This window comes from Streptomyces sp. NPDC005962 (genome assembly GCF_040629205.1).
In the GTDB taxonomy this organism is placed as follows: Bacteria; Actinomycetota; Actinomycetes; order Streptomycetales; family Streptomycetaceae; genus Streptomyces.
This window is the reverse complement of the sequence record NZ_JBEXVE010000019.1, coordinates 113,659-170,585: the sequence shown is the minus strand read 5'-3', so window position 1 is coordinate 170,585 and position 56,927 is coordinate 113,659. Positions and strand designations below refer to the sequence as shown.

Below are 56,927 nucleotides of genomic sequence, written 5' to 3'. Positions count from 1 at the left end.
AAGGTATTGGTGAGGATGCGGTACAGCCACGCCTTGAGGTTGGTGCCCTCGCGGAATTGGTGGAAGGACCCGTACGCCTTCGCGTACATCTCCTGCACGAGGTCCTCTGCGTCGGCCGGGTTACGGGTCATGCGCAGCGCGGCAGAGTACATCTGGTCGAGGAACGTCAGGGCGTCCCGCTCGAAGCGCGCGTTGCGCTCCGCGGACGTCTCCTGCCGCTGCTCGGCCGGCTCTCCCTCGATGACACCGTCGGTCTCTGCGTCGGTCCCAGTGACCTGACCCACCTCCTCCGTTTTCGCGGCGGTACCCGATGCGGACCCGCTCGAATCGGAGAATAGACGACGATCCGGTCCACCCGCCGCCTCGATCTTCGCGGTCTGCTCCGCTTCCAGCTGACGCCAGTCCAGGTCAGTGGCGTGCGGGCGGGCCGGGCAAGCAAGCGAACCCATGCGGGGAACTCCCTCTCCTCGTGCTGGTGCCTCTTACGCGGTCGGTACCTACGACCCCTACAACACCAGCACCCCATCCCGCATTCCCGTGATCTCCCGCACAGCGATCAGCCCGGGAGGCGCGGAAGGCGAGGAAGGTGCGGAAGGCGCTCCAGCCATTCCCCGACGGCGTCGGTGATCACGGCAAGGGCTTCCGGCTCCGTGATGTCCGCCGACTTCGGCACGGCGAAGCCGTGGTCGCCGTGCGGCACCTCGACCAGTTCGGTGCCCTCCGGCAGCGCCGGGAACTCCCCGGAGCGCCCGAAGGCGTCCCGGCCGCCTTGTAGAACCAGCGTAGGCAATCCCGTGGACAGCAGCTCCTCGGCGCGGGACTTCTCCGGCTTGCCCGGCGGGTGCAGCGGGAAGGACAGCGCCAGTACGGCACGGGCGCCCAGCTCGGCCCCCGTACGGCAGGCCACCCGCGCCCCCGCGCTGCGGCCGCCCGCGACGACCGGCAGACCGGGCCGCTCCAGCGCGGGCCACAGCGCGCGCCAGCCGGTGTCGAGGGTCCTGGGGGCGGGCGCGACCTTCTTCCCCGCCACCCGCCACGGCTGTTCGACGAGCGCGACGCTCACCCCGCGCGACGGCAGCGCGGCGGCCAGCGCCCGCAGATCGCGCGCCTCGATGCCGCCGCCCGCGCCGTGCGAGACGGCCAGCACGGTGTGCGCGCCGGAGGCGTGGTGCCAGGTGATACGGGCGTCACCGGCCGGGGTCGGCACGGTCTCGGCTGCGGGCGCCGTCCCAGTGGTCCCTGCGGTCTCTGTGTTCCCTGTGGTCCCTGTGGTGCGCGTCATCAGAACAGCGTGCCCTCTTCCGGGCCCTCCAGCTCGGTCAGCAGCTCCGGGCCGTTGTTGCGGACGTCACTCACCCCGGTCGCGACGGGGTACGCGCGCAGCAGCCCCGCGGGCGGCGGTTCCAGCAGCGGGCGCAGCTCCTCGGCGTCGGTACGGGCCGGATTCAGCCACGCGTCCCAGCGGTCCTCGGTGAGGACGAGCGGCATCCGCGGATGGATGTCGGCCAGCGAACGCGGACCCTCCTCGCCCCCGGCGCCGACGTCCGCGAACGGCTCCGCCTCCGCCTCGGTGGTGATCACCGTGCAGGTCACCCACCAGGCGCGCGGGTGCTCGTCCGGCAGGGTGCGGTCCCGCCAGAACTCGTACAGCCCGGCCATCGCCATGACCGAACCGTCGACCGGGGTCACGAAGTAGGGCTGCTTGCGCGGCCGTTTGCGCTTCCCCTTCTCCTCCAGCTGCCGCTCCCCCGACCCGGTGACCCACTCGTAGTAGCCGTCGGCGGGCAGGATGCAGCGGCGCGAGGCGAAGGGGCGCCGGTAGGAGGGCTTCTCGTGCACGGTCTCGGCCCGGGCGTTGATCATCTTCGCCCCGCCCTCGGGGGACTTCGACCAGGACGGCACCAGGCCCCACTTCAGCGTCCGCAGCTGGCGGACCGGCCCCGGCCCGGCGGCCTCGGCCTCGGGACCCTTCAGCGGGCGTTCGAGCACCGCGTACACGTCCTTGGTGGGCGCGACGTTCCAGTCGGGCGCCAAAGTCTCCTCCGGCTCCCACTTCTCCACCCCGAAGACCCCGACCAGATCCTCGGGTCTCCGGCTCGCTGCGTATCGACCGCACATAGGTGCCACACTGCCACGACGCCAACCGACGCGAGGAGCCGCCCGCACATGGACGCAACGAACGCCGCCGATCTGTGGGACCGGGTCGTGGGCGCCCAGCCCGACCCCACACTGTGGCTGGTCGCCTCCACCGGGCTCATCGCCCTCGCCGTCGTCGTCTTCCGCACCTCCTGGCGCATATCCCGCAACGCGATCACCATCGCCCACGAGGGCGGCCACGGACTGGTCGCGCTGCTCAGCGGGCGGCGCCTGGACGGCATACGGCTGCACTCGGACACCTCGGGGCTTACCGTCTCGCGCGGCAAGCCCACCGGCATCGGCATGGTCCTCACGGCGGCCGCCGGCTACACCGCGCCTTCTCTGATCGGGCTGCTGGGCGCCCTGCTGCTGGCCGCCAACCACATCACCGCGCTGCTGTGGGGCACGACGGGACTGCTCGCCGTGATGCTGGTGATGATCCGTAACGCGTACGGCGTGCTCACGGTCGTCACCGCCGGGGCCGCCTTCTTCCTCGTCTCCTGGCTGACCGGGCCGGACATACAGGCCGCGTTCGCCTACGGCGTGGTGTGGTTCCTGCTGCTGGGCGGCGTCCGGCCGGCCTTCGAACTCCAGCGCAAGCGGCGGTCCGGCGGCGCCTACGACTCCGACCCCGATCAGCTGGCCCGGCTCACCAGTGTGCCGGCCGTGGCGTGGCTGCTGCTCTTCCACGTCGTCTCGCTGTGCTCGCTGATCGGCGGCGGCAGTCAGCTGCTGCGGCTCTGAGCCCGCGCGAGTGAGCCGCACAAGCTCCCGGCGTACCCCTCCGCAGCCTGTACCAGCGCTGTGTTTCGACAGGGTTTCGCCACTTTTGATCAAGATTCGCACTCTCGGTGAGCCACTAAAGTGAGACCCATGACCGGCATTGAGACTTCCCCGGGCGATCACACCGCCCTCTGGCCCGCCCCGACCGCCGACGGGGCGGTCGACGCGACCGTCACCGTGCCCGGATCGAAGTCCGTCACCAACCGCGGTCTGATCCTGGCCGCGCTCGCCGCCGAGCCCGGCTGGCTGCGCCGGCCGCTGCGCTCCCGTGACACCCTGCTGATGGCCGACGCGCTGCGCGCGATGGGCGTCGGCATCGAGGAGACGGTCTCCGACGGCGCCTTCGGCGCGGGCGGCTCCTCCGGCGGCGGCGGGGCATGGCGGGTCATCCCCGCCGGACTGCACGGCCCGGCCACCATCGACGTCGGCAACGCGGGCACCGTGATGCGCTTCCTGCCGCCGGTCGCCTCCCTCGCCGACGGCCCGGTCCGCTTCGACGGCGACCCGCGCTCGTACGAGCGCCCGCTGCACGGCGTGATCGACGCCCTGCGCGTGCTCGGCGCCCGCATCGACGACGACGGCCGCGGCGCGCTGCCGATGACCGTGCACGGCGGCGGGGCGCTGGACGGCGGCCCGGTCCGCATCGACGCCTCCGCGTCGTCCCAGTTCGTCAGCGCGCTGCTGCTCTCCGCGCCGCGCTTCAACCAGGGCGTCGAGGTGCGCCACATCGGCGCCGCGCTGCCCTCCCTGCCGCACATCCGGATGACCGTCGACATGCTGCGCGCGGCGGGCGCCCGGGTCGACACCCCGGAGGCGGGCGGCGAGCAGGGCGTCTGGCGGGTCGCGCCGAGCGCGCTGCTCGGCCGGGACCTGGTCGTCGAGCCCGATCTGTCCAACGCGGCGCCGTTCCTGGCCGCCGCCCTGGTCACCGGCGGCCGGGTGACCATCCCGGACTGGCCGGAGCACACCACCCAGCCCGGTGACGCGCTGTGCCGGATCTTCACCGACATGGGCGGTTCCTGCGAGCTGACCGACGCCGGGCTGACCTTCACCGGCACCGGCCGGATCACCGGCATCGACGCCGATCTGCACGAGGTCGGCGAGCTGAGCCCGGTGATCGCGGCGGTCGCGGCGCTGGCCGACTCCGAGTCCGTGCTGCGCGGCATCGCCCATCTGCGGCTCCACGAGACCGACCGGCTGGCCGCCCTCGCCAAGGAGATCAACGAACTCGGCGGCGAGGTCGCGGAGACCGAGGACGGGCTGCACATCCGCCCCCGCCCGCTGCACGGCGGGATCTTCCACACCTACGAGGACCACCGGCTGGCCACCGCCGCCGCCGTCCTGGGCCTGACCGTGGAGGGCGTCCAGATCGAGAACGTGGCGACCACCGCCAAGACCCTGCCCGACTTCCCCGGCCTGTGGACCGGAATGCTCGACGCGACAACAGCCGCCGCGCGGAGAGTCTGAGGACGTCTCCGCCATGCGCCGCTACGGCAAGCACACCGACGAGGACGACGTACGGGTCCGCCCGAACCGCAAGGGCAATCGTCCGCGTACCCATATCCGCCCCAAACACGAGGACGCCTCCGAGGGCATGGTCCTGACCGTCGACCGCGGGCGGCTCCATGTCCTCATCGGGGACCGCACGATCATCGCGATGAAGGCCCGCGAACTCGGCCGCAAGGGCGTCGTGGTCGGCGACCGGGTCGCGGTCGTCGGCGACCTGTCCGGCGCCAAGGACACCCTCGCGCGCGTGGTGCGCGTCGAGGAGCGGTCCTCGGTGCTGCGCCGCACCGCCGATGACGACGACCCGTTCGAGCGGGTGGTCGTCGCCAACGCCCAGCAGCTGGCCATCGTCACCGCCCTGGCCGACCCCGAGCCGCGGCCGCGGCTGATCGACCGGTGTCTGGTGGCCGCGTTCGACGCCGGGCTCGAACCGCTCCTCGTCCTCACCAAGTCCGATCTGGCGTCCGCCGACGGCCTCCTGGAGACCTACCGGACGCTCGGCGTGCCGTATGTCGTCACCAACCGCGACGAGCTGGCCGGGGGCAAGGCCGCGGAGCGGGTGCGGGAGCGGCTGGCGGACCGGATGACGGTCTTCGTCGGCCACTCCGGCGTCGGCAAGACCACCCTGGTCAACGCGCTGGTGCCGGAGCGCAAACGGGCCACCGGACGGGTGAACGCGGTCACCGGCCGCGGCCGCCACACCACCACCTCGGCGCTCGCGCTGCCCCTTCCGGACGACAAGGGGTGGGTAGTCGACACCCCGGGCGTACGGTCCTTCGGACTGCACCATGTGGACCCCACCCGGGTCATCCACGCCTTCCCCGATCTGCAGCCGGGCACCGACGAGTGCCCGCGCGCCTGCAGCCACGACGAGCCGGACTGCGCCCTGGACCAGTGGGTGACCGACGGCCACGCGGACCCGGCCCGGCTGTACTCCCTGCGGAGGCTGCTGGCCACCCGCGAACGCCGGGAGGGCGACTGACCCGCCCCGCCGACGCGGTGTTTGTCGCCCACCGCCGGAGTAAATGGATAATCACATCCGGCGCCCCTGGCCAGAACCCAGGCGGGCGAGACAGCAGCCCTGAACCCTTACGGGAGGACATCTGTGTGACTCCTCCCCCTCCCGCAGGAGGGGGCTTCTCGCTCGGCCGCCATGGCGACCTCACGACGGCCAAGCCCTGACCGGCACCCAACGGCGCAACACAAAGCGTAGCGGGTCGACAGCGCTCCGCGTCAACGCGTGAAGGAGATTCGATGGCGTGGCTGCTGGTCGTGGTCGCCGGGATTCTGGAAACGGGCTTCGCCGTCTGCCTCAAGCTCTCGCACGGCTTCACCAGGCTCTGGCCGACGGTCGCGTTCTGCGCGTTCGCGCTCGGCAGCTTCGGGCTACTGACGCTGTCCCTGAAGAAGCTCGACGTGGGGCCCGCGTACGCGGTGTGGACGGGCATCGGAGCGGCCGGGACGGCGATCTACGGGATGGTCTTCCTCAACGACCTGGTCTCCGTACTGAAGGTCGTCTCCATCACGCTGGTGGTCATCGGCGTGGTGGGCCTCCAGCTCTCCGGCTCGGGGCACTAGCCGAAAGAGCCTCCTGTGGATCGCCCTGGTGCGGATCGATACTGTTCGGCCATGGCCGACTACCACGATGACCTGCGATTCGCCCATGTACTGGCCGACGCCGCCGACGCCACGACCATGGAGCGGTTCAAGGCGCTCGATCTCAAGGTCGAGACGAAACCCGACATGACGCCGGTGAGCGAGGCCGACAAGGCGGCCGAGGAGCTGATCCGCTCCCAGCTCCAGCGCGCCCGCCCGCGGGACGCGTTCCTCGGCGAGGAGTTCGGCAGCCAGGGCACAGGCCCGCGCCGCTGGGTGGTCGACCCGATCGACGGCACCAAGAACTATGTGCGCGGGGTTCCGGTCTGGGCCACCCTGATCGCGCTCATGGAGCGCGGCGCGGGCGGCGACCGGCCCGTGGTCGGCGTGGTCTCCGCACCGGCGCTGGGCCGCCGCTGGTGGGCCGCCGAGGGGCTCGGGGCCTACACCGGCCGGAGCCTGTCGTCGGCGAGCCGGCTGCACGTCTCGAAGGTGGCCGACCTGGGTGACGCGTCGTTCGCGTACTCCTCGCTCAGCGGCTGGGAGGAGCGCGGCAAGCTGAACGACTTCCTCGACCTGACCCGCGCCTGCTGGCGCACCCGCGGCTACGGCGACTTCTGGCCGTACATGATGGTCGCCGAGGGGTCGGTGGACCTGTGCGCCGAGCCGGAGCTGTCGCTGTGGGACATGGCGGCGAACGCGGTGATCGTCCAGGAGGCGGGCGGCCGCTTCACCGGGCTCGACGGCGTACCGGGCCCGAACAGCGGCAACGCGGCGGCGTCCAACGGGCTGCTGCACGGCGCGGTACTGGATTACCTCGGCTCGTAACGTCGCACGCGGAGCGTATGGGCGCGCGCTAAGCGGTAGCTCGGCTTCCGCGCGCCCTTGTTGTGTCCACCGGAGCATGTGAACATGAGAATCCAGAACCTTGTGAACTTGTGAATCCGTTCTCGAACGCGATCCGCGGCTGCGATGTACGGATTCCGCCAAGGAGGTGGACCCATCCATGCCCATGTACGTCCGCGACGCCATGAGCTCAGTGATCCTCACCATCGGCCCCGCGCATACGCTCCGCCAGGCCGCCCGGCTGATGTCCGCCCGCCGGGTCGGGTCGGCCATCGTGCTCGACCCCGACACCAGCGGGCCCGGCATCCTCACCGAGCGGGACATCCTCAACTCCATCGGAGCGGGCCAGGACCCGGACCAGGAGACCGCACACGCCCACACCACGGCCGACGCCGTCTTCGCCGCCCCCGGGTGGAGCCTGGCGGAGGCCGCCCGCGCGATGAGCCAGGGCGGCTTCCGCCACCTCATCGTCCTGGAGGCGGGCGACCCGGTCGGCGTGGTGTCGGTGCGCGACATCATCCGCTGCTGGGCCCCGGCCCCGCAGCCCGTACCGGCCTGACCCGCCCCACGCCCCCACCTTGGACATCGTCTAAACAAAGAGGGCATTGAGACCAATACCTGATCCGGTCATGGACGCGGCCACTGCTACCCTTTCCTTATCTGACTGATAGGTGAATGGCATGAGTGACCTGCTGAAACGACTCCGGGGACGCGGCTGGCGGCTGACCGCGCAGCGGCGTGTCGTCGCCGAGGTCCTCGACGGGGACCACGTGCACTACACCGCCGACGAGGTACACGCGCGGGCGGCCGGCCGTCTGCCCGAGATCTCCCGCGCGACGGTGTACAACACCCTCGGCGAGCTGGTCTCGCTCGGCGAGGTGATCGAGGTCAGCACGGACGGCAGGGCGAAGCGTTACGACCCGAACGCGCACCACGCGCACCAGCACCTGGTGTGCGCGCGCTGCGGGACGATCCGCGACGTCCACCCCGTCGGCGACCCGCTGGCCGATCTGCCCGCGCGGGAACGCTTCGGCTTCGCGGTCTCCACGGCCGAGGTGACCTACCGGGGCATCTGCCCCGACTGCGCGGCCTGACCGCGCCCCGGACGCGGCGCCATCCGGCGCCCCGCCCGGGACTGCGAGCGCACACATGACGAAGGGCCCGGATCTTTGAAGATCCGGGCCCTTCGTTCTCGTAGCGGGGACAGGATTTGAACCTGCGACCTCTGGGTTATGAGCCCAGCGAGCTACCGAGCTGCTCCACCCCGCGTCGGTGTGGTGAAACATTAACCCGAGGCCAACGCCGGAAGCAAACCGGTTACCCGGACGTCACCCGCGACGGCCCTACGAAGACCCCGCGAAGGCCCCCGACAGCCCCGGCGGAGTCCGCGCGGGGCCCCGCCGGGGCCGCGCGCGGTGGGGCTACGCGGTCAGTTCCTGCTGCAGCGCGTCCCGCAGCCGGGCCGCCCGCTCGGCGACCTCCGCCGGGCCCAGCTCGACCGCACGGGCGCACCACCGCTGCCCCTCGGTCAGCGCGCCGCGGCGGGCCGCCAGCAGCGCCAGGCGCAGCGCGGCGCGGCCGTGCCCGGCCCCGGCCGCGCGCGTCCACCACAGGGCCGCCTCCGGCTCGCTGCCCTCGCGGGCCAGCAGCAGCCCCAGGTTGAACGCGCCGTTGCTGCTGCCCGCCTCGGCGGCCATCCGGTACCAGCCGGCCGCCTCGACCACCTCGCCCCGGGTGGCCGCGAGCATGCCGACGCGCACCTGGGCGCGCCGGTGGCCCTGGCGGGCGGCCCGCTCGTACCACTCCTCGTACTCCGGCACATGCCCGTCCTCGGGCGGGACCGGGAACCGCGTCCCGGAACCGGCGGCGAAGCCGGTGCCGGTCGCCGTGGGGTCGCCGCCGACCGACGAGCGGTCCAGCAGCGCCGCCAGCCGGAAGGCGGCCTCGGCGCTGCCGCCGCCCGCCGCGCAGCGCAGATGGCGCTCGGCCGCCTGGTGGTCGCCCTCCCGCAGCAGGGCGATGCCGACCTGGAGGGCGGCCTCGGTGTGCCCGGCGGCCGCGGCCCGCTCGTACCACTGCCGGGCGGCCCGCTCCTCGTCCCGGCCCGCGTGCAGGATGCCCAGGTTGAACGCGGCGTCCACGCTGCCCGCCTCGGCCGCCTTGGAGAACCACGGCTCGGCGCCCGCCGCGTCGCCGCGCTGGAGCAGCAGGACGGCGACCGCGTTGGCGGCCTCGCGGTGCCCGGCGTAGGCGGCGCGGCGGTACCACTGCTCGGCCTGGGTGGTACGGCCCTGCTCGGCGCAGAGCAGGCCGAGGTTGTACGCGCCGTTGATGTCCCCGGCGTCCAGGGCGGCCCGGTACCAGCGCTCGGCGGTCTGGGTCTCGCCGCGGTCGGCGTGCAGCGCGCCCAGGGCGTTGGCCGCGTTGCCGTCGCCGCCCTGGGCGGCGCGGTGCCACCAGACGGCGGCGCTGTCGGTGTCCCCCGCGTCGCGCAGCAGGAAGGCGAGCGCGCAGGCGGCGCGCGGCTCGCCGTCCTTGGCGGACGTCAGGTACCAGCGGCCCGCCTCCTGGGTCTCGCCGCGCTTCTCCAGCAGCGTGCCGAGACGGAGCGCGGCGCGCCGGTGGCCGCGCGCGGCGGCCTGCCGGTACCACTGCTCGGCCTCCTCCGGCTCCGCGTCCTCGGCGGCCCGGCCACGCCCCCCGGCGCGCTCCCCGCCGGTCTCGTCGTCGCTGTGGTCGGTGTGGTCGAGGAGGCGGGCGAGGCGGTACGCGGCCTCGCGGTGGCCACGCTCGGCGGCCGTGCGGAACCAGCGCTCGGCACCGATGTCGGTGCGGTGCTCCAGCAGATCGGCGAGGGCGTACGCGCCCAGGGTGTGGCCGGATTCGGCGGACTGGCGCAGCCAGTACTCGGCGGCCGGTTCGTCGCCGCGCTCGCGGTGATGACGGCCGAGGGCGTGCGCGGCCGCGGCGGACCCCGCGACGGCGGCGATGCGCCACCAGCCGGCCGCCTCGTCGGCGTAACCGCGCTGGTGGAGGAGGACGCCGAGGTTGTTGGCGGCGGCGCGGTCGCCCGCGGCCGTGGCCCCCCGCAGATACGGCTCGGCGCCGTCGAGATCGCCGCGGCGCAGCAGCAGCGCGCCGAGTGCGCTCATCGAACCCGTATCGCCGGACTCGGCCGCCCGGCGGTGCCGTGTCTCCTCTTCGGCATCGTCATGCGTGTGCGCAAAACGCCCTGTCTCCAACAGACTGACCCTGTCCCCCATAAATTCCATCGTGACATCACCCGCATCCGCCGTACACCTGGTATACCGCAGCCAGAGAGGTCACTTCAGCGTTTTGTCGACTTGCCCACAGAGAGACAACCCAAACGCTTGTATCTCGAATCGTTGAGTAGACACACAACAAGGCCCGGATCATTGAAGATCCGGGCCTCGTCTGTATCAGTAGCGGGGACAGGATTTGAACCTGCGACCTCTGGGTTATGAGCCCAGCGAGCTACCGAGCTGCTCCACCCCGCGCCGTTGTGTTCACAACTCTACCACGGCGCGGGGTTTCCCCTGGTCGCGGGCGGTCAGCTGCCCTTCTTCCCCGCGGCCTTCTGCTCCGCCTTGGCGGCCTTGTCCAGCGCGTCCTTCAGGTCCTCCTGGGCCCTGCCGTACGCCTCCCAGTCCTGCGGCTTCTGCTCCAGCGCCTTCTGGCTGTCCTCCCAGGCCTCCCCGGCGTCCTTCAGCGCCTCCTGCACCGTGGGGTCGGCGCTCGGCTTCCCGGGGCTGTCGTCCGGCGGCTGCTGCCCGTCGGACGGGTCCTCGCCGAAGACCGCGTCCAGCGCCTCGGGCAGGCTGTTCTTGAAGGCGGGTTCGTTGCCGTTGTAGGAGACGCCCACCTTCTTCAGCAGCGGGTAGTTGGAGTTGCCGCCCCGCGCGTACACCGGCTCGATATAGAGGAAGCCTCCGTTGAACGGCACCGTCAGCAGGTTGCCGTACTCGATGTCCGAGTCGGTGCCCCGGAGGTTCCGTACGAACTCGGCCACTTCGGGGGTGCCGTTCAGCTTGCTCTGCACCTGCTGTGGACCGGGCACGTCATTGGTGACCTTCAGCATTCTTATCGTGCCGTAGTCCTTGCTCTCGGCATCGGCGTCGACGGACATGAACGCCCCGAGCGTGGGCCGCCCGTTGGGGGTGAAGGTCGTCGTCAGCGAGAACGCCTGCTGCTTCTGGTCCGGCATCTTCATGCTCAGGTAGTACGGCGGGACCGCGCTGCCGTCCTTGCGGGTCGGGTCGTCCGGCACCTGCCAGGCGTCACTGCCGCTGTAGAACTGCTGCGGGTCGGTGACGTGGTAGCGGGTCAGCAGCTCGCGCTGGACCTTGAACAGGTCCTGCGGGTACCGCAGATGCTCCTTCAGCTGGTCACTGATCGCGCTCTTCGGCTTGATCGTGCCCGGGAAGGCCTTCTGCCAGGTCTTGAGCACCGGGTCCTTGGTGTCCCACTCGTAGAGGTCGACGGAGCCGTCGTACGCGTCGACGGTCGCCTTCACCGAGTTCCGGATGTAGTTGACCTTGTTCTGCTGGGCGACCACCGACCGGTCCCGGCCGCTCAGCGAGTCGGCCGTGCTGTCGCCCAGGGTGGTGCGCGACGCGTACGGATAGCCGTTGGTCGTGGTGTAGGCGTCCACGACCCACTTGATGCGGCCCTTGACCACCGCCGGGTAGGCGTCCCCGTCGATGGTCAGCCACGGGGCGACCTTCTCGACGCGCTCCTTGGGCGTGCGGTTGTACAGGATGCGCGAACCCTCGCCGATGGCACCGGAGTAGAGCATCTGCGGCTCACCGAACGCCACCGCGTAGGCGGCGCGGTTGACCGGATTGGAGAGACTGACCCCGCTCTTGCCCTTGTAGCTGGTGGTCTTCTCCCCGTTGTCCTCGTAGTCGAGCTCCTTCTGCGGGCCGCCCACTATCGAGTACTGGTTGGTCTTCTCGCCGTAGTAGACCTGCTGCCGGTAGGTGTTCAGCCCGCCGCCGCCGGGATTCCCGCTGGTGGGCAGCCCGGACTCGGTGAAGTCCGGGGCGCCCTGCTGGTCCGACTCGGGGTCCGGGCTGGTGCCCTTGGCCGCGATCATGCCGTAGCCGTGGGTGTAGGTGAAGTGGTCGTTGATCCAGTTCCGCTTCGGCACCCCGGCGAGGTTCAGCTCGCGCACGCCGACGACGGTGTCCTGATCCCTGCCCTTGGCGTCCTTGTAGCGGTCGACGTCCAGGGTCGACGGGAACTGGTAGTACTTCCGCTTCTGCTGGAGCTGCTGGAACGTCGGCGAGACCACGCTCGGGTCGATCAGCCGGTAGCTGGCCGTCGAGTCGGCGGTCTGGCGCAGCTCGGTGCCGGCCTTGTCGTCGGTCTTGCCGGTGTAGTCCGCCACCTTGGAGTCATCGATGCCGTACGCCTTGCGCGTGGCCTCGATGTTCTTCTTGATGTACGGCGACTCCTTGGCCTGCTCGTTCGGCTCGACCTGGAACTTCTGCACGATCGCCGGGTAGAGCCCGCCGATCAGGATCGCCGACAGCACCATCAGCCCGAAGCCGATCACCGGAAGCTGCCAGGTGCGCCGCCACAGGGTCGCGAAGAACAGCAGCGCGCAGATGACCGCGATGCAGAAGAGGATCGTCTTGGCGGGCAGATAGGCGTTGGCGTCCACGTAGCGCAGACCGGTCCAGTTGCCCGTCGCCTTGAAGTCGCTCGACTTCACCGCCAGGCCGTACCGGTCCAGCCAGTACGCGACCGCCTTGAGTGCCACGAAGACGCCCACCAGCACCGACAGATGGCCGGTGGCCGCGCCGGTCGCCCGGGCGCCGGGGCTGGTGACGCGCAGGCCCCCGTAGAGGTAGTGCACCAGGGCCGCGGCGATCAGGGAGAGCACCGTGGCCGCGAAGCCGAAGCTCAGCAGGAAGCGGTACCAGGGCAGATCGAAGGCGAAGAAGGAAACGTCCTTGTGGAACTCCGCGTCCTTCTGGCCGAACGGCACGCTGTTGATCCACAGCAGCCACAGCCGCCACTGACCGGCCGCGGACGCCCCGGCGATCAGCCCGACCAGCGCGGTGACCGCCAGCAGCACCCACTTCTTGAACGGGGCGATGCCCATCCGGTACCGGTCGAGGCTCTGCTGCTCCATCGACATCGCGCTCAGCGGCGGCCGCAGCCGGTGCGCCAGCCAGATGTTGACCCCGACGGCCGCGGACATCAGCAGGCCGAAGACGAAGAACAGCCCGATCTTGGTCCGCAGAGTGGTACTGAAGACCGAAGAGTAATGAAGCGAGCGATACCAGAGCCAATCCGTCCAAAACCCCGCGAACATGACGAAGAGCATGGCCAGCACAGCCAGCACGCCCAGGGTCATGAACAGGGTCCGGACTCGCCGGGACGGCCGGCCGACTCTGATCCGCGGTCCCGTCGGGCCTCCGCCGCGGTCCGGCATCTGGAAAGCCAAGGTGCGCACCTCGAAGTTCGCTGTTGTCTGTACGGGCCCGGACAGATGGGCCCACCTGATGCAACTTACTCAGGCTTTACTCAGTTCCCGATTCCGGGTCCGATCAGGGCACGATATGAACCATGTCCAACGCAACCCCCGGAACCGGCCCTCTTGCCGGGAACCCGCTCACCCGCGCCGTCCTGGAAATCGACGAGTACGCCTCCGGGCTCGGCTGGGACCAGCCCGCCCGGCTCTTCGCCCTCGTCGACACCGCTCGGCTGCGCGCCCAGGAGCCCGAGCTGGCCGGCCAGCTCGGGCTCGACGAGGACGGTGACGAGCCCGCGGCGTCCCTGACCCCCATCGAACAGGACGAGCTGCCCTCACAGGCCCCACTCGACGAATTTCTTGCCACCATCGCGTGGCCCGACGCCGTGATCGGCTGCGCCATGACCGTGGAGCGGCTGATGCTGCCGCCGTCCGCCGAGTCCTCCGTACCGAAGGACCTGGACGATGCCCAGCTGGCGTCCTGGGTCGCGGAGCACCCGGAACGCCAGGAGGTCCGGATGACGGTCGCCGTGCTGCGGGACGGCGAGCGCGAGTCGGCGCTGCGGCTGCGCGAGAAGGACGCCACGACCGAGGTGCTGACCGGGTCCCGTCTGGTGCCGGGGCTCGCCGACGCGCTGGCCGCCACCTTCGCCACCGACTGACACCGACTGACGCTGACTGACGCCGGGGGCGCCCCGGACGTGAGGCGGCCGCCGGACCAGAAGTCCGGCGGCCGCCTCACGTGTGTTCGTCGGAACCGCTCAGCTCGCGGCGCACCGCGGCAGGCCCGCGGTGTCTCCCGAGCGGATCTTCTTGAGGGCCTTCAGCGCGTCATCGATGGTGTGCACCTTCACCAGCCGCAGACCGTCCGGCACGTCCTTGGCCGCCGCCGCGCAGTTCTCCTTCGGGGTGAGGAAGAAGCGGGCGCCCGCCTCGCGCGCGCCGATCGTCTTCATCTCGATCCCGCCGATCGGGCCCACGACGCCCTTGTCGTCGATGGTGCCGGTGCCCGCGATGAACTTCCCGCCGGTCAGGTCGCCCGCCTTCGACACCCGGTCCACGATGCCGAGGGCGAACATCAGACCCGCGCTCGGCCCGCCCACATCGGCCAGCTTGATGTCGATCTTGAACGGGAAGGTGTAGTCGATCCCGGCCTGGATGCCGACGATGGCCCGGCCGCCCGGGGCCTTCTTGGTGGCGATCTCGATCCGCTTCTGCCCGGTCGGCTTCTTGCCGCTCTTCTCCGCCGCCGCGGCCGCCTTGGCCGGGATGACCGAGAAGGCCACCTTCTCGCCGGGCTTGTGCTTGGTGACCAGCTTGGCGACATCGCCGGGCTCGCGCACCGCGGTGCCGTCCACCGACTTGATCACATCGCCCGCGTGCAGCCTGCCCTCGGACGGGCTGTCCTTCACGACGGCGCCCACGATCACCTGGGAGGTGACCTTCCGGTGCAGCGCCCTGAGCGCCGCGACCTTGGCGCTCTCCTGGGACTGGCTGAATTCCTCGGCGTTCTGCTGGTTCACCTCGTCCGGAGTCTTGTCGTCCGGGTAGAGGGTGTCGTGCGGTACCACCACATTGTCGTGGGAGATCCAGCCGTAGACGGCCTCCACGAGATTCATCCGGTACTCGGAGCCGGTGACCCGGACCGTCGTCATATTGAGATGGCCCCCACTGGTCTCACAGCCCTTGTGACCGGAGATCTGCAGCACGCACTCGCCGTTGTGTTCGCCCAGCGTGTTGTAGGTCGGCCCCGGTGACATCTCCGCGTACGGCACCGGGATGAGCACACCGGCGCACAGCAGCGCGATCAGCATCAGAAGGGAGGCGAGCATCGTCGCAGTGCGGCGTGGCATGGAACGACAGTACGGGACGGGTCCGTCAGTCCACTCCCGGGGCCGTCCGTCCGAGGGGCCGGGCGTCAGGCGGCCGCGTCCGTTTTGGAATGCCCGCGCTCCATCGCCTCACGGAACCGTGTGTATCCGGCCAATTCCTCGACATCCCCGATGCTCTTGCGGTTGGTGCGCGCGACCCAACCGGCATAGAGCGTGGCGGCTATCGCCGCGAGAACGGGAATGAGCAACCAGAGAAGCGCTCCCATAGCGGCCTCCCGACCCCTTAAGCACCGCGACTGACAGATGAACAGATTAATCCTCTGCGAGGTCAACGCTCGCGGCAGGGTGGGGGTTACGCAAGTGGAGTACACCATTCCGAGTGGACTCCATGGCTTAACCGTTATCCAGCCCCACCGAACGCTGTCTGTTTCGCGTGCCCGCTACACGCCCACCCATTCTTCGGTGCCGTCCGCGAAGGTCTGGTGCTTCCAGATCGGGACCTCGCTCTTGAGGTCGTCGATCAAGCGGCGGCAGGCGGCGAACGCCTCCGCGCGGTGCGGGCACGAGACCGCCACGACGACGGCCAGATCGCCCACCACCAGATCGCCGACCCGGTGGACGGCTGCCAGCGCGCGCACCGGGTAGTCGGCCGCGACCTTCTCGGCCACCCGCCGCAGCTCGGCCTCGGCGCTCGGATGGGCGGAGTAGCCCAGCGCGCCCACGTCCGCGCCGCCATCATGGTTGCGTACGGTGCCCACGAAGAGCGCCGTACCGCCCGCCGCCGCGTCGCCGACCGCCCCGAACACCTCGTCCACCGACAGCGGGGTCTCGCGGACCGCGAGCAGCCGGATGGGGTCGGCTGCCGCGCCCTCACCGGGGTGATCGTACGTATGTGCCATGTCGTCCATCGTGCCGTATACCGTCCCGTCGTGGCCGACCGCCGGATCGCGAAGCGCCGCGAGCGACGGTCCGGGGATGCGTCCCCTGGCCAGGGCCTGTCGTGTGGATCAGGGCCTAGCGACGCCGCGCCTTGCGGGCGCGGCGCACGATCGCGGCCGTACCCACCAGGGCGACGGTCGCGCCCGCCGCGCCCAGCGTGGTGGCGTCCTTGCGGCCCAGCCGCCGCCCGGCGACTGTATGCCGCCCGGAGACCTCCTCCAGCAGCTCGGCGAGCACCTCCTCATTCGTCCACCGGGGCCGCCAGCCCGCCGCGTGCAGCCGGCTGCCGCTGACCGCCCAGGGGTGCATCGTGTACGCGAGGTCCCCGGCCGGGGACGGGGTCAGGCCCAGCCGGTGCAGCCGGGAGGCGGCGCCGAGGGCGACCGCCGACGGCAGCTCCATACGCCGGATTCCCGACAGCTCCTCCACCTCCTCCTGCTCCAGCCAGCCGTCGCAGCCGACCGTCAGCTCCCCCTCGACCTTCTCCAGCGCGGCGTACTCCAGCGCGCTGACCAGGTCGTCCATATGACAGAACTGCCAGGTGGGGCGGGAACCCGCGACCACCAGCAGCCGGGGCGACTCGAAGTAGCGGGTGAGCGCGGTGTCCGTGCCGCCGACCAGGACGGCCGGGCGCACGATGGTCACATTCAGCCCCGGATGCGCCCGGGGCGCGCGCTCCCCCAGCCGCTCGATTTCCAGCAGGTCGCCGACGCCGGTGGCCTCGGCGGTGGCCCGCAGCTCCGCGTCCTCGGCGAGCGGAACATCGTTGTCGGGGAGCGCGCCGTAGACCATCGCGGAGGTGCACAGCACCACGCGGTGCACTCCGGCGGCCGCGGCCGCGGTCAGCACGGTCTGGGTGCCGCGCACGTTGTAGGCGGTGCGTGCGGCGGGGTCGGTGCCCAAGTCCAGGTCGACGGCGAGATGCACGACGACGTCGGCGCCGCGCAGCTTCTCGGCGATGGCCGGATCGCGTACGTCCAGCACATGCCACTGCGCCTCGGTCACCTCGCCGCGCCGCTCGTCGAGGGCCACCACCTGCTTGATCTCTTCGGACTCCGCGAGCCGCTGCGTGAGCAGGGCGCCGGGGCCCGAGGCGGCACCGGTGACCGCAACGACGGGTCGTCGTGCGGTACGGGCCGTATCGTTTCGCGCAGCGCGAACTTCTCGGTCTGGGGAACTCACCGGGCGTCTCCAGCGGTTGTCTTCAGTACGCAGCGCGTGCACACGTACGTACCAGGTAATGCCCATCCTGCCGCAGCGCGGCGATCAGCGAAGCACTGAGCCCGTAAACCGGCGAGGTGTCTAGGCTGGGTGGTGATGTCGGGCATCCGCCGCCGGTTAGTGGCCGGTGGCCCAACGAGCCGAGGAACCCCGTGAGTGACACCCCATTCGGATTCGGTCTTCCGCCGGAGGAGCCGGAGGACGGCGACGACGGTAAGAAGAAGGGCGGCCAGGGCGACGAGCAGGGCCCCGCGAATCCCCTCGGGTTCGGCGGGGCGGGCGGCCCGGCGGGCGCGGGCGGCGCGGACAATCCGTTCGCCGCGATGTTCGGCTCGCTCAACCCGGGCGACCTGGGCGCCGCCTTCCAGCAGCTCGGGCAGATGCTCTCGTACGAGGGCGGCCCGGTGAACTGGGACATGGCCAAGGACATCGCGCGGCAGACCGTCGCCCGCGGCACCGCCGACGGCACCAAGGACGAGAGCGTCGGCCCCGCAGACCGCGCCGCGGTCCAGGAGGCCGTGCGGCTGGCGGACCTGTGGCTGGACGGCGTCACGTCGCTGCCCTCGGGCTCGGGGGCCGCCGTGGCGTGGAGCCGCGCCGAGTGGGTCGAGGCGACGCTGCCGGTGTGGAAGGACCTGGTCGACCCGGTGGCCGAGCGGGTCGGCGCCGCCATGGGCGACGTCCTGCCCGAGGAGATGCAGGCCATGGCCGGCCCGCTGCTCGGGATGATGCGTTCGATGGGTGGCGCCATGTTCGGCACCCAGATCGGCCAGGCGCTGGGCGTGCTGGCCGGTGAGGTGGTCGGCTCGACCGACGTCGGGCTCCCGCTGGGCCCGGCGGGCAAGGCGGCGCTCCTGCCGGTCAACATCGCGGCGCTCGGCTCCGGCCTCGGCGTTCCCAAGGACGAGGTGCGGCTGTACCTGGCGCTGCGGGAGGCCGCCCATCAGCGGCTGTTCTCGCATGTGCCGTGGCTGCGCTCGCATCTGTTCGGTGCCGTCGAGGGGTACGCCCGGGGCATCAAGGTGGACACGGCGAAGCTGGAGGACGCGGTCGGCCAGCTCGACCCGACCCACCCCGAGCAGCTGCAGGAAGCGCTGCAGCAGGGCATGTTCCAGCCGGAGGACACCCCGGAGCAGAAGGCCGCGCTGGCCCGGCTGGAGACGGCCCTCGCGCTGGTCGAGGGCTGGGTCGACGCGGTGGTGCACGCCGCCGCCAAGCCCCATCTGCCGTCCGCGGACGCGCTGCGCGAGACGCTGCGGCGGCGCCGGGCGAGCGGCGGGCCCGCCGAGCAGACCTTCGCCACGCTGATCGGCCTGGAGCTGCGTCCGCGCCGGCTGCGGGACGCCTCGCGGCTGTGGGCCTCGCTCACCGACGCGCGCGGTGTGGACGGCCGCGACGGGCTGTGGGAGCACCCGGACATGCTGCCGACTGCCGACGACCTCGACGACCCGGACGGCTTCGTCCACCGCGAACAGCTGGACTTCTCCGAGCTGGACAAGATGCTCGGCGAGGCGGCGGGCGGTAAGAGCCGTGCCGAATCCGACGAGAGCGCGAAGGGCTCGGACGGCGTCGAGGACAGCGGTGACAACCGTAAGGACGACCGCGACGACAAGCGGGGCGACGGCGAGAAGTGAGCCTTCATACGGACGCGGCGCGGGTGCTCACGGAGTGGCCCGCGCCCGACGCCGACCAGGAGCGGCTGCGGCAGGCGTACGGCGACCATCTGGCCGCGTATCCCGACGGCATGTGGAAGGCGTGCGGCGACGGGCATGTCACGGCGAGCGCGCTGGTGATCGACCCGCCGCGGGAGCGCGTCCTGCTCACGCTCCACCGCAAGCTGCGGATGTGGCTCCAGATGGGCGGCCACTGTGAGCCCGGGGACGCCACGCTGGCGGACGCGGCGCTGCGGGAGGCCACCGAGGAGTCGGGCATCGCGGGGCTGACCCTGCTGCCGGGCGGGCCGGTGCGGCTCGACCGGCATCACACGCCGTGCGCCTGGCATCTGGACGTGCAGTTCGCGGCGGTGGCCCCGCCGGACGCGGTGGCGGCCATCAGCGACGAGTCGCTGGACCTCCGCTGGTTCGGGTACGACGAGGTGGCGGACGTGGCCGACGCGTCGGTGCACCGGCTGGTGGCCCGTACCCGCGTGCTGGTCTGAGGAGCGCGCGGGCACGGACCGGGGTAGCCACGGTCGTCGTCAGTTGCTGAAGATGTTGCCCTGGTTCTGGCCGCGGGCCCCGTGCTGGCCCATGCCGAACTGGGCGGCCGCGCCGCCGCCGACCGCCGCGTTCTGCGGCGGCAGCAGCTCGCTGGGCTGGACGAGGGCGTAACCCTGGCCGAGGAAGCTCAGCTCCCAGCCCTCGCCGGTGCTGCCGCGCCGCCGCCACACTCCTGAGGAATGCGTCTGCGCCTGCATCTGGACGCGCAGCGAGCTGGACCACGCGACGATCGCGTCCGCGTCGGCGTTGACGTACTTGTCCGGGGTCACCTGGAGCATCAGCGGCTTGCCCGAGGTCATGAGCGCGACCTTGCCCCGGCCCGAGATGTTGAGGTTGTACTTGCCGGAGCCGGTGATGCCGAACTGGCTGTCCACCGCGATCGACTCGTAGTGCAGCGTGGAGTCGAGCGCCAGTACGTACGCACTGTCGACCGTCAGACCGTCGTGGTCCACGTCCACCACATGGACGTGCTGGGCGAGGTTGGCGAGGTAGACCGTGCCCTGCCCCGAGCAGCGCATCAGGTCCAGGCCCTCGCCGGTGCGGGCGCGGGCGCGCCCCTGTCCGGGGGTCTGGTACTCGCCGTCGAACTCGATCAGCCCCTGATAGGCGACCATGCTGCCCTTACGGGCGAGCACGTCCTCATGACCGGTGAGCGCGACCCGCAGCATCTTGCGGTTCTGCAGCGCGTAACGTTCCTCGGTCTGGGCCTCGGTGAAGCCGAAAAGCGGGCTCTGCATATGTCCTTCTCCCCCTCAGCCCCGGGCCCGGAGCCGGTCGGTGCTGTCCTCGCTGGGCTGGACGACGACGAAGCCCTGCCCGGAGAAGCCGAGCTGGTACGCCTCGCCGCTGCCCCGGCCGATCAGGGACGACGCCTTGAAGCTGCGCTTGCCCTTCACCTTGAGACCGCTGGACCAGGCCACGAGCGCGTCCGGGTCCACATAGGTCTCGTCCTCGCCGCGGCCGCAGTCGACGACGATCGGGGTGCCGCGGGAGGTCAGCGCGACCCATCCGGTGCCGGAGACGCCCACGTTGAACAGGCCCTGCCCGGCGAACTTGGCGATGCCCTTGACCCGTTCGACGCCCCACTGGAGATGGGCGTCGAAGGCGAGCAGATTGGTGCCGTTCACGGAGAGCGCGTCGCCGTTGAGATTGATGCAGACGACGTTCGCCCCGTAGTCGGCGAGATAGAGCAGCCCGTCGCCGCTGCACCGCATGAGCGGCGCGCCCTCGCCGGTCAGCCACTGGGAGGCCATCTGGCGGACCGCGGGCGGGTTCGGCTCGTACTGCACGAAGCCCTCGTAGGCCACCATCGAACCGGTGCGGGCGAAGAGGTCCTGGCCGCTCTGCATGGCGACCTTGAGCATGCTGCTGCCGTGGTTCTCCATGCGGGCCGCGACCGGGGTGGCTGCGAAGCCCGAGATCATTTGCTGGTCCATGACGGGCTCCTTCAGACCTCGTAGGGCTGGACGACGATGAAGTTGCCGGGCGCACCGCGGAACTGGAGGTTCACGGTCTCCCCGCTGTGGCCGGGGTAAGAGCTGCGGCGCAGCCGCACCTGGCTGGAGATGATCACCTGCGAACCGGCGGACCAGGCCACGATGGCGTTGCTGTCGGCGAAGGTCGTCGGGGTGACGGGGAGCACCACCGGAGTGCCCTGGGTCTTCACGATGACGGTGCCGGTGCCCTGGAACTGCATGGTGAACAGCGCGCCGCCGGGGATGCCGTGGCCCTCGATACGGCGCACCTCGTGCTGCAGCGACTCGTCGAAGGCGAGCACGTTCTCGGCGGAGACGCAGATCGCGTCGCCCTGGAGCTCGATCGGGTGCAGCTCGGCGGCGTCCTCCGCGAGGAAGACCTGGCCCTGGCCGCTGCAGCGCATCAGCTGCATCTCCTGGCCGGTCGCGTTGCCGACGATCCGGCCGCGGGCGCCCGCGCCCTTGTAGCTGAAGTCGACCTTCCCCTGGTAGAGCACCATGCTGCCCTGGCGGGCGAGCACCGGCTGACCGTCGACGCCGAGGTCGACCCGCATCATCCGCGGGTTCTGCGGCGTCCAGCGCTGGCCGGTGGCCGACTCGCGGTACTGGGCGAGCGCGGCCTGTACGCCGGGCGCCCCGCTCTGGGGCGCGGCCATGCCCTGGGGCACGGTCGAGCCCTGAGGCTGGCCGTACGGGGCGGGGGCGGGCGGCGCCTGACCCGGCGGCTGCCCGAACTGCGGCTGCTGGCCGGGGTACTGCCCGGGCGGACCGGGAGGCGGCACCGGACCGGGCGGGCCGGGCGGCGGTACCTGACCGGGCGGCACGACCGGCGCGGCGATCGTCGGCGCCCCGTGCACCTGCGGTGACCCCTGCGGCGGGGCGCCCTGCGGTGCGCCGAAGGCGGGGGCGGGCTGCGGCGGCTGCGGTGCGGGCGGGGCCGCGGGGGCGGCGGCCGCCGGGGCGGCGAAGCCCGGGGCGGGAGCCGCCTGGGCGGGCGGCGCGAAACCGGGCGCACCGCCATGCGCGGGCGCCGCCGGTGCGGGCGCGGGCTCCTCCTCGGCGACCTCGCCGCCGAAGTTCTTGAGCAGCGCATCCAGTCCGCCGTCGAAACCCTGCCCGACGGCGGCGAAGCGCCAGACGTCCTTGAGGTAGAAGTCGCCCAGCATCACCGCGCGCTCGGTGCTGAACTCCGCGCCGGTGAAGGCGTACCGGGCCACCTCCTCGCCGCCCGCGACGATCCGGATGTAGCCGGGGCCGACCTGGGACATCTGTCCCGCGCCGTCGATGGTGGCGGTGAAGGAGAGCTTCTGGATGGAGGGCGGAACGCTGTCGAGGGTGACCCGGAACGACTCGGTGTCACCGGCCTGCGCCCCGAGCTGCTGGATCGCCTCTTCAGGCGATTTGGGCTGATTGAAGAAGATGAAGTAGCGGTCGTCCGAGAGCCGTTCGTCCGCGTCGAGACCGAAGCAGCTGATGTCGAAGCTCAGTCCCGGTCCGGCGATCTGCACACCGATGTACAGATCCCTCCCGGCGGTCAGGTCGCTGATCTTGGCCTTGTGGCCGCGCTGGAATTCCCTGGCCATACGTAACGACCGTCCCCCATCCCGAAACCGGTGAGTGCTTTTGCGCCAGGCTAGCCGCTGCCGCCGACATTGAACGACGCCGGGGAAGGTGGTGCGGTTCCTCAGCCCGGTTCCGTTTCGGCGCCCGGCAGATGCGGCAACCGCCCGGCGGCCACCACGCCCTCCAGATAGCCCCGGGCCCGCTCGGTGCGCGGGTACGCCTCCAGAAGCTCCCAGAAGCGGCGGCCGTGACCGGGCACCAGCAGATGGGCCAGCTCATGGAGGAGGACGTAGTCGACCACATACTCCGGCATGCCCTTGAGCCGGTGCGAGAGCCGGATGCTGCCCTCGGCCGGAGTGCACGACCCCCAGCGGGTGTTCTGGTTGGTGACCCAGCGGACCGAGGCGGGCCGGGCCCGGGCGCCCAGATACTGCTCGGACAGCCACTCGGCGCGCGCCGCCAGCTCCGTGTCGCCCAGCATGCGCTTGCTCTCCTGCGCCGCGAGCTTGTCCAGCATCACGCCGACCCAGCGCTGCTCCTCCGCCTCGGACATCCGGGCGGGGATGAGGACGATCGTGCGGTCGCCCTCGCGGTACGCGGAGACGGTCCTGCGCCGACGCGAACTCCGGCGGACCTCGACCGCGCTCGTGCCCGGGCCTCGGTTCTTCGGGCTCGGCGGACTCGGGGCGGTGCGCGGGGAAGGATCGGCGGGCACGCCCCGACGTTACCCGCTGGCAGCCGGGGAAGTCCTGCCCTCGCACGCGGTCGGGGGGCGAACCACCCCTCAGCGTGCACCGCTTATACGACTATCCACACAGCCTGTGGATAACTTTCGGCGGGCCGTGGGCGGCGGGGCGCATGCTGAGAGCCGTTCGACGAGGGGGCGGCGATGCATCCGATGATCAAGCCCGCGCTGCGGCGCGGCTGGCGGAACCGGGACACGGTGCAGTTCGGGGTGGCCCGGGCGCATGCGGTGGTGGTGGGCCCACTGGATACGGCGACGGGCAGCTTTCTGGAGCTGCTCGACGGCACCCGCGGGCTGCCTCTGCTGCGGCAGGAGGCCCAGGCCCTCGGGCTCCCGGAGGAGCGGGCCGATGAGCTGCTGGCCCGGCTGACGGCGGCCGGGCTGCTGGACGATACGAGACCCGGCGGCCCGCCCGGGACCACGGCGGGCGGCCCCGGCGCGGCCCTCGACCGGCTGCGGCCGGACGCGGCGGCGCTGTCGGTGCTGCATCCCGAGCCGGGGGCGGCGGCGCGGCTGCTCGCCGCGCGGCGGGCGACGCGGGTGCAGGTGCGCGGCGCGGGCCGGGTCGGGGCGGCGGTCGCCGCGGTGCTGTCCTCCTCGGGGGTCGGGCAGGTCGATGTGGTGGACGGAGGCTGCGTCGAGCCCTGGGACGTGGCGCCCGGCGGGCTGTCGGCCGAGCACATCGGAGAGCGGCGCGAGGTGGCAGCGCGCCGGCTGGTGCGCCGGACCGCCCCGGGGCCGCGGCCCCGCCCCCGGGCCGGGGAGCCCCCGCCCGGCGGGGAGCCGGGGCTGGCCCTGGTGGTGCTCGCCCCGCGCGACGGTCTCGCGGCGTACGCACCGGACCCGGCGGCGGCCGAGCCGCTGCTCGCCTCCGGCACACCCCATCTGTACGCGGGGGTGATCGAGGGCACCGGGGTAGTCGGCCCTCTCGTTCTGCCGGGCCTCACGCCCTGTGCGGGCTGCGCCGCCGCGGCGCGCGCGGAGCGGGAGCCGGTGTGGCCGCGCCTGCTGGCCCAATGGCGGTCCGGCCGCCGCGGAGCCGCGCCCGCCTGTGACACGGCGCTGGCCACAGTGGTGGCCGGGCTCACCGCCTCGCGGGCGCTGGCCTTCCTCGACGGCGGACTGCCCGGCGGGCTGCCCGGGGGCGCCGCGGCCCGCTGGGAGCTGGTGCTGCCAGCCCTTTCCTGGCAGGCCGAACGGGTCGAGGCGCATCCCGGATGCGAGTGCGGAGCGGCCGGGCGGGATGATGCGTTGTACGCCTCGGCCGCGGAGAGACCGCACGCCACAATGTGCGGGTGACCGACGTCCGCGGAGTGGGCGACGGGGGTCCGGGAGGCTGCTCCCGGGATGGCTCAGCTGTAGTTGGAGGGCGCATGTCCGATCTGCCGCGCAAGGCGATCACCCGCACCGCCAAACTGGCGGCACTGCCCCTGGGATTCGCGGGGCGCGCCACCTGGGGGCTGGGGAAGCGGATAGGAGGACGACCGGCGGAGATCGTCGCGCGCGAGATGCAGACGCGCACCGCCGAACAGATGTTCAAGGTCCTCGGCGAGCTCAAGGGCGGGGCGATGAAGCTCGGGCAGGCGATGTCGGTCTTCGAATCGGCGCTGCCCGAGGAGATCGCGAAGCCCTACCGGGCGGCTCTCACCAAGCTCCAGGAGGCCGCGCCGCCCATGCCCACCGGCACTGTCCACGCGGCGCTGGAGGAGCGGCTCGGCCCGGAGTGGCAGGAGCTGTTCCTGGAGTTCGACGACAAACCGGCGGCGGCCGCCTCGATCGGGCAGGTGCACCGGGCGGTCTGGCACGACGGGCGCGAGGTCGCGGTCAAGGTGCAGTACCCGGGGGCGGGTGAGGCGCTGCTGTCCGACCTCGGTCAGCTGAGCCGGTTCGCCCGGGTGCTGGGGCCGCTGGTGCCCGGCATGGACATCAAGCCGCTGATCGCGGAGTTGCGCAGCCGGGTGGCCGAGGAGCTGGACTACGAGCTGGAGGCCGAGTCCCAGCGCGCCCATGTGACGGAGTACGCGCAGGACACGGAGATCGTGGTGCCCGAGGTGGTGCACCAGAGCGATCAGGTGCTGATCACCGAGTGGCTGGAGGGCATACCGCTCTCCGAGGTGATCGCCGAGGGCGAGCCCGAGCAGCGCGACCGGGCCGGTCAGCTGCTGGCCCGCTTCCTGTTCTCGGGGGCGTCCCGCACCGGCCTGCTGCACGCCGATCCGCACCCCGGTAACTTCCGGCTGCTCACCGGGGACGCCCCGGACGGGCCGCCGGAGCAGTGGAAGCTGGGTGTCCTGGACTTCGGCTCGGTGGACCGGCTCCCCGGCGGGCTCCCCGAGCCCATCGGCATCGCGCTGCGGATGGCCCTGGAGGGCGACGCCGCAGGGGTCTACGACCTGATGCGGGGAGAGGGATTCGTCAAGCCGACGATCGAGCTCGATCCGGAAGCGCTGCTGGAGTTCCTGCTGCCGATGCTGGAACCGGCCCAGGTCGACGCGTTCCACTTCGAGCGGCAGTGGATACGCGGCCAGGCTGCGCGGATGGCCGACCGTGGTTCACCCGTCTACGAGCTGGGCAACCAGCTGAATCTGCCGCCCTCCTATCTGCTGATCCACCGGGTGACCCTGAGCACGATCGGGGTGCTGTGCCAGCTGGGCGCCACGGTGCGGCTGCGGGATGAACTGGAGGCCTGGGTAACCGGCTTCGCCGCCGAGCCCGACGAGCCCGAGGAGCCCGCCGAGACCGACGAGCCAGCCAAGACCAAGGAAACCGAGCAGGAGGCGGAGGACGCGGAGACCTCGGCCTGACAGGCGGGACGCCGAAGGGCCGGTCCGCATCGGACCGGCCCTTCGTGTCGACGCCTGGCCGCGTCAGGACATGACCGCGGTGGCCAGCGCCCGCCTGGCGCGGAGCGAGGCCCGCTCCGCACGGCGGTGCAGGCGCATATGAGCACGCGCCAGGGCTTCTGGGATGAGTTGCATTTCTCGGGTCCTGTTCTGGCGCGACTCGGGCGCGCCGGAATGATGGCGTGTGGGTGTGTCGGAGACCGGTGTGGTCATCGTCGAGACCTGCTTCATGGGGTCGTGCGTCGCCGGGCGATCGATGGTGCCGGGGGTGCTCATGCCGCGACCGGGTTCTTGCGCGGGCGGCCACGCGGCCGCTTGCGGGCCACCACGACCCCCTGGACGAACAGCTCGCCGCCCCAGACGCCCCAGGGCTCGCGACGGTCTTTGGCCCCGGCGAGGCAGGCCTCGCGCAGCGGACAGGTCTGACACAGCGACTTGGCGTACTCCACGTCCGCAGGCGACTCGGCGAAGAAGACCTCCGGGTCGTAGGAGCGGCACGGGACGGCTACACCCAGGTTCTCGATGGCGTCATCGAGCTCGGTGAGGGCGGTGAGGGGGGTCAAGGAATCCTCCGAGGAGTCAGGCGGTCGGTTCAGGTCGGTCTCTGCTGACGGGGCGTGTGCGTTGAGTTGCACGGTGGCGTGTTCCTCGTCTGTTCGGTCCGGCTCGTGGCCGGGCTCTGGCAAATCAAAAGGACCGCGGAATCCCGGTGTGGGTTCCGCGGCCCTGGAAGGTGCCGACCTGATCCTGAATCAGGCTGGATGACTCCAGGGTTCGAGCCTGCGGAAGGCCCACTTCTTGTGGTGCTGCTGCGTCGTCCGGGTTCCGGCACCATTGGCCGCCAGGGCATAGGCGAATGCCCGTGCCGCTGCCGCTACCGCAGGTGCCTGGATCGGTCGCTCGCTGCGCTCGCTGAGACGCGCTTCATTGGCGCCGGGCATACCGGTGCCGGGAAGCGGGGAGCCGAGCGGGCAGGTGGCGAGGACCGATCGATCGGTCATTTTGATGGTGTCGATGAAGCTGATCATTGGTCTCCGCCTCCTCTCGGCGTCTCAGGGACCAGTGGGAACCGGTCCGGACTTACGTAGTACAACACGGATTCCTCGGTTCCCGGAAGGGCCGTTGTCTCCGTGCTCGGAAGGCTATGGGTATGCCGTCCGCGCGCGCAAACTATTTTTCCGTCGAGTTTTCCGCGACGTCACCCGGTTGGGTTCCCTCGCCCTCGCCGTCCCCGTCACCGTCGTGCGCCCGGGGCACTTCCCGGCCTGCGCAGAGGGCGAGAACGTCGGCGCCGAACCTGCCGAGTTTCCGTCTTCCGACACCAGAGATGCCGGACAGGTCCGATTCGGTTCCCGGCACGGCCTCGGCAATGGCGAGCAGGGTCTTGTCGGTGAAGACGCAAAAGGCCGGCTGACCCAGCAGCCCGGCCTGCTCGGCCCGCCAGTCATGCAGCCGCTCGTACAGCGCCTCGTCCAGCTCGGAGGGGCAGTCCTCGCAGCGCATCAGCTTCATCTCGCCCGCGTCGGTCAGCGTCTTGCCGCAGACCCGGCAGTGCACCGGGGTGCGCCGCTTGCGCACCGGGGCGGCCGGACCGGCACCGCGCTCGATCCCACCGCTCCCGCCGGGCATCCGGGCGGCGGGCGCCGCGGAGCCGGGCCGCAGCCCGTTCAGAAAGCGGGTGGGCCTGCGGGAGGCACGGCCGCCGGGCGCCCGCGAGAGCGCCCACGACAGGCTCAGATGGCGGCGGGCCCGGGTGACCCCCACATAAAGCAGCCTGCGCTCCTCCTCGATCTGCTGATCGGTCTTGGCGTAGGTGATCGGCATCATGCCCTCGGTCAGCCCCACCAGGAAGACCGCGTCCCACTCCAGGCCCTTGGCGGCGTGGAGTGAGGCGAGCGTCACACCTTCCACGGTCGGGGCGTGCTGGGCGGCCGCCCGCTCGTCCAGCTCGGCCACCAGATCGGAGAGGGTGGCCCCGGGCCTGCCCCGGACGAAGTCCTCGGCGAGCCGCACCAGGGCGGCCAGCGACTCCCAGCGGTCGCGGACCGCGCCCGAGCCCGCGGGGGGCTCGGGCGTCCAGCCGCGGGTGCCGAGCACGGCCCGCACCTGGGACGGCACGTCGTCGTCGGAGAGCACCGGGTCGGCGCTTCCCGCGCGGGCCGCGCCCCGCAGCAGCATCCCCGCCTCGCGGACCTCGGGCCGCTCGAAGAACCGCTCGGCGCCGCGCAGCTGATAGGGCACCTGGGCATCGGCGAGCGCCTGCTCGTACAGCTCGGACTGGGCGTTGACCCGGTAGAGGACCGCGACCTGGCTGGGCGGGACGCCCGCGCCGCCCTGCCCGACCGGCGTGATCAGCTCGCGGATGCGGCGGGCGGTGGCCTCGGCCTCGGCGGGCTCGTCGGTATGGGCGCTGTAGACCGGCTCGGGGCCCGGGTCGCGCTGCGAGACCAGCTCCAGCCGGTGGTCCGCGGCCCGGCCGCGGGCCTGGGACAGCAGCCCGTTGGCCAGGTGCACGACCTGGGGGGTGGAGCGGTAGTCACGGATGAGCTTGACCACCGTGGCGCCGGGGTGCCGGGTGCGGAAGTCCAGCAGATGGTCGGGGGTGGCGCCGGTGAAGGAGTAGATGGTCTGGCTGGCGTCGCCGACCACGCACAGGCTCTGCCGGTCGCCGAGCCACAGATCCAGCAGCCGCTGCTGGAGCGGGCTGACGTCCTGGTACTCGTCGACCACGAAGTGCTGGTACTGGCCGCGCACCTGATCCGCGATATCCGGCCGCTCCTCCAGCACGCCGACCGTGAGCAGCAGCACATCCTCGAAGTCGATCACGCTGCGGTCGCGCTTCAGCTGCTCGTACCCGGCGTAGATACGGCCGATCTCGGCCGCGTCGCGCGGGGCTTCCCTTCCGGACTTGGCGGCCACGGCCGGATAGTCCTCGGGCACGGTCTGGGTGACCTTCGACCATTCGATCTCGCCGGTCACATCCCGCAACTCATTGCGGTCCAGCCGGACCCGGCAGCGCGCGGCGGCCTCGGCGACCAGCTGCACCTTGCGCTCGGCCAGCCGGGGCACCTCCCCGCCGACCGCCTTGGGCCAGAAGTACTGGAGCTGGCGCAGGGCGGCCGAGTGGAAGGTGCGCGCCTGCACACCGCCCGCGCCGAGCTGCCGCAACCGGCCGCGCATCTCGCCCGCGGCGCGGTTGGTGAAGGTGACGGCCAGCACACTGGCGGGCTGGAGGATGCCCGCGCGCACCCCGTAGGCGATCCGGTGGGTGATCGCCCGGGTCTTGCCGGTGCCCGCCCCGGCCAGCACACACACCGCCCCGTGCAGGGCCGTCGCCACCTCGCGCTGCTCGGGGTCGAGCCCCTCCAGCACCGCGTCGGCGTCACGCGGCGTGGCCGCGTAGGCGCCCGTCGTGGAGGCCTGCGGGAACAGAGTGGAGTGCGTTGCTGGTGTCACCCCGCCATGCTGCCAGGTCCCCCGCCACCACCGCGCCGGTTGTCCACAGCCGTGACCGTGCGGTCATATGAATGCCGGGAATGGGCGACGGAAGATGAACGTTCACCCTTTGCCGACCACCCACGACCCCGAGGAGAGCGAAGACCGATGCCCGGCACTGTGACGATGTACAGCACCACGTGGTGCGGCTACTGCCGCCGGCTCAAGGGCCAGATGGACCGCGAGGGGATCGCGTACACCGAGATCAACATCGAGCACGACCCGGAGTCCGCGGCCTTCGTCGAAAAGGCGAACGGTGGCAACCAGACGGTGCCTACGGTTCTGGTGATTCCCCCCAATGGTGGCGAGGACGTCGTTATGACGAACCCGAGCCTGGCCCAGGTGAAGACGGCCCTTCAGAGCGCCTGAAGTCACACACGACGAGACCCCCGGTGACGCTGACACCGGGGGTCTGAAGGTCGGGGCCGGAGCCGGTGGCCCCAGGTCGGCGGGGTCAGCCGCGGGGCAGCGGTTCGCCGTACCAGAGTTCGATCAGGCGGGCGGCGATCGAGATGCCCGAGGGGGGCAGGACCTCGCCGGACTCGATCGCGGTGCGCAGGTCGTCGCGGGAGAACCAGCGCGCCTCGTGGATTTCCTCGCCGTCCACCTGGATGCGGGAGGACGTGGCGCGGGCCATGAAGCCCAGCATCAGGCTGGACGGGAAGGGCCAGGGCTGGCTGGCGACGTACTCGACCTCGCCGACCTGGACGCCCGCCTCCTCGAACACCTCGCGGACCACCGCCTGCTCGATCGACTCCCCCGGCTCCACGAAGCCCGCGAGGGTCGAGAAGCGCCCCTCCGGCCAGTGCACCTGGCGGCCCAGCAGCGCGCGGTCCAGCTCGTCCGTCACCAGCATGATCACGGCGGGGTCGGTGCGCGGGTAATGCTCGGCGCCGCAGGCCGGGCAGCGGCGGATATGGCCCGCCGCCGCGATCACCGTGCGCTCGCCGCAGCGGGAGCAGAAGCGGTGCAGCCGCTGCCAGTTCTCCAGCGCGACGGCGTGCACCAGCAGCCCCGCGTCGCGCTCGGACAGCAGTGAGCCCGCCTCGCGCAGCCCCGCGGGGCGCGCCGACTGGTCCATGCGGCCCGGCAGGGTGTCCTTCTGCAGCGCGAAGTAGCGCACCCCGTCCTCGTCGGTGCCGAGGAAGTAGCGGTGCGTCTCGGTGGGCGGGGCCTCGAAGGCCGGGGTCATGACCAGCTCGGTACGGCCGTCCGGGGTGTCGTCGACCAGGGCCTGGCCTCCGGAGACCACGAACACCCGCGTCGTCGGGTGGCTCCACGCCGCGGCCAGCCATGCCTCGTCCAGTCGGTGGTGCGCCGCGCGGTCGACGCCGCTCGGGGCGCTGAGCGTGATCGGCCGGGTGGCGGCGCGCTCGGTCCAGGTGGTCACGGCTGCTTCCAACTTCCCCTGCGAAACAGGTGGTTTACGTACATACGAGAGCTATACGGGTCCATTCTCCGCGAGATCGGCCCAGAGGTGGGCGGCCGTCTCGGCGCCCTTCACGAGCAGGTCCAGTTCGACCTTCTCGTTGGGCGCGTGCCAGCCGTCGGACGGCACCGAGATGCCCAGGAAGAGCACCGGGGCACCCAGGACGTCCCGCAGGTCGGCCGCCGGTCCCGATCCGCCCTCGCGGGTGAAGCGGATCTTCTGGTCGAACGCCCGCCCCATGGCCCGTACCAGGGACTGGAGGGCGGGGTGGTCCAAGGGGGTCAGACAGGGGCGGGTCGCGCCCCAGAAGGTGATCTCGTGCCGGATTCCGGCCGGGAGGGATGCCGCGACCCACTCCCGCACGGACCGCTGGACCCGCTCCGTGTCCTGACCGGCCACCAGCCGGAAGGACAGCTTGAGCTGGGCGGCGGACGGCACGATCGTCTTCCCGCCAGGCCCCTGGTAGCCCCCGGCGATGCCGTTGACCTCGGCGGTCGGGCGGGCCCAGATCCGCTCCAGGGTGGTGTACCCGGTCTCGCCGAGCAGACCGTGCGAATGCGCGGTGCGCAGCCAGCCCGCCTCGTCGAAGGGCAGCTCGGCGAAGAGTTCGCGCTCGCGGTCGGTCAGCTCCAGCACACCGTCGTAGAAGTCCGGGACGGTCACCGTGCGGTCGTCGTCGTGGAGGGACGCGGCGAGCCGGGCGGCCTCGGTGGCCGGGTTGGGCACCGCGCCGCCGAAGGAGCCGGAGTGGATGTCCTGGTCCGGCCCGTACAGGTCGATCTGGCAGTCGGTGAGCCCCCGCATGCCGGTGCAGACGGTCGGGGTGTCCTCGGACCACATGCCGGTGTCGGAGACGATCACGGTGTCGCAGGCGAGCCGGTCGGCGTGCGCCCGGATCAGCTCGGGGAAGTGCGGGGAACCCGACTCCTCCTCGCCCTCGATCAGCAGCTTGAGGTTGACGGCGGGCGCGGTGCGGCCGGTCACGGCCAGATGGGCGCGCACCCCGAGGGTGTGGAAGAGGACCTGTCCCTTGTCGTCGGCGGCGCCGCGCGCGTACAGCCTGCCGTCCTTGACGACCGGGTCGAAGGGGTCGGTGTGCCAGCCGTCCTCGCGGGCGGCGGGCTGGACATCGTGGTGCCCGTAGACGAGCACGGTGGGGGCGTCCGGATCGCCGGACGGCCAAGCGGCGAACACCGCCGGGGCGCCGGGCGTCTCCCAGACCTCGGCCTCGGGGAAGCCGGTCGCGGCGAGGTGCGCCGCGAGCCACTCGGCGCTGCGCCGGACGTCACCGGCGCGCGCGGGGTCGGCGGATACGGAGGGTATGCGCAGCCACGCGCCGAGATCGTCGAGGAAGTCGGCGCGGTGGCCGTCGACGAAGGCGCGGACGGCGTTGTCCGTGTCCGGGGTGGTGCTCATGGATGTGAGCCTATCCGGCGCGCGGGAGCGCAAGAGCCGGGGTCTCCGGGCCGCTCATCCGCGGTCGCTCTCGGTCATGGTTCGTCATGGCTCGACGTCGGTGAAAGCCTTACGGACATCACCGGGACGGACATCACCGGGCTCGCCGGTCATCTCGTCCGGCTCACCGGCCTCGTCCGCCTCCCCGGTCAGTATGCGCTCCAGCTCCGCGCGGCCGGGCAGCTCCGCCGGGCGCACGATCTCCCCGCTGCGTACATAGAGGAACGCCGCCGAGACGGCCGACAGCGGCAGGCCGTGCTGTTCGGCCCAGGCCAGGCGGTAGATGGCCAGCTGGAGCGGGTCGGCCTCCCGTGACCGGCCGGTCTTCCAGTCGATGATCTCGTAGCCGGGGCCGTCCTCGGTGCCCGCCGCGGGCTCCCGGTAGACGGCGTCGATCCGGCCGCGCACGGTCCGGCCCGCCAGGGTCAGCTGGAACGGCGCCTCGACGCGGTGCGGGGTGCGCCGGGCGTACGGCGTGCGCGCGAACGCCTCCTTGAGCGCCGTCAGCTCCCGCTCGTCCGCGATCTCCGGCTCGTCGTCCTCGCCGCCCGGCAGCTCGTCCGGGCCGAGGAACGGCAGCGGCAGCGCCTCGAAGCGCGACTCGACCCAGGCGTGGAAGCGGGTGCCGCGGCGCGCGGCGGGCTGCGGCGGACGCGGCATGGGGCGGGCCAGCTCCCGCGCGAAGCCGTCCGGGTCCGCGGCGATCCGCAGCAGCTGGGAGGCGGTCAGGGTGTGCGGTACGGGCACCTCGTGCACGCTCGCGCGGGCGCGCCGCAGCTCCCCGGCGAGCGCGTCGAGATCGCGGTCCCAGGAGTCGGTCAGCCGCGCCTCCTCGGGGGCCAGGTCGCCGTCCGGCGTGGGGGGCGGGTCAGGGGGGTACGCGCGCTCGTCGCCGTACGAGGCGTCGTACGTCTCGCCCTTCGCGTACGGAGCCGGGGCCGGGGCCGGGGCGTCGGCCTCGTACGGGTACGGGGCGTCGTACGCCTCGCCGTACGGGTCCGGGGCGTCGGGCGGCGCGTCGTACGGATACGCCTCCTCGTTCTCGTACGGGTACGGGTACGGGTACGGGTCCAGGTCGTCCGGCGGCTCCGGCCAGTCCGCCTCGTCCGACGGCTCCGGCCACACCGGGCCGTCCGGAACCGGACGGTGCGGGTCCGGCGCATCCGGCCCGTCCGGGTCCGTCCCGTCCGGAACCGGCGCGTCCGGAGCCGAGCCGTGCGGGACCGGCTCGCGCGAGTCCGGGCCGTCCGGAACCGGGCCGTCCGGGGCCGCGCCCCGCGGGCCCTCCGCCGCCTCGACGCGGGCCAGGTGGGCCAGGACCGCGTCCGCGGCGCGGCGGCGGCGGGCCAGGGCTGCCGGGTCGAGCGGCAGCGGCCAGGCGCGGTCGGCGGATGCCTGACGCAGGGCCGGGTTCTCCGCGTCCTCCTCCGGTTCGTCCGCCCACGCCTCGACCTCGCCGTAACCGGCCTCGCCGTGCGCGCGCAGCGCCTCCAGGAAGGAGGACGGGCCGCGGCGGCGCTTCTGGGACGGGCCCCACCAGTGCCCGGAGCCGAGCAGCAGCGAGCGGGGCCGGGTGAAGGTGACATAGCCGAGGCGGAGTTCCTCCGTCCGCTGGTGCTCCTTCATGGCGTCCTTGAAGGCGGTGAGGCCCTTGGCGTCCCAGTCCGTGACCTCCGGGAGGGTGTCGGCGTCGCCGCGCAGGGCGTGCGGCAGGACCCTGGCGTTCGCCGTCCAGGACTCGCGGCTCTGCTCGCTCGGGAACCGCCCCGCGACCAGCCCGGGCACCGCCACCACGTCCCACTCCAGCCCCTTGGACTTGTGCGCGGTGAGCACCTTGACCGTGTTCTCCCCGCCGGGGAGGGCGTTGTCGAGCCCCTTCTCGTACTGCGCGGCGGTCCTCAGGAAGCCCAGGAACGACTGCAGGGTGGCCTCGCCGTCCACCGCACCCCCTGCCTGGGCGGCGAAGGACGCGGCGACGTCCAGGAAGTTGCCCAGCGTCTCGCGGCGGCGGGCGGCCAGGGCGTGCGGCGAGGCGGACAGCTCGACCTCCAGTCCGGTGGTGGCCAGCACCCGGTGGAGGACGTCCATGAGCGGGTCGGCCAGCGAGCGCCGCAGCTCGCGCAGTTCGGCGGCGAGGCGGGCGAAGCGCACCCGGGCCCCGGCCGAGAAGGGCAGTCCGTCGTCCGGGCCGCCGCCGGAGTCGAGGAAGGTGTCGAGGGCGTCGGCGAGCGAGATCACCTCGGACGGGTCGACCCCCTCGACGGCCTCGGCGAGCCGCCGGTCCGGGTCGTCCTCCGGACCGCCGTGGCCGCCGTGGGAGACGAGCGCGCGGGCGCGGCGGCCGAGCAGCGCCAGGTCGCGGGGGCCGATGCGCCAGCGCGGGCCGGTGAGCAGCCGGACCAGCGCCGCGTTGGCCCCCGGGTCCTGGAGCACCTCGCAGACCGCCACCAGATCGGCGATCTCGGGCAGGTGCAGCAGCCCCGACAGGCCCACGACCTCCACCGGAACATCCCGCTCCACCAAGGCGCCCTGGATCTCGGCGAAGTCACCGGCCGTACGGCACAGCACCGCGATCTCGCCGGGCGGGGTGCCGGTGCGCACCAGATGGGCGATCGAGTCGGCGAGCCAGGCCAGCTCCTCGGCGTGGGTGGGCAGCAGCGCGCAGCGCACCAGGCCGTCCCGCTCGGCGCCGGGCGCGGGGCGCAGCGCCTCGACGCCCTGGTGCATCGCGCGCAGCGGGGCGGCGAGCCCGTTGGCGAGGTCCAGCAGACGGCCGCCGCTGCGCCGGTTCTCGCTGAGCGCGTAGCGGCGCGCGGGGCTGCCGTCCCGGTGCGGGAAGTGGGCGGGGAAGTCATCGAGGTTGGCCACCGAGGCGCCGCGCCAGCCGTAGATGGCCTGGCACGGGTCGCCGACGGCGGTGACGGGGTGCCCGGTGCCGCCGCCGAACAGCCCGGACAGCAGCAGCCGCTGGGCGACGGAGGTGTCCTGGTACTCGTCCAGCAGGACGACCGCGTACTGCTCGCGCAGGATGCGGCCGACCTCCGGGCCGGTGCGGGCCAGGGTGGCGGACAGCGCGATCTGGTCGCCGAAGTCGAGCAGATCGCGGCGGGCCTTCTCGGAGCGGTACTCCTCGACCAGTTCGAGGAGTTCGCGGCGGGCGTGGGCGGCCTCGGGCACCTTGCGCAGCGCCTCGTTGGTCAGCTTCACCCCGTCGAGGGCGTCCAGCAGCTCGGTGTCGTACGTACGCAGCCGCGCGGCGGGGACCAGGTGCTCGGCCAGCTCGGCGTCGAGCGCGAGCAGATCCGTCACCAGGTCGGCGAAGGGGCGGGTGAGCGCCGGGTAGGGGCCGGGGGCGGTGCGCAGCACGCGCGCGGCGAGCTGGAAGCGGGTGGCGTCGGCGAGCAGGCGGGCGCTGGGCTCCAGGCCGATGCGCAGCCCGTGCTCCTTGAGGAGCTGTCCGGCGAAGGCGTGGTACGTGGAGATGGCGGGCTCGCCCGCGGCCTCCTCGGCGGCGCCCGGGTCCGGGTCGAGGTCCACGACGCCCGCCTTGACGAGCGCCTTCCGTACCCGCTCGGCCAGTTCGCCCGCGGCCTTGTTGGTGAACGTGAGGCCCAGCACCTGGTCGGGCGCGACCTGGCCGGTGCCCACCAGCCAGACGACGCGCGCGGCCATCACCGTGGTCTTGCCGGACCCCGCTCCGGCGACGATCACCTGCGGGGCGGGCGGCGCGGTGATACACGCCGTCTGCTCCGGGGTGAACGGAATCCCGAGCAGCTCCTTGAGCTCCTCGGGATCGGCGATGCGGGCTGACACTCCAGTGAGGCTATCGGTCGCCACTGACAAGCCACGCACAAGGGACTTACAAGAGGGGGCAAGACCCCACAACTCATCTCATCCCCCGTCACTCCACCACGTGGCGGCCCTCCGCGCGGGCGCTGCACGAGGCGCGGAACGCACAGCGCTCGCAGTGCGCCCCGGTGCTCGGCGCGAAGCGCTCGTCGAGGACGCGCCCGGCCGCGGTGGCGAGCAGGTCGCCGACCCACTCCCCGTCGGGCCCCACGGGCGGGTCCTGCGCCTGGACCTTGGGGACGGTCTCGCCCCCCTCCTTCTTGGGGGCGCCCTGCCGCAGCTGGACCAGTTCGGCGCCGCCGGGTTCGGGACGGCCGTCACCGAAGAGGCCGTCGACGGCGCCCTCGCGCACGGCGAGCTGATAGACCGCCAGCTGGGGGTGGTGTGCGACCTCGCCGCGGGTCACGGACTGCTTGCCGGTCTTGAAGTCGACGACGTACGCACGCCCCTCGGCGTCCGCCTCGACGCGGTCCATGCTGCCGCGGATGCGCACCTGGTAGGCGTCCGCTTCGAGGGTGACGTCGAAGCCGTGCTCGGAGGCGACCGCCGTGCGGCCGCCGCGCTCCATCACATGCCAGCGCAGGAAGCGCTCCAGGGCCGCCCGGGCGTGCTCCTTCTCCTGCCGCGACTTCCAGGGGGCGTCGAACGCGAGCGCGTCCCATACGGAGTCCAGGCGCTCCATGAGGACGGCGAGATCGGCCGGGGTGCGGCCGGAGGCCACCTCGTCGGCCAGGACGTGGACGACGTTGCCGAAGCCCTGGGCGGCGGTCGACGGGGCGTCCGCCTTGACCTCGCGCCCCAGGAACCACTGCAGCGAACAGGTGTTGACGAGCTGGTCGAGCGCGCTGCCGGACAGCGCCACGGGCCGGTCGCGGTCGCGCAGCGGCACCTCGCTGTGGGTGGGCTCGTACAGGCCCCACCAGCCGGAGGGATGGGCCGCGGGGACGAGCTCCCGGCCGTCCTCGTCGCGCATCGCCGCGAGCCGCGCCAGCCGCTGTGCGGCGGCGTCCCGCAGGGCGTCCGAGGCGTCCGGGTCGACGGTGGTGGCGCGCAGCTCGGCGACGAGCGCGGCGACCGACAGCGGGCGGCGCGGCCGCTGGGTGACATCAACGGGGGTGACGCCCAGCTCGGCCAGGAACCGCGAGGGCTGGTCGCCGTCGTCGGCGGCGGCCTTGACGGCGGTGACGACCAGCCGGTCCCGGGCGCGGGTCGCCGCCACGTAGAACAGCCGCCGCTCCTCGGCGAGCAGCGCGCCCGGCGTCAGCGGTTCGGCGAGCCCGTCCCGGCCGATCCGGTCGGCCTCCAGGAGCGAGCCGCGGCGCCGCAGATCCGGCCACAGCCCCTCCTGGACGCCCGCGACCACCACCAGGCGCCATTCCAGCCCCTTGGAGCGGTGGGCGGTCATCAGCCGCACGGCGTCGGGGCGTGCGATGCGGCGCGAGAGGGTGTCGGCGGCGATGTCCTGGGCGTCGAGCTGGTCGAGGAAGTTGAGCGCGCCGCGGCCGCCGGTGCGCTCCTCCGCGCGCGCGGCCGTCTCGAACAGCGCGCACACCGCGTCCAGATCGCGGTCCGCGTTGCGCCCGGCGGCCCCGCCGCGCTGGGCGGCGCCCTCCAGCCGCCCGGGCCAGGGGGTGCCGTCCCACAGCTCCCACAGCGCCTGTTCGGCGGTGCCGCCGCCGGACAGCGCCTCCAGCGCCTTGCGCAGCAGCAGGCCGAGCCGCTGGGCGCCGCGCGCGTACGCCGGGTCGTGGACGGCCAGCCGCTCGGGCGCGGCCAGCGCCTCGGCCAGCAGGGCGTCGGAGGGGCGCGGCACGGCGTGACCGGCGGCCCGCTCCTCCTCGCGCAGGGCGCGGCCGAGCTTGCGCAGATCGGCGGCGTCCATACCGCCCAGCGGCGAGGTGAGCAGGGTGAGGGCCGTCTCGACGCCGAGGGCGGCGGACAGCCCGCCGGAGTCGGGCAGCGCGGCCGTGGCGGCGGCCCGCAGCGCGGTCAGCAGGGGGGCGACGGCGGGTTCGTGGCGCAGCGGGATGTCGTCGCCGTCGACCTCGATGGGCACCCCGGCGGAGGTGAGCGCCCGGCGCAGACCCGGCAGCGAGCGCCCCCCGGCGCGCACCAGGACGGCCATCTCGCTCCAAGGCACCCCGTCCTCCAGATGGGCGCGGCGCAGGATGTCGGCGACGTTGTCCAGTTCGGCGCCCGCGGTGGGGTACGTGAACACCTCGGCGCGGCCGCCGTCGCGGGCCGCCGCCAGCTCCCGGTGGGCGCGTACGGCGTGCGCCGGGAGGCGGGTGAGCGACATCCGGCCGGTGATGAGCCGGGTCGCGGCGAGCAGCCGGGCGCCCGAGCGGCGCGAGGTGGTGAGGACCTCCACGGGCGCCGGCCGGCCGTCCGCGCGCGGGAAGGCGTCCCGGAAGCCGAGGATGCCGTTCACATCGGCGCCCCGGAAGGCGTAGATCGACTGATCGGGATCACCGAAGGCCACCAGGGTCTTCCCGCCGCCCGCCAGTGCGCGCAGCAGCCGGGTCTGGGCCACGTCCGTGTCCTGGTACTCGTCCACGAACACCACGTCGTAGCGCGCGGCCAGCTCCGCCGCGATGCCCGGCCGCTCGGCGAGCAGCACCGCTCGGTGCACCAGCTCCGCGTAGTCCAGCACCCCCTGGGCGTCCAGGTTGTCCAGGTATTCGGCGAGGAAGTCGGCCGCCGCGCCCCAGTCCGGGCGCCCGGTGCGGGACGCGAACTCCCCCAGTGACCGCGGGCCGAGCCCCAGCTCCCGGCTGCGCGCCAGCACCGCGCGCACCTCGTCGGCGAAGCCGCGGGTGGTCAGGCAGGCGCGCAGATCGTCGGGCCAGCGGATCGCGGCGCGCCCCGCCCGCTCCAGGTCGGCCTGACCGGCGAGCAGCTCGCGTACGACGACGTCCTGCTCCGGGCCGGACAGCAGCCGCAGCGGATCGGCGAACAGGTCGATGTCCTGATGGGCGCGGACCAGCGCGTAACAGAAGGAGTGGAAGGTGGTGGCCCGCGGCCCGGTCGCGCCGCCCAGCCGCGCCGTCATCCGGTCGCGCAGCTCCACGGCCGCCTTGCGGCTGAAGGTGAGCACCAGAATCCGCTCCGGGTCGGCGCCGTCGCGCACCCGCCGGGCGACGGCCTCCACGAGCGTGGTGGTCTTCCCGGTGCCCGGCCCGGCGAGCACCAGCAACGGGCCGCCGTCGTGCTCGGCCACGGCGCGCTGCCGTGCGTCCAGGACAGGAAAAACCACGCGATCCGGCCGCCGGCGGACCAGGCGGTACGTGCCCGGGGACGGCTGCCGCACGAACGGCTGCCGTCCCCGCCGCTGTCGCGGCAGGGACGAGGAGGAGGAACTCACGTGGATCGCCGGTCCTGGTGGGTTGGCTGGGGTGGCGGGACAGCCTCTCATGCACCGCGGGACGTCACCCGAATGGCTGTGGACAACCCCTATGAGGTGCCCAGCGGGGGTCCCGTGGTGCCGTCCCAGCGGGCCCGGCGCATGTCGATCTTCGGCAGATGTCCCTCGGCCGAGCGCGGCGCCTCGCGCAGCGCGGTGCCCTCCTCGCGGTAGTGGTCGAGGGCGCGCAGCTCGCTGCCGGGCAGCAGCGCGCCGTCCGCGCGCACCACGCGCCACCACGGCACGGCGCCCCCGTAGAGGGCCATCACCCGCCCCACCTGGCGCGGGCCGCCCTCCTCCAGCCACTCGGCGACGTCCCCGTAGGTCATCACGCGGCCCGGCGGAATCCGCTCGGCGACGTCCAGCACCCGCTCCGCGTACGCGGGCAGCTCCTCGGCGGCCCGCGGCTCCTCGCTCTCCCGGCTCATCCCGCCCATCCTGCCGCACACCACCGACAGCGCCACCGACAGCGCCACCAGTACAGCCCGGCGCGGTACCGTCGAAGGCTCTGCGGACGGCAGCAGTGGTTCGATCACACATTGTGCGGGAATTCACTACAGGGCGTACGATCCGAGGCTCACATCCCCGAAATGCACCCTGATGCCCTCCTCCGCAGCCCGGGCATGCCACCATCTTCCGGGCGGTGACTGGTGATACGAGATCAAGAAGAGACGGCGAAGCAGCAGGGTGCGCAGCCTCCTGAAGAGGAGGCCCGCACCCCTGAGGCGCTGCCGCGCTCCGACGGCTCCGATGGCACCGACGGTCCGCACGGCCCCCACGACCACGGCGGCGCCGAGGGCTGCGGCGAGCCGAACGACCCGGACGGCCCGCAGGGGCACAACGACCGCGTCTCGGGCGACGAACCGCTGCTGCCCGCCCGGGTGCACCGCCCCTCGGACCTGATGCGGCTGCTGCTCGGCGCGCTGGGCATCGCCATCGTCCTGGCCGTCGCGGCCTTCGCGCACGGCACCACCGCGGGGCTGGAGAAGGACATCGGCCACGGCGCCAACCAGGCGCCCCCGCTGATGATCGACTTCGCGGGGCTCACGGCCAGCATCGCCGTGCTCGTCCTGCCGGTGGCGTTCGCGATCGAGCGGCTGGTCAAACGGGACGGGCTGCGGATCGCGGACGGCGTCCTGGCCGCCGTCCTCGCCCACGGCATCTCTCTCGCCACCGATCTGTGGGTCGCCAGAGCCGCGCCCGACTCGATCCGCGAAGCTCTCACCCAGCCCGCGCCCGGCGGCGCCCTGAGCGACCCCGTGCACGGCTATCTCGCCCCGGTGATCGCCTATATGACGGCCGTCGGGATGTCGCGCCGCCCGCGCTGGCGGGTGGCCATGTGGGGCGTCCTGCTGCTCGACGCGTTCGCGGTGCTCGTCGGCGGCTACACCACCCCCTTCTCGATCATCATCACGGTGCTCATCGGCTGGACCGTCGCCTACGGCACCCTGTACGCCGTCGGCTCCCCCAACGTCCGGCCCACCGGCCAGCACCTGCTCGCCGGGCTGCGCCGGGTCGGCTTCAACCCGGTCAGCGCGGCGCGCGCCGAGGAGGCCGTCGACGAGCACGGCAACCACAGCGACCGCGGCCGCCGCTATCTGGTCACCCTGGAGGACGGGCCGCCGCTGGACGTCACCGTGGTCGACCGCGAACAGCAGGCCCAGGGCTTCTTCTACAGCGTCTGGCAGCGGCTGACGCTGCGCACGATCACCCCGCCGCGCAGCCTCCAGTCGCTCCGCCAGGCGCTGGAGCAGGAGGCGCTGCTCGCGTACGCGGCGATCGCGGCGGGCGCCAACGCCCCCAAGCTGATCGCCACTTCCGAGCTGGGCCCGGACGCGGTGATGCTGGTGTACGAGCACATCGGCGGCCGCCCCTTCCACGCCCTGCCGGACGAGGCGATCACCGATGAGCTGCTGGCCGGGGCCTGGCACCAGGTGCAGGCGCTCCAGTCGCGGCGCATCGCCCACCGGCGGCTGGACAGCGACGCCCTGCTGATCGACCGCTCCGGCGCGGTCATCCTGACGGATCTGCGCGGCGGCGAGATCGCGGCGGGCGACGTGGTGCTGCGGATGGACATCGCACAGCTGCTGACCACCCTGGGGCTGCGGGCGGGCGCCGAGCGCTCCGTGGCCGTCGCGGTCGACGTCATCGGCCCGGACGCGGTCGCCGACTGCCTTCCCCTGCTCCAGCCCCTCGCCCTGGGCCGGGCCACCCGGGCGACGCTGCGCCAGCAGGCCCGGGAACGCGCCCAGCGGCAGCGCGAGGCCGTGCTGGAGGCGTCCCGCGCCGCCAAGGAGGCCAAGGATGCGCGGGAGGCCGAGGAGGCCGAGGAGACCCGGGGCGGGGCCGACAGCGGGCGCAAGGTGGAACCGGCCGTCAGCGACCGCAAGACGGCCAAGGCCGAGAAGCAGGCCGAGAAGCAGGCGCTCGACGAGGCCCTGGAGGAGGCCCGCGAGGAGGATCTGCTCGCCCAGATCCGCCGCCAGGTGCTGCTGGTGCGGCCGCAGGCGCCGATCGAACCGGTGCGGCTGGAGCGCATCAAGCCGCGCACCCTGATCAGCTTCTGCGCGGGCGCCTTCGCCGCGTACTTCCTGCTGTCCCAGTTCACCCACGTCAAGCTGGGCGCCCTGGTCTCCGAGGCCAACTGGATCTGGGTGCTGTTCGCGCTCGTCTTCTCCGCGCTCACCTATGTGGCCGCGGCGCTGAGCCTGCTCGGCTTCGTCCCCGAGAAGGTGCCCTTCGGGCGTACGGTGCTGGCGCAGGTCGCCGCCTCCTTCGTGAAGCTCGTGGCCCCCGCGGCGGTCGGCGGCGTCGCCCTCAACACCCGCTTCCTGCAGCGCGCGGGGGTGCGGCCGGGGCTCGCGGTGGCGAGCGTCGGCGCCTCGCAGCTCTTCGGCCTGGCCAGCCACATCGTGCTGCTGGCCACCTTCGGCTACATCACCGGCACCGAGCGCACCCCGACGCTCTCACCGTCCCGGACCGTGATCGCCGGGCTGCTGACGGGCGCCGTGCTGACCCTCGTGGTCACCGCCGTCCCGGCCTTGCGCAAGTTCGTCTCCACCCGGGTGCGGTCGCTGTTCGCGGGCGTCGTGCCGCGCATGCTGGACGTGCTCCAGCGGCCCCGGAAGCTGCTCGCCGGGATCGGCGGCATGCTGCTGCTGACCGCGGCCAACGTGATGTGCCTCGACGCGTCCATCCGCGCGTTCGGCGGCGAGCTGAGCTACGCGAGCATCGCGGTCGTCTTCCTCGCGGGCAACGCCCTGGGCTCCGCGGCGCCCACCCCGGGCGGCGTCGGCGCCGTCGAGGCCGCCCTGATCGCCGGACTGACCTTCGCCGGGCTGCCGTACGAGGTGGCCGCGCCCGCGGTGCTGCTCTTCCGGCTGATGGTCTTCTGGCTGCCGGTGCTGCCCGGCTGGCTGGCGTTCACCCACCTCACCCGCCAAGAGTCGCTGTAGCGGCCGTCGCGCCCGTCACCGCCGTAGCGCCCGTCACCGCCGTAGCGGCCGTCACCGCCGTAAGGCGCGCCTTGGCGCCCGTCGCCGCCGTGACGCCCCTCTTCGTACGGCTCCCGTGCCGCCTCACCCGTACGCCCGCGCTGTGCGCGCGCGCCCCCGCCGTGGCCCGCAGGATGGCCGTACGCCGCCACCCCGGGAGAGCCGCCGTGTCCCGACCCCTGCGCACCGGTGCGCTGTCCGCCGCCGCCCTGCTGCTCGCCGCGACCGCCGGATGCGGTGGCGACCCCGGCCGTCCGGACACCTCCGCGAGCCAGAACCTCCACTGGGCCGCCTGTCCCGTCCCCTCCGACAGCGAGGACGGGGCCGCCGGCAAGGCCCCGGGCCGGGAATGGCAGTGCGCGACCCTGCATGTCCCGCTCGACTACACGAAGCCGCGCGGCGCCACCATCGGCATCGCGATGATCCGCGCCAAGGCCACCGACCCGAAGAAGCGGATCGGCTCACTGATCTTCAACTTCGGCGGCCCCGGCGGCTCCGGCGTCGCCACGCTCCCCGCGCTCGCGGGCACCTACAAACAGCTGCGCACCCGCTATGACCTGGTCAGCTTCGATCCACGCGGGGTCGGCCGCAGCAAGGGCGTGCACTGCCTCGACAACAAGCAGCTCGACGCCTACTACGCGGCCGACGCCACCCCGGACGACTCCGCCGAGGTGACATCCCTGACGCACCGGGTCAAGACCTACGCCGCCGGATGCGAGAAGCGGTCCGGCGCGGTCCTCCCGTACGTCGGCACCACCAACGCCGCCCGCGACATGGACGTGATGCGCCGCGTCCTCGGCGACCGCAAGCTGTACTACTTCGGCGTCTCCTACGGCACCGAACTGGGCGGCGTCTACGCCCATCTGTACCCCAAGAAGGTGGGCCGGGCACTCTTCGACGGCGTCGTGGACCCCGGCCAGAACCCCGAGCAGGGCGCCCTCGGCCAGGCGAAGGGGTTCCAACTGGCGCTGGGCGACTACCTGAAGGGGTGCCGCGGCACCGCCGGGGCCAGGTGTCCGACCCAGGCCCGCATTCAGGCCCTGCTCAAGCGCCTCGACCGGCATCCGGTCGCGGGCAGCGGCAACCGGAAGCTCACCCAGTCGCTGGCCGACGGGGGCATCGCGCAGTCCCTGTACTCACGGGACTTCTGGCCGTATCTCACCCAGGGGATCGACGGGGCGCAGCAGGGTGACGGCGGGCTGCTGCTGGCCCTCGGCGACGCCATGAACGGGCGCGGCCAGAACGGCGACTACAGCACCCTTCAGGCCTCGCTCAACGCCGTCACCTGCGCCGACTTCAAACAGCGCTACAGCCTGGCCGACATCCGGGAGAAGCTGCCCGCCTTCCGCGAGGCGTCCCCGGTGTTCGGCGACTTCATGGCGTGGAGCCTCACCCAGTGCACCGGCTGGCCCGTCCACGGCGCCTGGACCACGCCCGACGTCAGCGCCCGCGGCGCCGCCCCCATCCTGGTCGTCGGCAACACCGGCGATCCGGCCACGCCGTACGCCGGGGCGCGGAAGATGGCCGACGAACTGGGGCCCGGGGTCGGCGTCCAGCTCACCTACAAGGGCGAGGGGCACGGGGCGTACGACAGCGGCAACAGCTGTGTGCGCACCACTGTGAACGCCTATCTGCTGAACGGCCGGGTCCCCAAAAACGGCAAGGTCTGCACCTAGTCGGGCCGCCGTCGCGGCTGTGACGGTATGGAGAACACGCGCGCACACTCCCGCTCATACCATCCTCATAGGATCAGCGACCATGTCGAGTTCCCCCCGCACCATACGGACCAGGGCGCTGGTCTCCGCGACCGCCGTGGTCACCCTCATCGCCGTCGCGGGCTGCGGCGGAGGGGGAAAGGACCAGGGAAAGGCGTCGGCCACTCCGTCGGCCACCGCCCCGTCCGGTCCCTCGTCCGCCGCCCCGGCCGCGCCCCCGGGCTCCTCCGGCCTGCCCGGCTCGCTCACGGGCCAGAAGCCGCGCTGGAAGGGCTGCGCGGCGCCGACCCCGCCGCAGGGCACCGGCAAGGCGCCCGGCGGCGACTGGGAGTGCGCGGACCTCAAGGTGCCGCTGGACTGGGCGAAGCCGGACGGAGAGACCATCGACCTCGCCATGATCCGCGCCAAGGCCACCGGCCCGGAGAAGCGGATCGGCTCCCTGGTGTTCAACTTCGGCGGCCCCGGCGGCTCCGGGGTTTCCTCCCTGCCCGGATTCAGCGGGGATTACCAGAAACTGCGCTCGCGCTATGACCTGGTGAGCTTCGATCCGCGCGGAGTCGGCGAAAGCTCGGGCGTGACCTGCCGGAGCGACAAGGAGATCGACGCCGCGGAGGCGGTGGACGGCACTCCGGACGACGCCGCCGAGATCAAGGCCGCGAGCGCGGACGCGAAGAAATACGTCGCCGGGTGCGAAAAGCGTTCCGGAAAGGTGCTCCCGCATGTGGACACCGTCAGCGCCGCCCGCGACATGGACCTGATGCGGCAGGTGCTCGGCGACCGGAAACTCTCGTATTTCGGTATCTCCTACGGCACCGAACTCGGCGGCGTCTACGCCCATCTGTATCCGCGGCATGTGGCACGCGCGGTCCTCGACGCCGTGGTCGACCCGTCCGCGGACACCGAACAGGGCTCCCTCGCCCAGGCCAGGGGGTTCCAGCTCGCGCTGGGCAACTACCTCCGGGACTGCGCCGGGAAGGGCGCCGCCTGCCCGGTCGGCGACGATCCGAAGGCGGGCGCCGAGAAGATCGTCACGCTGCTGGGGAAACTCGACAAGAAGCCGCTGGAAACCGACAGCGGCCGCAAGCTCACCGAAGGAGGAGCGCTCGGCGGTATCGCCGCCGCGCTCTACTCCGAGGACAGCTGGAAATACCTGACGCTGGGCCTTCAGGAGGCGCTGACGCTCGGCAAGGGCAATCTGCTGCTCGCGATGTCGGATTCGATGTCCGGCCGTGACACAAAGGGCCGCTACAGCAATATCAACGCGGCCAATACGGCGGTCAATTGCGCCGACGAGAAGAAGCGCTACACGGTGAGCGAGGTGAAGGAGCGGCTGCCGCGGTTCCGTAAGGCCTCGAAGGTCTTCGGCGACTATCTGGCCTGGTCCCTGCTCGCCTGCACCGGCTGGCCGGTCGACGGCAGGGCCGACACCCCGGACGTGAGCGCCAGGGGGGCCGCTCCGGTCCTCGTCATCGGCAACACCGGCGATCCGGCCACCCCTTACGAAGGGGCCCGGACGATGGCCCGCGAACTGGGCCGGGGCGTGGGCGTCGAGGTCACGTACCGGGGACAGGGCCATGGCGCGTACAACAGCGGCAACGGCTGCATGACGAAGACCGTGAACGCCTATCTGCTCGACGGGAAGGTGCCGTCCAGCGGTAAGACCTGCGGGTGAGCGACGAGGGGCCCGGACCGCCACACCGGCGGTCCGGGCCCCTCGCGCACGGCTCTGTCAGCAGATCAGTAGATCGGCTTGTCGGGCTCGATCTGGTTGACCCAGCCGATCACGCCGCCGCCCACGTGGACGGCGTCGGAGAAGCCCGCGGACTTCAGGACGGCCAGAACTTCCGCGGACCGGACGCCCGTCTTGCAATGCAAGACGATCTTCTTGTCCTGCGGCATGTCCTGAAGGGCGCCGCCCATCAGGAACTCGTTCTTCGGGATCAGCCGGGCGCCCGGGATCGAGACGATCTCGTACTCGTTCTGCTCGCGGACATCGATGATGTCGATGGCCTCGCCGTCGTCGATCCACTCCTTGAGCTGCTTGGGAGTGATCGTCGAACCGGCCGCAGCCTCCTGGGCCTCGTCCGAGACGACACCGCAGAAGGCCTCGTAGTCGATCAGCTCGGTGACCGTGGCGTTCGGGCCGCAGACCGCGCAGTCCGGGTCCTTGCGGACCTTGACCTGCTTGTAGGTCATCTCCAGGGCGTCGTAGATCATCAGTCGGCCGAGCAGCGGGTCACCGGCACCGGTGAGCAGCTTGATGGCCTCGGTGACCTGGATGGAGCCGATGGACGCGCACAGCACGCCCAGGACCCCGCCCTCGGCGCAGGAGGGGACCATGCCGGGGGGCGGGGGCTCCGGGTACAGGCAGCGGTAGCACGGGCCGTGCTCGGACCAGAACACGGACGCCTGGCCGTCGAACCGGTAGATCGAGCCCCATACGTACGGCTTCTTCAGCAGCACGCAGGCGTCGTTGACCAGGTAGCGGGTGGCGAAGTTGTCGGTGCCGTCGACGATCAGGTCGTACTGGGAGAAAATCTCCATCACGTTGTCGGCTTCGAGCCGGCCCTCGTGCAGCACGACGTTCGTGTAGGGGTTGATGCCGAGGACGCTGTCGCGCGCGGACTGCGCCTTCGGGCGGCCGATGTCCGCCTGGCTGTGGATGATCTGGCGCTGCAGGTTGGACTCGTCGACCTCGTCGAACTCGATGATGCCGAGGGTGCCCACACCGGCGGCGGCGAGGTACATCAGGGCGGGCGAGCCGAGACCGCCCGCGCCCACACAGAGCACCTTGGCGTTCTTCAGCCGCTTCTGGCCCTCCATACCGACATCCGGGATGATCAGATGGCGTGAGTACCTGCGGACCTCGTCGACGGTGAGCTCGGCAGCCGGCTCGACCAGGGGTGGCAGCGACACAAGGACTCCGTAGTGGGTAGGAGCGGGCGGAATTCACCCCCGCATGAGCGGGGAGATTGTCTTCTCGTCTCCTCGTAACACTGCCACGCCCCATCTCATTCCATGACACACGGTCCGATGTGCGAGACGAAATCGTCCCAGTGGCCGGGCAGCGTCTCCCACAGCGCGGCGGAGCCCGCGCGCTGGCCCGGGCGGGTCGTGTGGTCCGTGAAGAAGACCGTGCCCGCACCCTGCCAGCGGGCGATGCGCAGCGCCTCATCCAGATGCGGCCGGGGCACCCCGTGCACCAGATGGCAGAACCGTTCGGGCGGATAGCCCGCCGTCCACTCCGCGACCTGGGACCAGCGGTAGTCGGCCCACCGGCCGCGGAAGGTCACCAGCTGGTCGGCGACCTCCGCGTATTCCTCGTACGGATGGGTGTCCTGGCCCAGCACCGTGTACGCGCCGCCGCGCATCGCGCGCAGCGTGGTGACGATCCGGTGGACCTGCCCCAGCCCCGGGCGCTCCGACGGGCAGCGGTCCAGATAGAAGCCGTCTGGCCGGTACCAGTCCAGGTAGCGGGTGGCGTCCGAGACCAGCTCGCCGAAGGGGCGGGCGCCGAACCGCAGGTCCAGCCGCCCCAGCACCCGTACGCCCGCGGTGCGCAGCCGGGACACCGCGGCGGCGCAGTACGCGTCCGGGCACGCGCCGGGGCCGCGCGCGACGTCCAGGACCGCCCAGTGCACCGGGCTGCCCTGGCGGGTCAGCTCACCCCATTCGGCCGGTGCGACCAGGGGGTGCGCCCAGCCCGGCACCCCGATGCCCAGCCCGGCGGCGGGCGGCGGCGCCGGGCTGGGCCGGGGCCCCGGGGAGGTCAGATGCGACACGCCGCCTCCATCCAGATGTCTGCGAGGGACTCCTCCAGCGGAATGCGGGAGCGCCAGCCGAGCCGGTCGCGCGCGGTGCGCACATCGGCCTGCTGCCAGCTGCCGCAGCCGTCCGGGTAGGGGTACGCGGCGGCGCCGCCGTGCTCCGCCATTCCGGAAGCGTGACCGAGGGCGTGACCGAGGGCGTGACCGGGGGCGTGCGGAACGGGGGCCGGAGCGTGGCCGGGCGGGTGCGCGGGGGACGGGATATGGGCGGCCGGGTGCAGCGGGTTCCGCCCGGGCGGGACGTCGACCTCGTGCAAGGTGCCGCCGAAGCCCGCCACCCGGGCCAGCACGGAGGCCGCCTCGCGCAGCCGGACGGCGCGCCCGGTGCCGATGTTGACGACGCCCTGCGCGGCCGACAGGGAGGCCGCGTGGACCGCCCGCGCCACGTCCCGTACGTCCACGAAGTCCCGCTGCACCCCGAGGCCGCTCAGCTTCAGCTCGCTGTCCCCGGCCTGCATCGCGCGCCGCATCGCCTCGGCGAGCCGCCCGAGCGGGGAACCGGCCGGGGTGCCGGGCCCGACCGGCGAGAAGACCCTCAGCACCACCGCGTCCAGACCGGAGCCGAGCACCAGCTCGGTCGCGGCCAGCTTGCTCACGCCGTACGGGCCGCCGGGGCGCGGTACGGCGTCCTCGGCGGTGGACGAACCGGGCTGGGAGGGCCCGTACTCGGAGGAGCAGCCGATCTGGACGAGCCGGGCGCCGCAGCCGCTGCGGCGCAGCGACTCGCAGACGGTCGCGACGGCCACGGTGTTGTGCCGGGTCAGCTCGCGGGCCCCGCCGCGGGTCGCGCCCGCGCAGTTGATCACCACCCCGGGGTGGACCGCGTTCAGGAAGCGGGTGAGCGCGCCGGGGCTGCCGTTGGACAGGTCGAACCGCACGTCGGCGTCGTCGCCGCGGCCGAGCGCGGTGAGCTGGACGGCGGGGTCGGCCAGCAGGTGTTCGGCGACGTAGCGGCCCAGGTAGCCGCCGGAGCCGAGCAGCAGGACTCTCATCGTCGCGCCTCCCCGGGGATGGCGTAGGGGGCGGTCGTCTCGTCGCTCATGGATGTGCTCCTCGGAGGGATGGGAAGGGGTGGCGGTGTGGGGGGCGTGGTGGGGGCGGTGTGGGCCGAGGCGCGGGACAGGGCGGCGCACGCGTACACCAGCAGCGCGAGCGCGGCGGCCCCGCAGGCCACGGCGGGGACGGCGGCCGTGCCGTTTGCCGCGGCCGTGCCGTGGGCTGCGGTTGTGCCATGGGCGGCCAGCCACCGCACCGGCTCGCCGAGTGCCGCGCCGCCCGGCAGCCGGGCGGCCCCGGCGGCGCCCAGCACGGCCGCCTCGGCGGCGCAGGCCACGGCGGTGCCGGTGGCCGCGGCGGCGCGGAAGCCGTGGACGGTGAGCAGCCGGGCGAGGAACAGCAGAGCGGCCAGCGCGGCGACGCCCGCCTCGGCGGTGGGGTCTACGGCAGCGCCGGGCACCGTGAGCCGGGCCGTGAGCACCAGCGGCGGCAGGGTGGCCAGGAAGGCCAGGGCGGTGGCCGCGCACAGCGGACGGACGCCCGCCGCGAACTCGTCCAGCGCGCTGCTGGCGGCGAGCCTGCGGCGCGCCCGTACGGCGAACCAGCGGGCACACCACGCGGCGGGCGCGACGGCGAGGCCGAGGACGACGGCGGCCTCGGCAGCCGCCGCCGGGTCGTACGGCCCGGGGGTGCCGCCGCCTTCGCCGGTGAGTCCGGTCAGCAGCCAGTCGCCGCAGGCGGCGTAGGCGAGCAGCCAGCCGGTGCGCAGCGCTCCCGGCAGACCGGCGAAACGGCCCCCGAACCGGGCGGCGGAACGGGCGGCGGAACGGCTCGTCCCGGCGCGCCGTCCGCCCCTTCCGCCGGGCCTGCCGGACCCGCCGGACCCGCCGCGTCCGCCCGTGCCCAGCGGTCCCCGGCGCAGGCACAGCCACAGCGCGGCCGCCGTCAGGGCGGCACCGGCCGCGCCGATCACGGGGGCTCCGGTCCGGTACGCGCCGATCACGGTCGCCGTGACCAGCCCGCCGGGCAGCAGCGCGAGCAGCCCGAGCGCCGCCCGCACGCCCCATGCCCGGGCCGGGGCGGTCTCCCGACGGGGCGCGTCGTCCCCGGCGTCGCCGTCGCGCGGGACGCGGGCGTACAGCTCCTCGGCGAGCGAGAAGACGTCGCGGTGCCGGAAGCGGGCGGCGGTGCGGTCGGTGACCCCGTGGGCCTCCAGACCGGCGGCGATCTCCAGCGGGTCGACGGCCCGGGCGCACAGCTCGCGGTGGCGGTGCATCAGCGCCCGCACCGGATCGACCGATCCGCGCCGCGCCTTCGCGCCCCGCTCATGGGCCGAGGCCGGGGCGCTGGGCTGTTCGCGGGGCGCCCCGGGCGCGCCCGGCCGGTGGAGAGGCCCGGTCACGCACCCTCCTCGGACAGCGCGGCCAGGGTCCGGTGCGGCGGCGGTCCGGCCTCCGCCCACCCCGGGGTATGCGCGGGCCGCTGCCCGGCGGTCCAGTGGCCCGGGATATGGGCCTCCGCCGGGCGGGCGAACGGCAAGGGCGCGCCGTCCGCGCCGACCTCCTCGCGGCGCACCGGGCAGTGCGACATCAGCTCCAGGTAGATGCCGCGGAAGGCGACCACGTTCTGCTCGGCGGTGAAGAGCTCCAGCGCCCGGGCGCGCGCGGCGGCGCCCAGGCGGGCGCGGCGCTCGGGGTCGCGCAACAGCGCCAGGCACGCGTCGGCGAGCGCCCTGGGGTTGCGCGGCGGCACCACCAGGCCGGTGCCGCCGATGGCCTCGCACACGGCGCCCGCGTCCGTCGAGACCGTGGCCCGGCCGCAGAACATCGCCTCGACCAGCCCCACCGGAAAGCCCTCGACCACGCTGGACAGCACGACGACGGCGCCCGCCGCGTACGCGTCCGCCAGGGTGGGCACCTCGGGGTCGCCGACGTGCTCGAAGGAGACCGGATTGTCCCCGGGCGTATGGGCGTCGGCGGCCTCGTCGGGGAAGAGATGGGCGGCCAGGGCGCGGCAGTGGGCCGGGTAACCGTCGGCGGGATCGGCACCGGAACGGGACTCGGGCCGGGTCTCGTAACGGGTCTCGGGCCGGGTCTCGATGACGCGCAGCCGCGCGTCCGGGTGCCACCGGCGCACCTCGGCGAAGGCGTGCAGCAGCGCGACGATGTCCTTGGCGGGTTCGAGACGGCCCACCCACACCAGCGTCCGGTCGTCCCCGCCGACGGCCGCCGCGCCGCCCTCGCCGACCTCCGCGAAGCAGGCGGCGTCCATGCCGGGGTAGACGGTGCGCAGCCGCTCCGGGGAGGCGCCGCACCGCTCCTGCCAGCGGCGGGCGTGGGTGTTGCCGGGGGTGATGAGCGCGGCCTGCGCGTACGCTTCGGCGGCCAGCCTGCCCTGGAAGGCGGCCAGCAAGGCGCGGACCGGCCCGGAGCGGCCGTCGCGCCCGGCGGTGCACCACAGATAGTGCTCGCGCAGCCGCACGCCGTACTCGGTGACCAGCAGCGGCGTACCGAAGCGGCGCTTGGCCAGCAGCCCGGGGAGGGCGGCCGCGCCGCCGGAGGTGGCGTGGCACACGTCCACTCCGGAGAGCCCCGGGTCGCGGCCACCGCCGCCGTACCAGTCGAGCGACAGCGGGCGCAGCGCCCGCTCCAGTGCCTCGGTCACGGCCAGCAGATCGGTGACCCGCGCCCGGTGCGCGGCGCGCGGCGCGCCGGGGGTGTGGCAGGCGCGCTCCAGGGTGCGGACGGCGTCCTCGGAGCGGAGCGCGGCGGACAGTCCGCCGCCGTCGCGGGCGAGGTCGGCGAGGCCGTGGAGCCCACTGGCGAAACGGTCCGCCTGGGCTCCGTCCGGGCCGCCCGGCACGCTGATCGCCACCGCCAGGTCCCCGAAGTGCTCGGTGAACCGCCGCCGCTGCCGCCGCCCGTACGGCCGCCGCCGGCCGGCGGGCTCGCCCCACAGCGGCGCGGTGCGCACCCGCCGCACCTGCCCGGGCAGCTCCGCCCAGCCCGCGGCCTCCTGGCGGGCGTCCCGGCTCAGCGCGTAGATCTCGAAGTCGTGCGGGTCCAGGCCGCGCACCAGCCGGTCGCACCACACCCGCGCCTCACCGGTCGCATACGGGTACCCACCCTCCGTAAGCAGTCCCACGCGCATGAGCGCACCCCCGATCTCCCCTGTGGGCAAGCCGTCATGCCGCGGTTCGGCACGTCGGGCAGCGGGAGCACGTTATGCGCGCATGGCTATGGCGCGACGGACGGTTGTCCGTCGCACCACCGGAAGGGGTGAACGCCCGTGACCTTCCTGGCTTTCAGGCGTTGTGGGGCGCTATAGAGGCCGTCAGCCCGCCGTCAGCCCTTGGGGAACGGCCAGGCGTTGGGGCGGCAGGTCACGCCGTCGGTCGCCAGGAACTTGGTCTGCTGCATCATCACCGGGGCGAGCACGCCCTGCTTGGTGCACGTCTCGTGGTTGTGCCCGAGCCGGTGCCCGACCTCGTGGTTGATGAGCATCTGGCGGTACGAGTGCATCTTGTCGTCGCCGAACGTACGGGCGCCCTGCGCCCACCGATAGGCGTTGATCATGACGCGCTCGGTGGCCGCCGAGTCGCACGAGACGTTGTCCTCGGTCGTGTCCAGCCCGGACTTCTGGCACCACACCGCGGTGGTTCCGGGGCTCGCCAGGGTGATGACGAAGTCGGGGCGCCCGGACGAGACCCGCTCGAAGGTGCGGGTGCCGCCGTGGCCCCAGCTGCGGTCGTCGTTGAGCGTCTTGTGCACCGCCTCGGCGAACAGCGCGCCGTCGAGCGGCAGCCCCTTCTCGACGTCCACCCGGTAGCGCAGGACCTCGCCCTTGCCGGGCGCCTTGTCCTGTCCGGGGACGGTCGTGAAGGCGCCCGAGCCCTTGAGCTTCGGGTCGAGCGGGAACGGGGCGGCCATCTTGGCGCCGTATGTGGCGAGTTCCGGGGTCGCGGACGGGGTGACCCGTCCGTCCGTACGGGACGACGCGGCGCCCCCGTCGCCGCGCTCCGGACCGCCGTTGGCCTGCGCCTTGCTGTCGCTCTGCGGGCCGTTCGCCACCTGTCCGGCGACCACGACGGCCAGCACGGTGGTCACGGCCGCCGCGGCGACACCGGTGAACGTGCGGCCCTTGCCGCCCTTGGCGACCCCTCGCGCGCTCTTGCCCGCGGTGTCGCCCCCGTCGGCGCTGTCGGCCCCGTCGGCCCCATAAGCCGCCGTGGCGTCATCAGGGCCGTCCGTGGCGTTCTTACGGTCGTCATCGGCTCCCGCGCCGGAGCGGGTACGGCGCGGCGGCGGCACCGCTCCGGGCGCACCGGCGGCGAAGACGTCCTCGCCGTCGGTGTCCGGGACGTCCGGGGCATCAGGGGTATGGGTGCCGGGGGCTTCGAACGCCGCCAGGTACTCCTTGCGCGGCCCGGGCATCAGCCCGCCCGCACCGCCGCCGGACGCGCCGCCACCGGACGGGCCACCGGCAGCAGGTCCGGACGCGGGCCCGGCCGTGGGTCCGCCGGGGCGCTCCGGCGCGTTCATGGTGGCGGTGCCGAAAGCGCTCCAGCCGCCGCCCTGTTCACGGCGTGCGGGGTGCCCGGGGGGTCCGGAATGCCCGCCCCTGGACCGCGGCGGTGGCGTGGCCGTTCCGTAGGCCGCCCGCGAGGTGCCCTGCGGCGGCGTCACGCCCGGGTCCTGGGCGCCGGTCGCGGCGGCGCGCCGCCGACGCCCCGCACCGGGGCCGGATTCCGCCTCGGCGGAGCCGGGGTCCCGGTCCTCCTGGCTGCCCCGTGCGCTGTGCTTACCCACGCGCCGCACCGCTCCCGTCTGTTCCGGGCACCGGTACGCCCCGTATCTTCCGGTTGTCCCGTCTGTCTCGTACATGTCTTCCGTCTGGTACGCCGACGAGTCGTCCGTCGGCGTCGTCGAGCAGTTCGCGCATGCCGCGCGCCACTGCTGCGGGGTACTCCATCATCGCGACATGTCCGGCGTCCAACAGCGTCAACAGACGCGAGTCGCGGAAGGTTGCGCTCGCCCGCCGGGCCATGCGGAAGGCCACCAGCTGGTCGCGCATGCCGTAGACGAGGAGAGTGGGCGCGAGGACCCGCTCGGCCTGCCGCCACATCGAGTGCTGGCCGCCGAGGGCGTAGGAGTCGATGAGGCCGCGCGCCGAGCGGGCGAGCGCGTCCCAGAAGTACGGGAGTGCGAGCCGCCGCTCGTACTCCTCGACGGCCAGCGCGAAGTCCTCCTCGCGGACCTGCCCGGGGTCGCCGTAGGTGAGCGCCAGCAGCTCCCGGGTGCGCCGCTCCGCGTCCCACTCGCGGGTCGCGCGGCTGAAGAGGCGGGTCACCCCGGGGATCGCGAGCAGCCCGGTGGGCACCGCGGTGCGCTGCGGGCGCCGCTCGGGCAGCGCGGGCGAGACGAGTGTGAGACTGCGCACGAGGTCCGGGCGCACGGCCGCGACGCGGATGGCGATCGTTCCGCCCATGGAATTTCCGGCCAGATGTACGGGACCGCGGCCGCTCGCGTCGATATGGCGGATGACGGCCCGGGCATGGCCGGTTATGGAGTAGTCGCCGTCGTCGGGCGGCGGGGAGTCGCCGAATCCGGGCAGGTCAGGGGCCTCGATATCCAGCCGGTCGGCGAGCTGTTCCATCAGCGCCGACCAGTTCTGGGAGCAGCCGCCGAGCCCGTGGACGAACACCGCGGGCGGCAGCCCGGAAACCGACGGCGGGCGGATACGCACGTTCAGCGTGAGACCGGGCAGGCTGGTGGTACGCAGCTTTTCACCCGCTCCGACCCGCACGGGCCGCGCGGGGGGCACCGCGGCAACGATGCGGGCTTCCGGCGGCTCGGTCGAAGACATGGGCCAATGTTACGAGACGATCACATGGCCGACCGTGTGTTCACCCTCACAGACCACGTAGCGTCCGAAAGTGACCTCTCCTAGGCTCGTAATACACAGGGGCGATCACCCTGCCCCTGGGAAGGGGAGTACATGTCCGTCGATCCGAGCGATCCCGAGACCTTCGCGAACGACATCGAGAACCTCGAAAGCAGCGAGAACAGCGCCTCCGCCTCCTTCGGCGTCGAGGCCTCCGAAGCGGACGCCGCCGATCAGCGGCACGACCTCGTCCCCCACAGCGACGACCGCCGGACCGCCGACGAACCGCTGGAGGCCAACGAGGCCGACCGCGCGGAGCAGGCCCGGGTCGTCGAGGAAAACGAGGAGGAGTATCGATGACCAGCACCCTTTGTGGGCTTTTCATAGAGTCCAGTCCGTGAAAATCTCCGCACGGACCGCGCGCGGCCCTGTTACCCAAAAGTACGATGGCGGGCGCGGTGGACACCGTGCTCGCAACATTCAATGGGAGGCGGCGTGACAGCCATCGAGCAGACCGAGGCGCGCCCGCGGGGTACGCGCCTGCCGCGCCGAGCCCGACGCAACCAGCTCCTGGGCGCCGCCCAGGAAGTCTTCGTCGCGCAGGGCTATCACGCGGCCGCGATGGACGACATCGCCGAGCGCGCGGGAGTCAGCAAGCCGGTGCTCTACCAGCACTTCCCGGGCAAGCTGGAGCTGTACCTGGCGCTGCTCGACCAGCACTGCGACGCCCTGCTGCAGGCGGTGCGCACCGCGCTCGCGTCGACTACCGAGAACAAGCTGCGGGTGGCCGCCACGATGGACGCGTATTTCGCGTACGTCGAGGAGGAGGGCGGCGCCTTCCGGCTCGTCTTCGAGTCCGACCTCACCAACGAGCCCGCCGTGCGCGAGCGCGTGGACCGGGTCTCGCTCCAGTGCGCCGAGGCGATCAGTGAGGTCATCGCCGAGGACACCGGGCTGTCCAAGGACGAGTCCATGCTGCTGGCCGTCGGCCTCGGCGGCGTCTCCCAGGTCGTCGCGCGCTACTGGCTCTCCAGTGGCAGCACCGTCCCCCGGGACACCGCTGTGCAGTTGCTCACCTCGCTGGCCTGGCGCGGTATCGCGGGCTTCCCGCTGCACGGGGTGGAAAGCGGCCACTGAGCGTGTTCGCTGCGGGCTTGTCCCGCCCGGCCCAGCGG

General features: G+C 72.6%; 47 protein-coding genes and 2 tRNA genes (1 of these 49 running past the window's edge). 18 read left to right on the top strand and 31 right to left on the bottom strand.

The window, feature by feature from the left end; all coding sequences use genetic code 11:
• The 3 genes from ABZ370_RS28355 to ABZ370_RS28345 all read right to left on the bottom strand — a co-directional run.
• Positions 1-284 carry the beginning of a sigma-70 family RNA polymerase sigma factor gene (locus ABZ370_RS28355; RefSeq protein WP_358626174.1) on the bottom strand. It extends 409 nt beyond the left edge of the window, so 284 of the gene's 693 nt are visible here — the first part of the coding sequence; the start codon lies at positions 282-284; its stop codon lies off the left edge, out of view.
• 272 nt (positions 285-556) lie between these two features.
• Positions 557-1,282, bottom strand: a complete 726-nt coding sequence (locus ABZ370_RS28350; protein ID WP_358626150.1) for an alpha/beta family hydrolase — start codon at positions 1,280-1,282, stop codon at positions 557-559.
• Positions 1,282-2,118 carry an SOS response-associated peptidase gene (locus ABZ370_RS28345; RefSeq protein WP_358626148.1) on the bottom strand — a complete coding sequence of 279 codons (837 nt, stop codon included), beginning with the start codon at positions 2,116-2,118 and terminating at the stop codon, positions 1,282-1,284. The genes ABZ370_RS28350 and ABZ370_RS28345 overlap by 1 nt, the downstream gene beginning before the upstream one ends.
• A gap of 48 nt (positions 2,119-2,166) precedes the next feature.
• On the opposite strand from ABZ370_RS28345, the gene ABZ370_RS28340 reads away from it, so the two are divergent.
• From ABZ370_RS28340 to ABZ370_RS28310, 7 genes are all read left to right on the top strand, one after another.
• Positions 2,167-2,880 (top strand): M50 family metallopeptidase, encoded by a 714-nt coding sequence (locus ABZ370_RS28340; protein WP_358626146.1) that lies wholly within the window; start codon positions 2,167-2,169, stop codon positions 2,878-2,880.
• A 129-nt stretch (positions 2,881-3,009) separates the two neighbouring features.
• Positions 3,010-4,386 (top strand): 3-phosphoshikimate 1-carboxyvinyltransferase, encoded by a 1,377-nt coding sequence (gene aroA, locus ABZ370_RS28335; protein WP_358626144.1) that lies wholly within the window; start codon positions 3,010-3,012, stop codon positions 4,384-4,386.
• A gap of 13 nt (positions 4,387-4,399) precedes the next feature.
• Positions 4,400-5,407 carry a ribosome small subunit-dependent GTPase A gene (gene rsgA, locus ABZ370_RS28330; protein WP_358626142.1) on the top strand — a complete coding sequence of 336 codons (1,008 nt, stop codon included), beginning with the start codon at positions 4,400-4,402 and terminating at the stop codon, positions 5,405-5,407.
• A 272-nt stretch (positions 5,408-5,679) separates the two neighbouring features.
• On the top strand, positions 5,680-6,003 hold the full coding sequence (locus tag ABZ370_RS28325; protein WP_358626140.1) for a multidrug efflux SMR transporter: 324 nt from the start codon (positions 5,680-5,682) through the stop codon (positions 6,001-6,003).
• Between the two features lie 51 nt (positions 6,004-6,054).
• Positions 6,055-6,849 carry a histidinol-phosphatase gene (gene hisN / locus ABZ370_RS28320; RefSeq protein ID WP_358626138.1) on the top strand — a complete coding sequence of 265 codons (795 nt, stop codon included), beginning with the start codon at positions 6,055-6,057 and terminating at the stop codon, positions 6,847-6,849.
• A gap of 184 nt (positions 6,850-7,033) precedes the next feature.
• Positions 7,034-7,426 carry a CBS domain-containing protein gene (locus ABZ370_RS28315; RefSeq protein WP_358626172.1) on the top strand — a complete coding sequence of 131 codons (393 nt, stop codon included), beginning with the start codon at positions 7,034-7,036 and terminating at the stop codon, positions 7,424-7,426.
• A gap of 121 nt (positions 7,427-7,547) precedes the next feature.
• Positions 7,548-7,961: a Fur family transcriptional regulator gene (locus tag ABZ370_RS28310; protein ID WP_358626136.1), complete on the top strand. Its 414-nt coding sequence runs from the start codon at positions 7,548-7,550 to the stop codon at positions 7,959-7,961.
• Positions 7,962-8,062: 101 nt separating this feature from the next.
• On the opposite strand, the gene ABZ370_RS28305 is transcribed toward ABZ370_RS28310, so the two are convergent.
• The 4 genes from ABZ370_RS28305 to ABZ370_RS28290 all read right to left on the bottom strand — a co-directional run bounded on the left by ABZ370_RS28305 (position 8,063) and on the right by ABZ370_RS28290 (position 13,330).
• Positions 8,063-8,136, bottom strand: a tRNA-Met gene (locus ABZ370_RS28305).
• 152 nt (positions 8,137-8,288) lie between these two features.
• Positions 8,289-10,139, bottom strand: coding sequence for a tetratricopeptide repeat protein (locus ABZ370_RS28300; RefSeq protein WP_358626134.1), 1,851 nt, complete (start codon positions 10,137-10,139; stop codon positions 8,289-8,291).
• 172 nt (positions 10,140-10,311) lie between these two features.
• Positions 10,312-10,385, bottom strand: a tRNA-Met gene (locus tag ABZ370_RS28295).
• A 53-nt stretch (positions 10,386-10,438) separates the two neighbouring features.
• Positions 10,439-13,330: a UPF0182 family protein gene (locus ABZ370_RS28290; RefSeq protein ID WP_358626170.1), complete on the bottom strand. Its 2,892-nt coding sequence runs from the start codon at positions 13,328-13,330 to the stop codon at positions 10,439-10,441.
• 134 nt (positions 13,331-13,464) lie between these two features.
• On the opposite strand from ABZ370_RS28290, the gene ABZ370_RS28285 reads away from it, so the two are divergent.
• Complete coding sequence (locus tag ABZ370_RS28285) at positions 13,465-14,031, top strand: PPA1309 family protein (RefSeq protein ID WP_358626132.1); 567 nt, start codon at positions 13,465-13,467, stop codon at positions 14,029-14,031.
• A gap of 99 nt (positions 14,032-14,130) precedes the next feature.
• On the opposite strand, the gene ABZ370_RS28280 is transcribed toward ABZ370_RS28285, so the two are convergent.
• The 4 genes from ABZ370_RS28280 to ABZ370_RS28265 form a co-directional block, all read right to left on the bottom strand.
• Positions 14,131-15,222, bottom strand: a complete 1,092-nt coding sequence (locus tag ABZ370_RS28280; RefSeq protein ID WP_358626130.1) for a PDZ domain-containing protein — start codon at positions 15,220-15,222, stop codon at positions 14,131-14,133.
• Positions 15,223-15,287: 65 nt separating this feature from the next.
• A complete protein-coding gene (locus ABZ370_RS28275) occupies positions 15,288-15,467 on the bottom strand; it encodes a hypothetical protein (protein ID WP_358626128.1) in 180 nt (59 codons plus the stop codon).
• A gap of 174 nt (positions 15,468-15,641) precedes the next feature.
• Positions 15,642-16,100: a molybdenum cofactor biosynthesis protein MoaE gene (locus ABZ370_RS28270; RefSeq protein ID WP_358626126.1), complete on the bottom strand. Its 459-nt coding sequence runs from the start codon at positions 16,098-16,100 to the stop codon at positions 15,642-15,644.
• A gap of 115 nt (positions 16,101-16,215) precedes the next feature.
• Complete coding sequence (locus ABZ370_RS28265) at positions 16,216-17,322, bottom strand: SDR family oxidoreductase (protein WP_358626124.1); 1,107 nt, start codon at positions 17,320-17,322, stop codon at positions 16,216-16,218.
• 191 nt (positions 17,323-17,513) lie between these two features.
• Between ABZ370_RS28265 and ABZ370_RS28260 the strand changes: the two genes are divergently transcribed.
• A complete protein-coding gene (locus ABZ370_RS28260; protein ID WP_358626122.1) occupies positions 17,514-18,995 on the top strand; it encodes a zinc-dependent metalloprotease in 1,482 nt (493 codons plus the stop codon).
• Positions 18,992-19,519 (top strand): NUDIX hydrolase, encoded by a 528-nt coding sequence (locus ABZ370_RS28255; protein WP_358626120.1) that lies wholly within the window; start codon positions 18,992-18,994, stop codon positions 19,517-19,519. Before ABZ370_RS28260 ends, ABZ370_RS28255 begins: the two co-directional genes overlap by 4 nt.
• 39 nt (positions 19,520-19,558) lie before the next feature.
• Here ABZ370_RS28255 and ABZ370_RS28250 read toward each other — a convergent pair whose 3' ends face one another.
• The 4 genes from ABZ370_RS28250 to ABZ370_RS28235 form a co-directional block, all read right to left on the bottom strand.
• Positions 19,559-20,317 carry an AIM24 family protein gene (locus tag ABZ370_RS28250; RefSeq protein WP_358626118.1) on the bottom strand — a complete coding sequence of 253 codons (759 nt, stop codon included), beginning with the start codon at positions 20,315-20,317 and terminating at the stop codon, positions 19,559-19,561.
• Between the two features lie 15 nt (positions 20,318-20,332).
• On the bottom strand, positions 20,333-21,016 hold the full coding sequence (locus ABZ370_RS28245; protein WP_358626116.1) for an AIM24 family protein: 684 nt from the start codon (positions 21,014-21,016) through the stop codon (positions 20,333-20,335).
• 11 nt (positions 21,017-21,027) lie between these two features.
• Entirely contained in the window at positions 21,028-22,638 is a 1,611-nt protein-coding gene (locus ABZ370_RS28240) for a TerD family protein (protein ID WP_358626114.1), read from the bottom strand.
• 101 nt (positions 22,639-22,739) lie between these two features.
• Positions 22,740-23,333 (bottom strand): M48 family metallopeptidase, encoded by a 594-nt coding sequence (locus ABZ370_RS28235; RefSeq protein ID WP_358626112.1) that lies wholly within the window; start codon positions 23,331-23,333, stop codon positions 22,740-22,742.
• A gap of 174 nt (positions 23,334-23,507) precedes the next feature.
• On the opposite strand from ABZ370_RS28235, the gene ABZ370_RS28230 reads away from it, so the two are divergent.
• Together ABZ370_RS28230 and ABZ370_RS28225 are read left to right on the top strand one after the other, a co-directional pair.
• Positions 23,508-24,662 carry a ThiF family adenylyltransferase gene (locus ABZ370_RS28230; RefSeq protein WP_358626110.1) on the top strand — a complete coding sequence of 385 codons (1,155 nt, stop codon included), beginning with the start codon at positions 23,508-23,510 and terminating at the stop codon, positions 24,660-24,662.
• 74 nt (positions 24,663-24,736) lie between these two features.
• Positions 24,737-26,167 carry an AarF/ABC1/UbiB kinase family protein gene (locus ABZ370_RS28225; RefSeq protein ID WP_358626108.1) on the top strand — a complete coding sequence of 477 codons (1,431 nt, stop codon included), beginning with the start codon at positions 24,737-24,739 and terminating at the stop codon, positions 26,165-26,167.
• A gap of 63 nt (positions 26,168-26,230) precedes the next feature.
• On the opposite strand, the gene ABZ370_RS28220 is transcribed toward ABZ370_RS28225, so the two are convergent.
• The 4 genes from ABZ370_RS28220 to ABZ370_RS28205 all read right to left on the bottom strand — a co-directional run bounded on the left by ABZ370_RS28220 (position 26,231) and on the right by ABZ370_RS28205 (position 29,662).
• Positions 26,231-26,482, bottom strand: coding sequence for a hypothetical protein (locus ABZ370_RS28220; protein ID WP_358626106.1), 252 nt, complete (start codon positions 26,480-26,482; stop codon positions 26,231-26,233).
• The gene (locus ABZ370_RS28215) at positions 26,479-26,841 is read right to left on the bottom strand and encodes a WhiB family transcriptional regulator (protein ID WP_009715209.1); all 363 of its coding nucleotides are present in this window, start codon (positions 26,839-26,841) and stop codon (positions 26,479-26,481) included. Before ABZ370_RS28215 ends, ABZ370_RS28220 begins: the two co-directional genes overlap by 4 nt.
• 117 nt (positions 26,842-26,958) lie before the next feature.
• The gene (locus ABZ370_RS28210) at positions 26,959-27,234 is read right to left on the bottom strand and encodes a hypothetical protein (protein WP_358626103.1); all 276 of its coding nucleotides are present in this window, start codon (positions 27,232-27,234) and stop codon (positions 26,959-26,961) included.
• Positions 27,235-27,376: 142 nt separating this feature from the next.
• On the bottom strand, positions 27,377-29,662 hold the full coding sequence (locus ABZ370_RS28205; protein WP_358626101.1) for an ATP-dependent DNA helicase UvrD2: 2,286 nt from the start codon (positions 29,660-29,662) through the stop codon (positions 27,377-27,379).
• Between the two features lie 147 nt (positions 29,663-29,809).
• On the opposite strand from ABZ370_RS28205, the gene ABZ370_RS28200 reads away from it, so the two are divergent.
• On the top strand, positions 29,810-30,070 hold the full coding sequence (locus ABZ370_RS28200) for a mycoredoxin (protein ID WP_358626099.1): 261 nt from the start codon (positions 29,810-29,812) through the stop codon (positions 30,068-30,070).
• An 85-nt stretch (positions 30,071-30,155) separates the two neighbouring features.
• Here ABZ370_RS28200 and nudC read toward each other — a convergent pair whose 3' ends face one another.
• From nudC to ABZ370_RS28175, 5 genes are all read right to left on the bottom strand, one after another.
• A complete protein-coding gene (gene nudC, locus ABZ370_RS28195) occupies positions 30,156-31,091 on the bottom strand; it encodes an NAD(+) diphosphatase (protein WP_358626097.1) in 936 nt (311 codons plus the stop codon).
• A 51-nt stretch (positions 31,092-31,142) separates the two neighbouring features.
• Positions 31,143-32,546: a dipeptidase gene (locus tag ABZ370_RS28190; RefSeq protein WP_358626096.1), complete on the bottom strand. Its 1,404-nt coding sequence runs from the start codon at positions 32,544-32,546 to the stop codon at positions 31,143-31,145.
• Positions 32,547-32,630: 84 nt separating this feature from the next.
• Positions 32,631-36,398: an ATP-dependent DNA helicase gene (locus tag ABZ370_RS28185; RefSeq protein ID WP_358626094.1), complete on the bottom strand. Its 3,768-nt coding sequence runs from the start codon at positions 36,396-36,398 to the stop codon at positions 32,631-32,633.
• An 88-nt stretch (positions 36,399-36,486) separates the two neighbouring features.
• Positions 36,487-39,690 carry an ATP-dependent DNA helicase gene (locus ABZ370_RS28180; RefSeq protein WP_358626092.1) on the bottom strand — a complete coding sequence of 1,068 codons (3,204 nt, stop codon included), beginning with the start codon at positions 39,688-39,690 and terminating at the stop codon, positions 36,487-36,489.
• A 197-nt stretch (positions 39,691-39,887) separates the two neighbouring features.
• The gene (locus ABZ370_RS28175; protein ID WP_358626168.1) at positions 39,888-40,265 is read right to left on the bottom strand and encodes an MGMT family protein; all 378 of its coding nucleotides are present in this window, start codon (positions 40,263-40,265) and stop codon (positions 39,888-39,890) included.
• Positions 40,266-40,487: 222 nt separating this feature from the next.
• Between ABZ370_RS28175 and ABZ370_RS28170 the strand changes: the two genes are divergently transcribed.
• From ABZ370_RS28170 to ABZ370_RS28160, 3 genes are all read left to right on the top strand, one after another.
• Entirely contained in the window at positions 40,488-43,292 is a 2,805-nt protein-coding gene (locus ABZ370_RS28170; RefSeq protein ID WP_358626090.1) for a lysylphosphatidylglycerol synthase transmembrane domain-containing protein, read from the top strand.
• A gap of 173 nt (positions 43,293-43,465) precedes the next feature.
• Positions 43,466-45,007 (top strand): alpha/beta hydrolase, encoded by a 1,542-nt coding sequence (locus ABZ370_RS28165; RefSeq protein WP_358626166.1) that lies wholly within the window; start codon positions 43,466-43,468, stop codon positions 45,005-45,007.
• An 82-nt stretch (positions 45,008-45,089) separates the two neighbouring features.
• Positions 45,090-46,718, top strand: coding sequence for an alpha/beta hydrolase (locus tag ABZ370_RS28160; protein WP_358626088.1), 1,629 nt, complete (start codon positions 45,090-45,092; stop codon positions 46,716-46,718).
• Positions 46,719-46,783: 65 nt separating this feature from the next.
• Here ABZ370_RS28160 and moeZ read toward each other — a convergent pair whose 3' ends face one another.
• The 7 genes from moeZ to ABZ370_RS28125 form a co-directional block, all read right to left on the bottom strand.
• Entirely contained in the window at positions 46,784-47,962 is a 1,179-nt protein-coding gene (gene moeZ / locus ABZ370_RS28155) for an adenylyltransferase/sulfurtransferase MoeZ (RefSeq protein WP_358626086.1), read from the bottom strand.
• A 95-nt stretch (positions 47,963-48,057) separates the two neighbouring features.
• Entirely contained in the window at positions 48,058-48,819 is a 762-nt protein-coding gene (locus ABZ370_RS28150) for a spherulation-specific family 4 protein (protein ID WP_358626164.1), read from the bottom strand.
• Positions 48,816-49,865: an NAD-dependent epimerase/dehydratase family protein gene (locus ABZ370_RS28145; RefSeq protein ID WP_358626084.1), complete on the bottom strand. Its 1,050-nt coding sequence runs from the start codon at positions 49,863-49,865 to the stop codon at positions 48,816-48,818. The genes ABZ370_RS28150 and ABZ370_RS28145 overlap by 4 nt, the downstream gene beginning before the upstream one ends.
• Positions 49,862-51,271, bottom strand: coding sequence for a hypothetical protein (locus ABZ370_RS28140; RefSeq protein WP_358626082.1), 1,410 nt, complete (start codon positions 51,269-51,271; stop codon positions 49,862-49,864). The genes ABZ370_RS28145 and ABZ370_RS28140 overlap by 4 nt, the downstream gene beginning before the upstream one ends.
• On the bottom strand, positions 51,268-53,019 hold the full coding sequence (locus ABZ370_RS28135; RefSeq protein WP_358626080.1) for a DUF3492 domain-containing protein: 1,752 nt from the start codon (positions 53,017-53,019) through the stop codon (positions 51,268-51,270). The genes ABZ370_RS28140 and ABZ370_RS28135 overlap by 4 nt, the downstream gene beginning before the upstream one ends.
• A 194-nt stretch (positions 53,020-53,213) precedes the next feature.
• On the bottom strand, positions 53,214-54,686 hold the full coding sequence (locus ABZ370_RS28130; RefSeq protein ID WP_358626078.1) for a DUF3152 domain-containing protein: 1,473 nt from the start codon (positions 54,684-54,686) through the stop codon (positions 53,214-53,216).
• The gene (locus ABZ370_RS28125; RefSeq protein ID WP_358626076.1) at positions 54,670-55,734 is read right to left on the bottom strand and encodes an alpha/beta hydrolase; all 1,065 of its coding nucleotides are present in this window, start codon (positions 55,732-55,734) and stop codon (positions 54,670-54,672) included. Before ABZ370_RS28125 ends, ABZ370_RS28130 begins: the two co-directional genes overlap by 17 nt.
• Positions 55,735-55,866: 132 nt before the next feature.
• On the opposite strand from ABZ370_RS28125, the gene ABZ370_RS28120 reads away from it, so the two are divergent.
• Complete coding sequence (locus ABZ370_RS28120) at positions 55,867-56,112, top strand: hypothetical protein (protein ID WP_358626074.1); 246 nt, start codon at positions 55,867-55,869, stop codon at positions 56,110-56,112.
• Between the two features lie 135 nt (positions 56,113-56,247).
• The gene (locus ABZ370_RS28115; RefSeq protein ID WP_358626072.1) at positions 56,248-56,889 is read left to right on the top strand and encodes a TetR/AcrR family transcriptional regulator; all 642 of its coding nucleotides are present in this window, start codon (positions 56,248-56,250) and stop codon (positions 56,887-56,889) included.
• Positions 56,890-56,927: the final 38 nt, after the last annotated feature.

Bases quoted from the DNA above. Each gene is read 5' to 3' on its own strand.
- ABZ370_RS28350 (WP_358626150.1), bottom strand. From the start codon at position 1,282: ATGACGCGCACCACAGGGACCACAGGGAACACAGAGACCGCAGGGACC.
- ABZ370_RS28345 (WP_358626148.1), bottom strand. From the start codon at position 2,118: ATGTGCGGTCGATACGCAGCGAGCCGGAGACCCGAGGATCTGGTCGGG.
- ABZ370_RS28340 (WP_358626146.1), top strand. From the start codon at position 2,167: ATGGACGCAACGAACGCCGCCGATCTGTGGGACCGGGTCGTGGGCGCC.
- aroA (WP_358626144.1), top strand. From the start codon at position 3,010: ATGACCGGCATTGAGACTTCCCCGGGCGATCACACCGCCCTCTGGCCC.
- rsgA (WP_358626142.1), top strand. From the start codon at position 4,400: ATGCGCCGCTACGGCAAGCACACCGACGAGGACGACGTACGGGTCCGC.
- ABZ370_RS28325 (WP_358626140.1), top strand. From the start codon at position 5,680: ATGGCGTGGCTGCTGGTCGTGGTCGCCGGGATTCTGGAAACGGGCTTC.
- hisN (WP_358626138.1), top strand. From the start codon at position 6,055: ATGGCCGACTACCACGATGACCTGCGATTCGCCCATGTACTGGCCGAC.
- ABZ370_RS28315 (WP_358626172.1), top strand. From the start codon at position 7,034: ATGTACGTCCGCGACGCCATGAGCTCAGTGATCCTCACCATCGGCCCC.
- ABZ370_RS28310 (WP_358626136.1), top strand. From the start codon at position 7,548: ATGAGTGACCTGCTGAAACGACTCCGGGGACGCGGCTGGCGGCTGACC.
- ABZ370_RS28300 (WP_358626134.1), bottom strand. From the start codon at position 10,139: ATGGAATTTATGGGGGACAGGGTCAGTCTGTTGGAGACAGGGCGTTTT.
- ABZ370_RS28290 (WP_358626170.1), bottom strand. From the start codon at position 13,330: ATGCCGGACCGCGGCGGAGGCCCGACGGGACCGCGGATCAGAGTCGGC.
- ABZ370_RS28285 (WP_358626132.1), top strand. From the start codon at position 13,465: ATGTCCAACGCAACCCCCGGAACCGGCCCTCTTGCCGGGAACCCGCTC.
- ABZ370_RS28280 (WP_358626130.1), bottom strand. From the start codon at position 15,222: ATGCCACGCCGCACTGCGACGATGCTCGCCTCCCTTCTGATGCTGATC.
- ABZ370_RS28275 (WP_358626128.1), bottom strand. From the start codon at position 15,467: ATGGGAGCGCTTCTCTGGTTGCTCATTCCCGTTCTCGCGGCGATAGCC.
- ABZ370_RS28270 (WP_358626126.1), bottom strand. From the start codon at position 16,100: ATGGCACATACGTACGATCACCCCGGTGAGGGCGCGGCAGCCGACCCC.
- ABZ370_RS28250 (WP_358626118.1), bottom strand. From the start codon at position 20,317: ATGCAGAGCCCGCTTTTCGGCTTCACCGAGGCCCAGACCGAGGAACGT.
- ABZ370_RS28245 (WP_358626116.1), bottom strand. From the start codon at position 21,016: ATGGACCAGCAAATGATCTCGGGCTTCGCAGCCACCCCGGTCGCGGCC.
- ABZ370_RS28240 (WP_358626114.1), bottom strand. From the start codon at position 22,638: ATGGCCAGGGAATTCCAGCGCGGCCACAAGGCCAAGATCAGCGACCTG.
- ABZ370_RS28230 (WP_358626110.1), top strand. From the start codon at position 23,508: ATGCATCCGATGATCAAGCCCGCGCTGCGGCGCGGCTGGCGGAACCGG.
- ABZ370_RS28225 (WP_358626108.1), top strand. From the start codon at position 24,737: ATGTCCGATCTGCCGCGCAAGGCGATCACCCGCACCGCCAAACTGGCG.
- ABZ370_RS28220 (WP_358626106.1), bottom strand. From the start codon at position 26,482: ATGAGCACCCCCGGCACCATCGATCGCCCGGCGACGCACGACCCCATG.
- ABZ370_RS28210 (WP_358626103.1), bottom strand. From the start codon at position 27,234: ATGATCAGCTTCATCGACACCATCAAAATGACCGATCGATCGGTCCTC.
- ABZ370_RS28200 (WP_358626099.1), top strand. From the start codon at position 29,810: ATGCCCGGCACTGTGACGATGTACAGCACCACGTGGTGCGGCTACTGC.
- ABZ370_RS28190 (WP_358626096.1), bottom strand. From the start codon at position 32,546: ATGAGCACCACCCCGGACACGGACAACGCCGTCCGCGCCTTCGTCGAC.
- ABZ370_RS28175 (WP_358626168.1), bottom strand. From the start codon at position 40,265: ATGAGCCGGGAGAGCGAGGAGCCGCGGGCCGCCGAGGAGCTGCCCGCG.
- ABZ370_RS28165 (WP_358626166.1), top strand. From the start codon at position 43,466: ATGGCCGTACGCCGCCACCCCGGGAGAGCCGCCGTGTCCCGACCCCTG.
- ABZ370_RS28160 (WP_358626088.1), top strand. From the start codon at position 45,090: ATGTCGAGTTCCCCCCGCACCATACGGACCAGGGCGCTGGTCTCCGCG.
- ABZ370_RS28145 (WP_358626084.1), bottom strand. From the start codon at position 49,865: ATGAGAGTCCTGCTGCTCGGCTCCGGCGGCTACCTGGGCCGCTACGTC.
- ABZ370_RS28135 (WP_358626080.1), bottom strand. From the start codon at position 53,019: ATGCGCGTGGGACTGCTTACGGAGGGTGGGTACCCGTATGCGACCGGT.
- ABZ370_RS28125 (WP_358626076.1), bottom strand. From the start codon at position 55,734: ATGTCTTCGACCGAGCCGCCGGAAGCCCGCATCGTTGCCGCGGTGCCC.
- ABZ370_RS28120 (WP_358626074.1), top strand. From the start codon at position 55,867: ATGTCCGTCGATCCGAGCGATCCCGAGACCTTCGCGAACGACATCGAG.